Source organism: Campylobacter sp. CS_NA3, from assembly GCF_027797495.1.
GTDB lineage: Bacteria > Campylobacterota > Campylobacteria > Campylobacterales > Campylobacteraceae > Campylobacter_B.
The window spans coordinates 173,014-229,501 of the sequence record NZ_CP115609.1; the positions used below are offsets into that span (position 1 = coordinate 173,014).

Here is a 56,488-nt window from a genome sequence, read left to right on the forward strand (position 1 = left end):
TCAAAAAAGTAAGCCGTTTTATCCAAAACCACTGCATGGAAGCCGAGGGCTGGTTTCGCTCACCTGCGCTTCACTTTAAATTCGACGATAGGCTCGAATACCAAAACAAAATGGACGATTTGTTTGAAAAAATTAGTAAGGATTTAAATAAAAATGGTTGATTTAAACGCCCTTGCCAGCGAGTGTGGGCTGGAATTTTACGATTGCGAAACAGCTAGCGAAAACGGCAAAACGATTTATAGAGTTTTTGTGACTAAAACCGGTGGCGTGAGCTTAGAAGATTGCGAAAAACTAAGTCGCATTTTATCGCCGATTTTCGATGTCGAACCGCCTGTTAGCGGGGAGTATTTTTTAGAAGTATCGAGTCCTGGGTTGGAGAGAAAACTAAGCAAAATAGAGCATTTTAGCAAAAGCGTGGGCGAGTTAGTCAAAATAACCACGAGCGAAAAAGATAAAATTTGCGGAAAAATCCTTAAATTCGAAGATGAAAATTTATATTTAGATACTACTGACGGCGAAATTTGCATTAAATTTAGCGATATAAAAAAGGCGAAAACTTATATACAGTGGTAAATTTACTCAAATTTAAACAATCAATTTCAAGGGATTTAAATGAAAAAAATCATTTTATTTGTAATTGCATTTGTATTTATATTATTTTTGGGTAAAGAAAAACAAGCAATCATTTTTTGTTATTTAGGCAATGATGCTTCGTGCCATAATCTTGGTTATTATAACGAAATAGGTGATAAAAATAAAGAAATAAATTTAGAAAAAGCAAAAAAATATTATGAAAAAGCTTGCAATAAAGATTTTGTTGGAAGTTGTCACAATATGGGTTTGTTATTAAATCAAGAGAAAAATATTTTAACATCAAGACAATATTTTAAAAAGGGTTGTGATTTAGATTATTTGGGGAGCTGTGCTTCTTTGGCTGCAAGTTACTTAGAAAACGAACCAAAAGACAATGATAGAGCTATTAAAATATCACTAAAAATGTGTAATGAATTAAACGAAGTCAATGCGTGTTATGTTTTGGCTAATATTTATGCTGGTGTTGCTAACATTATAAAAAAAGATGAAATCGATGAAAAAAGAGCCATAAATTATCTTGAAAAAGCTTGCAATTTAGACCATAATGGAAGCTGTTATGGTTTGGGTAGAATTTATTCAGATTATGAAAAAAATTACGAAAAAGGCAATAAATACTATAAAAAAGCTTGTGATTTAAATAATAGCAACGCTTGTAATTCGGTAGGATTTCACTATGAAAACGGATTTGGTTTTGAAACAAATTTAAAAGAAGCGCATAAATTTTACACAAAAGCGTGTGAAAATTTCAAAAATAATTATGGTTGTGGTAGTTTGGGATATTTGTATTTGGTCGGAAATATGGCGAGTGATGTCCAAAATTCGCCCGAATTTTATGAAAAAAGTTGCAAATTTAACGACGGCGAAAATTGTGCAAATTTAGAAAATTTTCTTAAAAACTATGATTTTATTGATAGAGATTATAAAAAAGCAAAAGAGCTTTTAGAGTATTCTTGCGATGAAAAAGTCGCGCAAAGTTGCGGTGTTTTGGGAACTATGTATGAATTTGGAAAAGGCGCTTCGCAAGATATTTTTGTGGCAAAGGAAAATTATAAAAAAGCGTGCGATTTGGGTTATAAGCTTGGTTGTGATGAGCTAAAAAGACTGGAAAATGACTAACGAATTTTATATGCGCTTGGCTCTGAAAGAAGCGTGGAAGTATCAAATTTTAACCTTTCCAAATCCTGCTGTGGGGTGCGTAGTAGCCGATACGCACGGCAAAATTTTAAGCATAAATTCTCATAAAAAAGCTGGACTACTTCACGCCGAAGCAAACGCCGTTTTTGTCGCACTTTGCGAGATAAGCGATGAATTTTTAAATAAATTTTTGCAAATTTATGAAAACAAATTTGGCATAAATTTGAGCGAAATTTGCAAAAATCCGCAAAATCTCATCTACGGCGATTTTTTTGAAAATTTCGGCGTAGTATCCCCAAAATCACGCTTTGCAAATCAAATTTTAGAGTTCAAAAATCTAAATGCAAATTTCGTTTATGAATTTATCACGCAAAATCACGACAATTTACTTAAAAATACAACCGCTTTTGTTACTCTCGAACCCTGCGCCCATATCGGCAAAACGCCATCATGCGCGAATTTACTTAAAAATTTAGGCTTTAAAAAAGTCGTAATCGGCTCTGCGGATTTAAGCGAAAAAGCTAGTGGCGGCGGCGAAATCTTAGCGCAAAGTGGCGTAGAAGTGGAATTTGGCGTTTTAAAAGACGAGTGCGACGCACTTTTAAAGCCATTTTTGCAGTGGCAAAATGGCGGGAATTTTAGCTTTTTTAAACTCGCATTTTCTGCAAACGGCGTGATTACGGGCGAAATTTCAAACGCCAAATCTCGCACATTTTCGCACTATTTAAGAAGCGTTTGCGATAGCTTGATGATTGGCGGAAACACTGTGCGCACGGACCGCCCGAAGCTCGATACTAGGCTGATTGCGAATGGGAAAAATCCAGATATTTTCATCTATTCTAGGCAACGAGAGTTTGATAAAACTATCCCGCTTTTTAGCGTTGCGGACCGAAATGTGCAAATCACAAATGATTTGCAAACTGCCTTAAATTCAGGCTTAGTGATGATAGAAGGTGGGCAAAATTTGCTAAATGAAATCGCAAAAAGTGTAAATTTATTTCTGTTTTTTCGTTCAAACGAGCTCAAAAACGGGCAAAATTTCAGAAGCGTTCTAGAATTTAAACCACTTTTCACAGCTAAATTCGGTAGCGACGAATACGGCTGGTATGAGCTAATTCCCCATACCTGACGGATTAAATTAAAAAATTCCACGCCTTATAAGCTAACACACGAAAAGTGTGTTACGCTTAAAAGCGTAAAATTTTTTAAATTACTACGCCCACTCTGTCTTGAATATTTTTTAAAAATCACTTCGCCATTATTTTTGCGCTCAAAAGCGACCTTATCATCATTTCACCTTTGGCTGTGAGTTTATTTAGCATTTTTTCATACGGCGGCAGCTCCTGCCAAATCGGCAACGCAACACCGCTTAATTTTTCAAGTGCGATTTTTGCTTCTTTGTGGCTTGAAATTCCGTCAATCAAGCCCAAATGCAAAGCATCATCAGCCAAAAACACCCTTGCGTTCGCCCACTCGTCGCTTTTATTTGCGTCAAGTTTTCTAGCACTTGCCACTTCGCCAACGAAAAATTCATAGCTTTTATTAACCAAATTTTGCAAACTTTCGCGCTCTTTTTCGCTCCATTTTCGCATCATCGTTCCTGCTTCTTTAAACTCACCTGCCTTTACGACTTGTTCGCCGATACCGATTTTGTTAGCCAAATTTGAAATGTCAAATCCTTGCATAATCACGCCGATTGAGCCGATGAAACTTCCTTTGTTTGCATAAATTTTTTCTGACCAAATTCCACTTAGCAAACTACCACTTGCCATTGTCCCACTTGCGTAGGCTACGACTGGCTTTTGCGAATTTAGCGATTTTATCGCTTCTGAAATTTCTACGCTTGGACTTAGTGCGCCACCGGGACTATCGATATTTAGCAAAACGCCCTTTATAGCGTTATTTTCACTTGCTTCATCTATTTTTTCTAAAATTTCAGTAGCGTCGATAATTTCGCCTTTTAACTCAATCTCAACCAAATTTGCGTTTGAATTTTGAACGCTTTCGCCAGAAAAGAAAATGATATAGACAATCAATAAAAATAACAAAGCCTTAAAATGTTTGCCGATAAATGTGAGTGTCGCCGTAATCGGGGTGAAAATTTTCTTTAAAAATTGCATTTTTGTCCTTTAATAAATAGTTCTTTTGCGTTTTTGCTTTGTAAGATTAGTTGCAGTGGAAGTTGGCTTAAATTCGCCACTTCAAAGCCTTTAAAAACGGCAAAGTCTGCGATTTTACCTTTTTCGATACTACCTAAATTTAGTCCAAGAGCCTTTGCGCCACCGTTAGTGGCGCAGTAGAGCAAAATTCGCGCTAGTTTTTCAATGGCGATATTTTCGTGCATAAATAAATTTGCCCTTAACTCATCTAAAAAATTTAGGCTTAAATTTGAGCTAAGCCCGTCCGTGCCGATATTTAGGCTCAAATTTGAATTTAATATTTTACTTAAATTTACTCTTTTTTTACTAAGAAGTCTGTTTGAGCGAACGCAAGTCGTAACCGAGTGCAGGGCAGGGTCAAAATGCGAAAAATCATCAGCCCAAACGCAATGGGTAAAAAGCGTTCTAATGCCCTTAAAATGGGCGATAAATTCGCTAGGCGTATAAAATGGTTTTGGATTTTTGTTAAAATTTGAAAGCCATTTTTTAAATTCGCCCGTGCCGCTTTCAAGCCACTTTTTCTCGTGCGAACTCTCTAAAAAATGGGTTGAGATTACCAAATTTTCACGCCCAGCAAATTCGCAAACTTTTTTTGTCAGTTTTTCGTGTGTGGAGTAGGGCGAATGCACCGAAACAGCAGGAATAAACATATCGCTTTTAAATTTTTGCGAATTTTCAAATCTAGCCATAAAATTTGCAAAATTCGCTTCTACGACATTTTCATTTGCTCCCAAAACCTCATTAAAAAAGACAAATCTTGCCCCACTTTTAGCGCAAATTTCAGCCTCTATGCCAAAACTAGAAATCTCGCCGATAGTGCCCACACCGCTTTTTTGCATAATTTTTATTTGCTTTGCAATCAAATTTTGCGTTGCTTTTTTCGAAAGTTTTGAGCGACTTTTTATGATACTGCCGACCCATTTTATAAAATCGCCGTAAATCAAGGTCGTGGCGTTTGCGCTAAATTCTAAATGTGTGTGCGTGTTGATAAAAGCAGGAAGCACAATGTCATTTGAAAAATCGTAAATTTGCGAATTTGGATATTTTTTTAACGCTTCTTTAAATTCGCAAATTTCGACGATTTTTTCATCGAAAACGACTGATTTATCTTGTAAAATCGTAAATTTTTCATCGCATAAAAGTAAATATTTTGCTTTTAAAATTTTCATTTTTTACTCCAAATTGTGATTATAGCAAGAATTTAGTTAGCTTTGGCTATAATCGCAATAAATTTTTTCAAAAAAAGGACACAAAAATGAAAGTTATGGTAATTCAAGGACCAAATATCAATATGCTTGGGCTTAGAGAACCCGGAATCTACGGCAGAATGAAAATGGAGGATATTCACAAACAAATGAAAGCTGCCGCAGATCAAGCAGGGATTGAGATTGAATTTTTTCAAAGCAATTTCGAAGGCGAAATCGTGGATAAAATTCAAGAGTGCCTTGGCACGGCTGATGGTATTATCATAAATCCAGCTGCCTATACGCACACTTCAATCGCCATTAGAGATGCTATTTCTGCGGTTGCGCTTCCTACAATCGAAGTGCATATTTCAAATATCGCTAGAAGAGAAGAATTTAGAAAAGAAAGCCTTATCGCGCCTGTTACAGCAGGACAAATCATCGGCTTTGGGCCTGTTGGATACCACCTTGCGTTAATGGGAATGTTTCAAATTTTTGAACAAATAAAAGCACTTCAAGCTGCACAAAACGAAGAGAAATGAATTATATCTTAAAGGACGAAAACGCCGTATTTTACGAGTGCGGTTATAGTTGCGATAACGAAATTTTTTTGCGAGTGGGTGAAAAGGCGTTTTTTTTGACCGACGCAAGATACGGCATAGAAGCAAGAGAAAACATCGCTAATGCCGAAGTTATCGTAATAAATCGTCCTTTGATAAAAGAAGCTAGGTTTTTGCTTAGGCGTTTGGGTGTAAAAAGTTTAGTTTTTGATCCAAATGATTTTAGCTATGCTGATTTTAAACTTTTAAGCGAAAATTTGCATATAAAATTCACGCCAAAACCCTTTTTTAGCAAACAAAAACGCATTATCAAAAGTGCCGACGAAGTTGAAATTTTAAAAGAGGCGGCTAAATTTGGGGCAGAGTGTTTTGACGAATTTGCAAATTTTTTAAATTTACACGGCGAAAATTTAAGCGAAAAAGAGCTTTTTTACAATGCGAATTTGATTTTTACAAAAAAAGGCGAACTTGGGCTTTCTTTCGAGCCGATAATCGCTCTTAATAAAAACGCCGCAAAGGCTCACGCTTTGCCTTGCGGGGATACTTTGAAAAAAGGCGATTTGCTTTTGCTTGATGCGGGGGTTAAGTTTAAAAGATACTGCTCTGATCGAACTAGAACGGCTTTGTATGACGGAAATTTAGAATTCTCAAAAGAGCAGAAATTTACAAATTCAAAAATGCAAGAAGTTTATGAAATCGTCAAAGAAGCGCAAAACTTAGCCATAAAAGCGATAAGACCGGGAATTTTAGCTAACGAAGTGGATTTTGCCGCAAGAGAATTTATAAAAAAATGCGGATTTGAAAAAGAGTTTTTTCATAGCACGGGGCACGGCGTAGGTATCGATATACACGAATTTCCTGTGATAAATTCAAAAAGCAAGACTATTTTGCAAGAGGGCATGGTTTTTAGCGTAGAACCAGGGATTTATCTGCAAAATGAATTTGGCGTAAGAATCGAAGATGTCGTCGTGGTCACGAAAAATGGGTGCGAGATACTATGAATTTAACTATCAAAAATAACGATTTTTACGAATTTAGCGATGCGATTAAATTTATAAAAAGTTCGTTTTTCCCGTTTTTTAGGGCTAAAAAACGCTATTTTAAGGGCGAATTTGTGCTTGGAATCGGCGGAAATATCGGCAATGTAAAAAATAGATTTGAGAAATTTTTTATGAATTTAAAAAACGATAAGCGATTTTTTGTGACGCAAAACTCAGTGATTTTAAAAAACAGAGCTTTTGGCTACACTAAGCAAGATGATTTTTTAAACGCCGTTATGTTTGTGCAAACTTCGCTAAGCCCGAATACGACGCTAAAAATCATGCAACGATATGAGCTTAAATTTGGTCGCAAAAGAAGCTTTAAAAACGCTCCAAGAACGCTTGATTTAGATATTTTGTATTTTGATAAAAAGGTTAGAAAATCGCCAAGACTTATTTTACCGCATTATGGCGTAAATGAGCGAATAAGCGTAATTTTACCGCTAGGACTTATGAGATGACGAAAATAATAGCTTTAACAAGTGGCAAAGGCGGAGTCGGAAAAAGCCAAATAGCTGCAAATTTAGCTTACATTTTATCTGAAAATGGCTATAAAACGGCACTTTTGGAAGTTTCAGATTTGCCAAATTTAGACATAATAATAAACGCAAAAAGCGGGGCAAATTTGGCAAATTTTATAGGCGAAGAGTGCGGCATAGACGATTTGTTTAATGAAATCAATCAAAATTTGTATTTTATCGCAAGCGAAGGCAGTGAATTTGATAAATTTAGCGACGAATCTGTGCTTAAAGAAGTTTTTTCTGGTCTGAAAAATAGGGACTTTTTTGATTTTATCATTATTGATTGTGCTAACGGCAATTTTAATGCTTTGCAGAATATTATGAATAATGCAGATGAAAATATTATAGTTACAATACCCGAACCAGCTGCCATTAGCGGTGCTTACGCTATGATGAAATTATCTAGCAAGAGTGATTTTTTATTTATAGTAAATTTTGCAAAAGACGAAGAAGAAGCGGTTTTGATTTTCGAAAATATAAAAAAAGTAGCCAAAAACAATATAAAAACACCTTTAAATTTAAACCTTTTAGGCTTTATTAAAAAAAGTAGCATTGTGCCGATTTGCGCTCAAAAAAGGTCGTTAATGTGCGAAGAATTTGAGTATGCAAACCCAAGTTTTGAGTTAAAGCAAATCGCTTCTAGGTTGCTTATAAAAATGGGCCATAAAGGGCTTGATATAAGAAAATTAAAAGGCATAAAAGGTCTTTTGAATAAACTAAGCAATTTGGTATAGAAAGTTTAAAATGGAAGTAAAAAAAATTTTAAAAGATATAAAAAGCGTAAATGAAATTTTAGATTTTACGCACAAAAGTGTTACTATTTTCGGTTCTGCTAGGTTTGACGGACGAAATCGCTATTGCAAAGATGCTAGAAAGTTAGCAAGTGAATTTGCGAAGATGGATTATGCTGTTATGACCGGCGGCGGCGGCGGTATAATGGAAGCTGCCAATCGTGGCGCTCATGAAATTAACCCTGAGCTTAGTTATGGTTTAAATATATTTTTGCCGTTTGAACAAAGTAGCAATAAATATGCCACGAAAAATATCCAGTTTTCAGCTTTTGCGTTGCGAAAATATGCGCTTATGAATAAAAGCAAGATTTTCGTCATTTTTCCGGGCGGATTTGGGACGATGGATGAACTTTTTGAACTGCTAGTTTTGGTGCAGGTCGGCTTTAAAAGTAGGTGCAAAATTTATCTTTATGATAGCGATTTTTACGCACCTTTGGTCGAATTTTTCAAAAAGTCGTTTTTGAAACACAAAACCATAAGCGAAGAAAATTTAAAAATGTTTAAACTTTGCGATAGTGTTGATGAAATTATAGATGATGTGAAGTTGGCACGAAAAAAAGAAGAAATTTAATAAAATTTAAAGCTAAATAATTTTATTATTCTCAAATTTTTAATTTTAAAATATACTTAAAGTATCTATTTTAGACACTTTGCGTGATATAAAATATAAAATTTATATAGCAAATTTGATAAATTTTGTAAAACAAAAAGCAAAATATTTAATTGCAAATTCGCTATGCTTATGCCGACGATTTTGTGCAAATTTACAAAAAATTATAATAAAATCTAAGGCGAAGTATTTTTGAGCTATTTTTTTGAGCTGTGAGCGTAGTGCAAGTGAGACGGGCTGGTATGTCCCGTCGCAACGAAGCACAAGCGAAACTCTCAAAAAAAGAGCCAAAAAGACAAGCCGTAAAAATAAAGGAAAAAAAGTGAAAATTCTAGTTGCTCTTAGTGGCGGCGTCGATAGCTCTATCACTGCAAAAAAACTCCAAGACGCAGGTCATGAGATTGTGGGTGCCTATATGAAACTGCATAAAAATGAAGCTTACCACGAAAAAAATATCGCAAAAGTGCGAAAAGTGGGCGAATTTTTAGGGATAAAAACGCATATTTTGGATTTACAAGGGGAATTTGAAAAAAGCGTTTTTATGCCGTTTATCGAAGCGTATAAAAATGGCAAAACGCCAAATCCGTGTGCTTTGTGTAACCGCCACATAAAGCTTGGAAAACTTTTGGAATTTGCAAAATCCATTGGTTGCGAAAAACTAGCCACGGGGCATTATGCAAGGCTTGAAAACGGGCTTATTAAGGTTGCGTTTGATTTAACTAAGGATCAAAGCTATTTTTTGGCAAATGTTGATCCAAATGCCTTAAAATCGATGATTTTCCCGCTTGGAGAAAGCCTAAAAAGCGACATAAAAAACGAAGCCAGAAATTATCCCGAGCTTAGCGAAATCGCAGGAGCAAAGGAAAGTAGCGAAATTTGCTTTGTGGAAAATAGTTATATCTATATTTTAAAAGATTTTATGCAAACAGATTTGCCGGGCAGGGTTTTAAACTCAAATGGCGAAATCATCGGCACACATAGCGGCTATATGCACTATACTATCGGCAAAAGACGGGGTTTTCGCATTGACGGCGCACACGATCCGCATTTTGTTTTGGGGATTGACCCGCAAAAAAATGAAATCATCGTCGGCAAAAAAGAAGAGCTCGAAAGCCACGAATTTAGCACGATAAATTTCAATAACTTTTTAAGTATCGATGAAATTTTAAAAACCGATGAAATTTTCGTCAAAATTCGTTACCGAAGCCCTAAAATTCGTGCAAATTTGCAAATTTTGGGTAGCTGCGAAAACGGCGTAAAAGTTTATTTAAACGAACCTGCAAACGGCATCGCAAGTGGTCAGTTGGCGGTATTTTATGATAAATTTGACAGAGTCATCGCTAGTGGATTTATCGCGTAAAAAATTGAAAATTTTAAGAATTTATAAATGAAAAATTGTGTAAAATCCCAAAATATTTTTTCAAAAAAAAGGAAAAGCAATGGCTTGTCCCATGTTACAAGGCTGCAAAAGATTTTAATAAATTCGTTCGCTCAGGCGGAGTTTTTATAACCAAATTTGATTTTTTTATCTCACACATTTTCTTTGCACTTACGCTTGGCGGGGCATTTCACTGCAATTGTGTTTTCAAAAACCGCACTTTGGGCTGTTTAAGAAGACATAAAATTCCAAAAATTTCTGCATTTTCTTTTAATCATGCAAATTTAGAACCACCACTTTTATTCTACGAAATGCGTTTTTAAGCTTTTTACGGCTTGTCTTTTTTGCTCTTTTCAAGGAAACCTGCGACTGCGTCGCACCGCTTCGCTTGTTTTCCGAGAGTTCGCTAAAATCACGCTACGGCAGACTTTTATTGTCTAGCCTTGCGTGATTTTAGCTTCACAGCTCGAAAAATAGCTAAAAAATACTTCGCCTTAGATTTTTGTTTTTAAATTTGTGTAAATTTATGGTTTTTGCAAATGTTGTAAATTTGCAAATTTTATATACTAATGCCGACGATTTTGCGTGTTTTGCAGTAAATTTCGAGCGAGATAAGGCTGGTATGCCTATCGAGTGAGAAATTTACAAAATCACGCAAAAGCTAGGCTGATTTAATTTTTAAAGGAAATATTATGAAAAGTTATGTAACTGGCTTTCCTCGCATTGGCGAGCAACGAGAATTAAAAAAAGCATTAGAGAGTTTTTGGGCAGGAAAGTGCGAATTTGGCGCACTAGAAAAGGTAGCAGACGAACTAAAAGATCGCCACATAAAATACCAACTTGACGCATGGACGGGCTTAATTAGCGTAAATGATTTCTCGTTTTATGATTTAATGCTTGATAATAGCGTGCTTTTTGGTGCAGTGCCCCAAAGATTTGCATCTTTGAGTGGCGAAGAGCAGTATTTTGCGATGGCGCGTGGAAACAAAGACGCCGTGGCAATGGAAATGACAAAGTGGTTTAACACAAACTACCATTACATCGTGCCTGAAATCAGCAAAAACACAAAATTTAGCCTAAATGCAGACAAAATTCTAAACGAATACAAAGCCGCTAAAAACAACGATTTTAAGGATAGTTGCGCGTTAAAGATAAATTTAATCGGACCGATAACCTATCTAGCACTTTCAAAAAGCACGGATGGGGGCGAACCACTAGCCAAACTCGATGAGCTAGTAGAAAAATACGCCGAGCTTCTAGGCAAGATTTCAGCCCTTGATAGCGAAGTCGTCGTCCAAATCGACGAGCCGATTTTCGTAACCGATAGGGGCGTGGAGCTATGTGAAAAAATCGCACCTGTTTATAACAAGCTAAATTTGGTCGCAAATAACATTAAAATCGTATTTATGACATATTTTGAGCACGCCACAGAAGCTTTGAAAGAAGTTGTTAAAACGGACATTTGGGCTGTGGGATTAGACTTTGTCTATGCAAGTGCGCAAAATATCAAGTCTCAGCTTGAAATCTTAAAAGATGCGAAAACTACGCTATTTGCAGGGGTTATTGATGGACGAAATATTTGGAAAAGCGACATTGATAAAAAGCTAGAATTTTTGGAATTTGTCGCGCAATATGTCAGCAAAGATCGCCTTTATGTGGGAACTTCGTGTTCGCTTTTGCATGTGCCATTTACGCTAAAATATGAAGAAAAACTAAACCCTGAGATTAAATCGTGGCTAAGTTTTGCGTGTGAAAAACTCGAAGAAGTCTGCATTTTAACGCACCTTTTCTTTAAAATTCCAATCTGCGACAGCGGCATCAAAAAATATGAAGAAAATCGCAAATCTGCCAAAACACGCCTAAATTCGCCGTTGATCCATGATACGGCAGTGCAAAATCGCGTGAAAAATTTAACCAAATTTGAGCGAAGTGATAAATTTGAAGACCGCATTAAAATTCAGCGCGAAGCCCTTGCTTACGGTGATTTGCCGACCACGACGATAGGCTCTTTCCCGCAAACAACCGAACTTCGCCAAGTTCGCAACGCCTATAAAAAAGGACTAATTAGCAAGGAAGCCTACGAAAAAGATATAAAAGCCTATATCGATGAGTGTGTGGCGTTTCAAGAAGAGATTGGGCTTGATATTTTAGTCCATGGTGAGCCTGAGCGAAACGACATGGTTGAGTATTTTGGCGAACAACTCAAAGGCTACGCATTTAGCGCAAACGGCTGGGTGCAAAGCTACGGCAGTCGTTGCGTAAAACCGCCACTTTTATTTGGTGATGTAAGCCGTTCAAAGGCTATGACTGTGGAGTGGATAAAATACGCGCAAGGCAAAACAAGCAAGATTATGAAGGGTATGCTAACTGGTCCAGTAACCATTATGAATTGGTCGTTTGTGCGTGATGATAAGCCTAGAAGCGAGGTTGTCAAGCAACTAGCTTTGGCAATTAGTGATGAAATTTCTGATTTACAAGTTGCAGGGATTAAGATAATCCAAGTCGATGAAGCAGCCTTTAAAGAGGGCTATCCGCTTCGTAAGGAAAATATCAGCCAATACGAAAATTTCTCGGTGGGCGCGTTTAAACTCGCAGTTTCAAGTGCAAACGCTAAGACGCAAATTCACACTCACATGTGCTATTCTGAATTTAACGATATTATCAAAACGATTGAAGCAATGGACGCCGATGTTATCAGCATAGAAACGGCGCGTTCTGGCAACGAGCTACTTAAAATTTTTAAATCGGTCGGCTACAAACAAGAAGTAGGTCCTGGTGTGTATGATATACACAGCCCTCGCGTGCCAAGTGTAGAGGAAATGGTAGCGCAAATTAACGCACTTTTAGAAGTTTTGCCAAAATCTCAGCTTTGGATAAATCCTGATTGTGGGCTTAAAACTCGCAAATGGGAAGAGGTAAAACCAAGCCTAAAAAATATGGTAGAAGCCGTAAAAATCGTAAGAAACAGCTAATTGTTTGGGCTTAAAAGCCCAAACAAATTCCCCATACTTGACGGATTAAGGTGCAAATTTAGGCAATTCCTACGCTCATTACCGTCCATAGGTAACTTCGCTTGAAATTGCCTAAATTTGCACCTTACTACACCCACTCTGTCTTGAATATTTTTATAGAAAATCAAACAAATTTAAAAAATCGTAGTTTAAATTTGAAATTGAATTCAGTCTAGCTTTTGAAACAAATTTGCTCGAATAAACGAATTTAGTCTTATTTTTCGCAAATTTGCTTCAAAATCGTCGGCTTTTTTATTTAGACAAATTAAATTCGATTAAATTTTATCTCTCAAATGCAAATCCTGCCCAGCTTTGCGTTGTCGCCATAACTTCAAGCGAATTTATATTTACATGCGCGGGAAGCTTCGATAAATCCACGATAATTCGCGCTATATCATCTCCTGTAAGATATTTTGTGCCGTCATAAACCGCATCAGACTTTGCGCTATCGCCTTTAAAGCGAACGAGTGAAAATTCGGTTTTAGCAATGCCCGGCTCGATATTTGTAACGCGAATATTACTTCCTTTTATGTCGTTTCGTAAATTTAGGCTAAACTGCTTCACAAACGCCTTTGTTCCGCCATAGACATTTCCGCCCGGATACGGCCAGTTCCCCGCAACCGAGCCGATATTAAAAATATAGCCGCTTTTTTTCGCACTCATTATCGGTAAAACCGCCTTTGTAACATAAAGTAAGCCCTTGATATTTGTATCTATCATCGTTTCAAAATCGTCCAAATTTGCCTCTTCGACCCTTTCTTGTCCGAGCGCAAGTCCTGCGTTATTTACCAAAATTTCGATATTTTTAAACTCGTCTGGCAAATTTGCAACTTCGTCAAAAATGCGTTTTTTATCTCTGACATCGGCGGCAATTTTGTGAATTTTAACATTTTTGATAGTTTTTGCTAACTCGTCAAGTCGCTCTGCTCTGCGACCAAGAATAATTAAGTTATAACCTTTATTTGCAAAAGCTTTGGCAGTAGCCAAACCAAAACCGGAAGTCGCCCCTGTGATAAATGCTGTTTTACTCATATTTTTTCCTTTTTTGTGGAATTTTTTAAATTTATGAATTTTAGCAAATTTGATATAAACAACAAGTGAAATCTAAATTAAATTTTAATATTTAAGTTTAAATTCAGTAAATATTAAGGGGGGGGGGGGATATGATAAAGAAATTTTTTTAAGGATAAACAATGAAAAAAGTATTAATTTTTCTAGCCATTTGTTTTGCCATAAGTAGCGTATATGCAGATTCGCACAAAATTCCGTCTCTTACTTCTAGGGGGCAAAAGGTCATAGTAACAGAACATGCACCTAATGGTTGCAAGTCAATGGGTGAAGTCGAAGGTATTGATTATAGAAAAAATTATGAAAGTTTGGTTTCTTTTGATGTTTTAAAAAAAGGTGCAATAAACGACTTAAAAAACAAGGCTGCTAAAAAAACCACCGTAAGCAGACCAGTTATACAAATTATTGAAACAGGATATGTATGCGGTAAGAAAAAAAGCACAGAGCAAGGATACGAGTGTAGTTATGACAAAGCAAGAAGCGGAAAGCACTCACTATTTGCGGTAGGTTATAGGGCTATTGTTTATAGTTGTAATTAAATTTACTAGTTTAAATTTACAAAAAACAAAGCAGTGATTTAGTATTGGCGATTACTTCTTTTTTCTACGAAAAACTCGCAATGACAGATTTGCCGTCATTCTGAGCGAAGCAAGGCGAAGCGAAGAATCTCTTGTTTAAATTCAGAATTGAATTATTTTGTAAATTCGAATTTGAGATTCTTCGCTCCACTTCGTTCAGCTCAGAATGACGATAAAAAGCAAACTGTAAATTTAATCATTGGCGATTGCTTTGTTTTTCTACGAAAAACTCGCAATGACAAATTGAATTGAGATTCTTCGCTTCGCTCAGAATGACGAAAAAATAAATTCGAAAAAAGAATTTAACTTAAATTTGGTAACCAAATGCCGACGATTTGTGGGGCTTACGAGTGTTTGCGAGTGAGATAAGGCTGTTTGCCTATCGAACGAAGCAAACACGAAGCATCGCCACAAGGCTAGGCTCACTTCAATTTCCAAAAATCTAAAATCAAAGTCCGCCAAATAGGGCTTTTAGGTCTTTCAACCCCTCGCCAGATTTCTCAGCCTTATCGCTTTCGATTAGTTCGATTTCATATCCAGTTAGCGTGGTAGCTAGGCGAATATTTAAGCCGTTTTTGCCGATAGCTTTGCTTTTTTGGTCTGAATTTATATAAACAATCGCTTTGTTTCCGTCGATTTTAACCGAATTTGTAATCGCAGGGCTCATCGCGCGAGATACGAAAATTTCAGGCTTATTTGAGTATTCGATTGCGTCGATATTTTCATCACGCAACTCTTTGCTTATAGCATTTATGCGAACGCCTTTTGTGCCCACGGTCGCTCCGACAGGATCTACACTAGGGCTAAGGGCAGATAAAGCAATCTTTGCTCTTTGTCCCGGAATTCTAGCACACGCCTGAACTACAACACTTCCGTCGCGAATTTCAGGCACTTCCGAAATAAGCAAAGCTTCTAAAAATTTTGGGCTTGTGCGAGAAAGCTCCATTTTTATACCTTGATTTTTTTCGGTATAAACTCGCCTAATAACGGCTCTAACGGTGTCGCCGACTTTAAAGCTTTCGCCTTTTATACGATTTTTTCGTGGGATAAACGCCTTAAAATCTTCGATTTCTATAAAAGTTGTTTCTTCGTGGTCGATTTTTGTAACCGTGCCGTGGATCATCGTGCCGACTTTATCTGTGTAGTTTTGCAAAATTTTCTCTTCTAAAAGTCTTTGTATGTGGTAGTTTAGCTCCCTTGAAAGCACCATAGAAGCGGTTCTGCCGAGATTTTCGATATTTATGTCATAGCTGATTTCATCGCCGATTTCTATATTTTTATCGACTTCTTTTGCTTGTTTTAGGCTCATAAATTTGGCATTATCGCTTATTCGCTCATCGTCATCAGCGACAACTTGCACTTTTTGATAAAGTTTGATTTTTTTTGTTTGCGGATCGATAACCCCATCGTATAAATACTGCTCGCCAAAAAGCTGTTTTGCAGTTTGGATAAAAGCAAGTTTTACTCGCTCTTTTACTTCTTCGATTTCAAGTCCTTTTTCGTTTGCGATAGATTCGATAATATCGGTAACTTTTTCCATAAATTTTTTCCTTATTTTTAACAATACAAAATTTTGGGATTTTTAAAATTTTGAAAGTGGAAAATTATACTAAATTTACTCTTTTGTTTTGTTTAAACGAATTATTATGTAAATTTTGCTAAACTCACAAATTCTAAAATAAATTGAAAGGATTGGCATGGCAAAAAAATCATTATCGTTAAAACTTGCTAGAACAGAGCTTGGTAGCGAACCTGTGAGCATTGAGATTGATAAAATTGAAGAAGAAGTCAAAAAAAGCGGTCAAAAAATTTTTTATTTTGACAGAGATAATTCGCACAAAGATTTGATTGCTTTGGTTGAATTTTTTGAAAATAAAGGTCTAAGTGTCTATCATCGCCCCGTAAAATACGGACTTGGCGAAAACGAGTATATGTATGAGGTGCATATACTTTGAGCAAACTGCTTTTTATACAAACTCTTGGCTGTGCGATGAATGTGCGTGATAGCGAACATATCATCGCGGAGCTAAAAAAACAAGACTACGAAATCACACAAAATTTAGAAAATGCCGATCTAATTTTAATAAACACCTGTTCAGTGCGTGAAAAGCCTGTGCATAAGCTTTTTAGCGAAATCGGAGCGTTTGATAAGGTTCGCAAAAAAGGCTCTAAAATAGGAGTTTGCGGCTGCACGGCTTCGCATTTGGGAAGCGAAATTTTTAAAAAAGCGCCGTTTGTGGATTTTGTGCTGGGGGCTAGAAATGTCTCAAAAATCGGCATTGCGATAAATTCGCCAAAATTTATTAGCACCGACATAAACTACGATGAGAGCGAATACGCATTTGGCGAGTTTCGCACAAGTCCGTATAAGGCGTTTGTAAATATTATGATAGGTTGCGATAAAAAATGCTCTTACTGCATAGTTCCGCAAACTAGGGGCGATGAGATTTCGATCCCTGCCGATATTATTTTAAACGAAGCCAAAAAGGCGACACAAAATGGTGCAAAAGAGATATTTTTGCTCGGTCAAAATGTAAATAATTACGGAAAAAGATTTTCAAATTCATACGAAAAAATCGATTTTAGCGATTTATTAAACAAGCTTAGCGAAATTTCAGGTGTAGAGCGAATTCGCTTTACAAGCCCGCATCCGCTTCACATGGACGATAAATTTTTACGCACATTTGCCGAAAATCCAAAAATTTGCAAATCAATCCACATGCCTTTGCAAAGCGGTTCAACCAAAGTTTTACGCGATATGAAGCGAGGTTACACAAAAGAGTGGTATTTGGATCGTGCGTTAAGATTGCGTGAGCTTTGCCCGAATTTAAATATTTCTACTGATATAATCGTAGCGTATCCGACCGAGAGCGAAATTGATTTTAATGATACTATGGAAGTGGTTGAAAAGGTGCGATTTGAGCAAATTTTCTCTTTTAAATTTAGCCCACGACCTCTCACTCCTGCTGCAAATTTGCCGTTAATCGATGATAAAATTGCAAGTAGCAGACTAACGCACTTGCAATCTCGCCATAATGAAATTTTAGACGAGATAATGGCGGAGCAAAAGGGAAAAATTCACGAAGTTTATTTTGAAGAGTTGCGTGAAAACGGGCAGGTTGCAGGGCGAAGTTTTTCAAATTTTTTAGTAAGCGTTGATGGAAGCGAAGAATTACTTGGCAAAACGGCGAAAGTTTTGATAGAAAAAACGCAAAGAATGGTGCTTTATGGAAGAGTTATCGCTTAAAAAAAGAATTTTATTTCGCGTAGCAGAATACCTACTTTTGGGCATTTTGTGGTTTATTTTTTTAACCTGCAAAAAAAATTATAACGATAACAAACTCCCGCCTTATCCTTGTGAAGTGCTTTTTTGGCACAATCGCCTAGCCTTTATGTGCTTTGCGTATAAAAAATGGTGGAAGAGTGAGCGAAAAAGGGACGGCAAGGTTATCATATCAGATCACAAAGATGGCGAGATAATCACTCGCATAGTTAGCCACTTTGGTATCGGCGCGGTTCGCGGAAGTAGTTCAAAAGGCGCATTTAAGGCACTAAAAGGCGCATTTAACGAGATAAATAACGGAATTGATATTATTATCACACCGGATGGCCCACGCGGTCCGCTTCATAGCGTGGCTGACGGAGCAGTGGTAATAGCTCAAAAAAAAGATTTGGAAATTTATACGCTAACTTATGAAGCCGATCGATTTTGGGAATTTAATAGTTGGGATAAAATGCGACTACCAAAGCCGTTTTCAAGGGTAAATTTTGCAATAAGTAAGCCATTTAAAGTAACAGATATGGAACTTGAATTAGCAAAAGAAAAAATCAAAAACGAGCTTTTTAAGGCAGAAAATGATAACAAATTTTAATAAATTCAGTTTAAATTTGTTACAATTTTGAATTATTTTTTAGGAGAAAAAAATGGGGCTTTTCTCGCCTGTAAAATCATTTCTAAGCGTGGTTTTAAAAGATAATATATGTAAATTTTATTATAGAAAATTAAGTGGTAAAAAAGTCGTTGATGAAAAAGTCGAAAAAATCGATCTAAAAACGAGCGAAGAAGAGGCTAGTGCGATTTTGGCTAAATTTGCTAATCTTGGCGAAAAAAGGCTCACAACCAGCTTTTTAATCGACAGTAAAGAGCAAAAAGCGATTTTAGGCGAAGTGGAAATCAAAGAAAATTTTGTTTATCAAGAGGTCGATAAGGGCTTCACGGTCGAACTCCCGCAAGAAATCATAGAAAAAATGGACGAAAAATTCGGCATTAAATTTGATTCGCACACCAGCCTTTTTAAGGTTTTGTATTTTTTGATGAAAAATCAGCACTTTGGCGAAACTACGATGTTTGTGCTTAAATTTAGCGATAAAATCGCATTTATCGTCGGAAATCAAGAAAAGGTAGCTTACGCAAATATCGTTTCGATGAAAGATTATTTCGAAGTCGATCTTGGCGATGAAGATGAGATGTTTTATGAGATTTTAAAGGGCGAGATTGACAAATTTTACACAGAACATGAAAGCGACTTTATAAATAGCATTTTTATCTACAACGACGGAAGCCTTGGCAACGAGATCGGCTATGTGATTTTTAGCAGGATTTTTGTAAAAACGAGCTTGACATTTGTGGATTTTGTCGATTTTATCAATAAAATTTCCATTAAAGAAAGCGTTAGACGCAGGTAAATTCGCGCTCTTTTAAGATTTCTTGGTGGGCGTAAATATACGGACGCATGAGTGGTGGAATTTTTAAAATTCGGCATTTTTCTTTGAATTTTTTATCCATTTTTGCTTTCTCAAATGGTGCGACGAAGTAGAATTTTTCGTTTTTGCAAACGCAAATTTTGCCAGAAATGACGCAGTCTGTTTTTTGGATTTCTTTTCGTTGATTTTGGCTAAGAACGACGCCCAAAATTTTACACGCTTTATCTATTAAATTTAGGCTTTTTTGCGAATTTTCAAGCATAAAAAATTTATCTTTTTGATAGAGAAATTCGCCTAGCAAATTCGCTTTATCGAGCGATAAAAACTCAAAACTTTTGGCTAAATTTAAAGCGTATTTTTTTACGAATTTATCGCTAAATTCAGCTCTTACGGCGTTCCTTGCAAATTTGGTATTTTCGTTTGAAATGTCGTTAAAAAATTTGATTTTATTTTCGCTTAAAAAGTCCAAAATTTGCGTTTTGCCGACATTGTAAAAAGGTCGCACGAGTGTGAAATTTGTGCGATTTTCGATTTTTTCAAAGCCTAGCAGGTTTGCTAGACCCGCACCTCGCCCAAGTTGCATTAAAAACCACTCAAATTTATCGTTTAATTGGTGCGCTGTGATGAGATTTTCATAGCCAAATTTAGCGCAAATTTCATCAAAAAAATCGTAGCGAATTTTGCGCGCAGTATTTTCGAAATCGCCTGAATTTTCTAAATTTAGCGGAGCAGTTTTGACAAACAAATTCACGCCAAATTTATCGCAAAGCTCTTTTGCAGAAATTTCTTCTAAATCGCTATTTTCGCGGGTTTTGTAATTCACAAAGGCACAATCAAATTTAACGCCCAAATTTAAAAGCGTGTAAAAAAGCGCCGTGCTGTCGCTCCCATGCGAAAAGGCAAGTAAATTTTTCCTATCACGCAAAAAGTCCAAAATCTCGCTATCAATGTTTAAGGTTTTCAAATAATTATCCGTTTAATATTTCTATTAATTTATTCCATTTTTCTTTGTGTATAGCTTCTAATTCTTTGTCTTTTTCAACAATTCGTGAATATGTATAAATAAAACTACTTAAATTTTCTATTAGTCTTAAATAATATTTTAATGTAGGTAAAAGTCCATTTATAATAATTTGACAACCGTGTTTTACTTTTACTTCATCTACTATTTTTTGTATTTCAATACTATTGTTTTCGTTAATTCCTAAAACTGACAAGATATAATAGCGTTGTGGGTTCCATTTATATATTTTATCTTTTGCAATCATAACAATTTGAGTATCAATTTTTTTATCTAATTTTATTTCAATGGCTTCGAATAATTCATCATTTTTTTTAAAAATTTCAATATCGCCAGAAGCTTTATTTGTTTTATCACAAGCTGTTAAACTAGATAAATTTGCTAGTTTGCAGTCTTTATATCTAGATAATTCATTAATCAACGAAGTATATATTGCATAAAAAGCTAAAACTGGTAATTTTGCACCACCTTTCGTATGATAATTTGTTGTAAAATGCTCTTTGAGACATTTCATTATTAAATCTATTGTTAAATTATCACAATTTTTCAATGGTGTTATTGATACTACATTTAGATAAGTAGTTTTTTTAACTTCATTTAATAAAATACATAGACAATTGTATGACATATTGGGATTATTTTGTATGTATTCTAAAATGTATAGAAATGGCATTTTTAAATTTGTAGGTATAGCTCCTTTGTAATTCAAATCATAAGGATATGGTTGTTCTAAACTTCTTGTTAGCCAACCACTTTCTGCCATTGCTGGTAACCCTAGTTTCTTTAAAATAGGAGTTATATATTTTGTATCGTAACTTCTAGCAGAAAATCCATTTTCAAATTTTGTTTGAAATAATCGAATATCTTGTTTTGGTGTAATATATTTATAATAAAGTAAAGTTGTTAATACGGTATAAACCCCTTTTCTTTTAATACAATTTTTTCCTATAATTTTTACATAATCTTGTATTTCTTTCGGAATTTTCTCAGAAATTTCATTAGAATAGGGTTTGTTGTATATTTCTTCCAAAGTTTCCTTGTTTTCCATTGCTAAATCCTTGTTTTATTATTTCTTTTGAAATTTCTATAATCATTGGTATTACGACCGAATTTCCTATTTGTTTATATGCGTTTGCCAAGCTACTATCTATGATAAAGTTTTTTGGAAAACCCATTAATTTGTAGCATTCATTGATTGTTAATTTTCTTACCATATTTTTATCAGGGCTATATATCCAAAATCTACCAGAAGTTTCTTGTGAAGGAATAGTTGGATGCGTTCCATTGATGGAATATATGCGATTTGGTTGCCTATGACATCTTGATAGATGTTCTGTCCCTTCTCTGATACCTTTTTTCCACATACCTTTATTTCTATAACCGCAAAAAATTAATCCTGTTTTGGGTTGTTTATGTATCAATTCTTTATTTAATATAGTATAGTCTTGTGGTTTTAAAATTTCAAAATTACCTTCTTCATCTAATATATCTTTAAGATATTTATTTGGCAATTTTTTTATTTTTGAGAAATCAAAATATCCATTTTTTGTTGCTATTATAATAATTCTTTCTCTACTTTGCGGCACTCCAAAATCTTTTGAATTGAGTATTTTATAAGTAACATTGTAACCTAAATTTTCTAAATGATTATAAATTGTTTTAAATGTTTGTTTGTTATCGTGTGTAGTTAAATTTTTTACATTTTCTAAAAAAACAACAGCAGGTTTTTTGGCTTCTATTATTCTACATATATCAAAAAATAAACTACCCCTAATGTCATCAAAACCTTTTTTCTTACCACAAATACTAAATGGTTGGCACGGAAAACCAGCACACAATATATCAAAATCTGGTATTTGATTTTCTGAAATTTTTGTAATATCACCATTTGGTGTTTCGCCATAGTTATTTTTATAAACTTCTTTACAGTATTTATCTATTTCTGACGAAAAAACACATTCGCAACCACATTGCTCCAAGCTGTATCTAAAACCGCCTATCCCAGCAAATAAGTCTATAAATTTTATTTTTCTTTCCATTGATTTTCCCATATTAGTAATCTGATTAAATTATATCAAATTTTATTGATTTTCCGATTTTGCTTCAATGATAAATTTCACAAAATTACCAACCATATAGAATAAGAATTCCACTTCACTTTTTTGCATTTTATATTCTTTATTTACTTGTTTATGTTTTACAATTTGATTATTTAAATCTGTATATGTATTTACTAGTCCATGAAACATATTGGCAATTTCTTTACAAATATTATTATTTTTTAAATATCCACCCAAGATTTGTATTTGTTTTTCTAAACTTTTATCGTTGCAAAAATATTCTTTCAAAAATAATTCTAATGCCACTCTAATTTTATTTGCTATATCACTATAAGAAGTAGATTTTTTCACAAAATAAGATAATGCTTCTGCAAATTCCCTGTGTGCTTCTTTATAATCTTTTAAAAATTCCAAAACATCGTCAATAAGTTTTTTATCAAAAAGCTCAACTCCGCTTGGATAAAATTTATATCCGTCATCATACATTAATCTAACAGGTTTATTTGAAATAAACGCAATGTCATTAAATTTATTAATAAAATCTTTATTTTCAGAATTTAAACTTTCATTAAAAATTAGCTCCAATATTTCTATAAATTTTATAAAGTTGGTATCGTTAGATAATTCGCATAATAAGTCATATAATGAAGTATCGACAAATTTAATTTTTGACCCATTAAGCGATTTTTGGAAATTTTCCATTACGCCAATATTAATTGAAATTTCTTTTTTTGTATCAACTTTGCCAGCCAACTGATGAATTTTATGAGATAAATTTTTAAAACTTTGGCAATTTTCAATAATGTGTTCTACCAATTCTATACATCGTTCATAAAATTTATTATCTTGCAAATCTATATTCCAACGCTTCGAAAAATTTCTTTTGGTCTCAAAAAGCCAACTTCTATCAACTTTTATATCTACTAAATTTGAATTATTTTCTAAATTTCCCATTGATGATTACGCTTTTCCTATTATTTTCCCAATTAATTTTCCACCCACGAATTCGCTAATCTCGCACTCATATAGCTGTCCGATTTGCAAATTTTGTATCTCGCTTTCGTTGATTAAAATCTCGCCGTCGATGTCTTTATCCCATAGGGCAAGTTTTGCGCCGTAAAAAAACTCGCCTTCTGAGCTAATGCCTGTGATTTCCACGCTTTGTGTGGTGCCTACAAGCCCGGCAAAACTCTCACAAATCGCCTTATCCACGATTTTTTCGATTTTATTTAGCCGTTTTGTGATAACGCGAGTTGGAATTTGCTCCATTTCGTAACTCGCCGTATCTTCTTCTTTGGAGTAGGCAAAGGCTGAAATTCTATCAAATTTAAACTCGCTTAAAAACTCGCAAAGCTCGTTAAATTCGCTCTCGCTCTCACCCGGGTGTCCCACGATCACGCCGGTTCGCACAAACGAATTTGGCGCCAAACGCATTAAATTTAGCAAATTTAAAATTTCATTTTTAGCATTTCCGCGCTTCATGACTTTTAGCATTTTGTCATTTATGTGCTGGATTGGCATATCGAAATAATTCACAAAAACGGGTGAGCTTATGATAGTTTTAATCAAATTTTCGCTCGTCGTGGTCGGATAAAGATAAAGAATTCGCGCAAATTTCACGCCCTCAATCTTTTCAATGCGATTTATAAGCGCGATTAGCCCGTCTTTTTCGCCCCTATCTCGCCCATAGCTGCTCGTATCTTGCGCGATAAAGCTAAAATCATAAAATCCCTGTGCGACCAAATCCCTGACTTCGGCTTCGATGTCATCTAAACTGCGGCTTTTTAGTCGCCCTTTGAAGCTTGGAATAGCGCAAAAACTGCATTTTTGGTTGCACCCTTCGGCGATTTTAATGTAAGCGTGAAAATTCGAGCCAGTGATTACCCTTTTTTGCGTGGTTTGCAAGTAAGTATTGGGCGAAAATAGATTTTGTTTTTTAAGTATCATCTCATCTATCTTATCGTAGTCGCCAACACCGCTGAAAATATCGACTTCGGGAAGCTCACGCATAAGCTCGTCTTTGTAACGCTCCATAAGACAGCCAGTTACCACTAAAACGCCGTTTTTTTTCTTAAATTCGGCGAGTTCTAGGATCGTGCGGATACTCTCTTGCTTCGCCGAAGCGATAAATCCGCAGGTATTTACTATCATAACATCGGCGTTTTGGGGTTCGGAGACGATTTCGTAGTTTTGCAACCTACCTAGCATAATCTCGCTATCAACGAGATTTTTATTGCACCCAAGTGAGACTAAATAAAGTTTTGGCATTTTTACAACCAAATATTATCGATTAGGCGTGTTTTGCCGACATAAGCAGCGATTAGGATTATCGAATTTGAAAGCTCGATTTGCGAAATTTCGTTAAATTCGCGATCGACAAATGCGATATAATCGACTTTTAACGGCTCTAAAATGTTTAACATTTGTGGTTTTATCGATTTGACATCGAATTCGCTATCTTTTACTAGATTACTAGCTTTCAAAAGTGCGCGTGAAATTTTTAGTGCCATTAGTTTTTCTTCTTCGTCTAGATAAACATTTCGTGAGCTAAGAGCCAAGCCGTCGCTTTCTCTAACGATTTCGCAAGGCTCGATATGAATATCTAAAAACATTGATTTAACCATATTTTTAACGATTATTAGCTGTTGAGCGTCTTTTTTGCCCATATAGACATTTTTTGGGCGAACGATATTAAAAAATTTATTTAGCACGGTTAAAACGCCGTCAAAATGCCCAGGTCGTGTGGCACCTTCTAAAATGGTCGAAAGCTCTAACGGAGCTACGACTTTTGGCTCTATGCTAGTATAAATTTCATCTGCTTTTGGGATAAACATCGCATCAACGCCCAAGCTTTCGCAAATTTTAATGTCGGCTTCTTCGTTTTTTGGATATTTTTCAAAATCTTCGTTTGGCAAAAATTGCGTAGGATTTACAAAAGTTGAGACAAAAACGGCTTCGTTTTCTTCTCTACATTTTTTAATCAAACTCGCATGTCCTTCGTGCAACGCTCCCATAGTCGGCACAAAGCCAACGCGCGAATTTAAAGAGTTTCTATAAACTTTAAGATCTTTTATACTTCTAAAAATTTGCATGATTTTTCTCTCGCTTTGAAATTTTTTGAACTAAATTATAACTCAAAATTTCTGAATTTTAAATTTTCAAGTTTATTATAAAGGTTAAAATGCTATAATTTCGCCAAAAGGGGATAGATTTTGGATAATTACGAATACACCGAACTTTTAAAAGATTTAAAAAATAAGATTAACAATATAGCCTTGATTATCAAGCCTGATGAGATTATTTCGCGTTTAGATGAGATCGCAAAAATCGAAAGCGATCCTAGTTTTTGGGGCGATGTCAAAAAGGCTACTCAAATCGGCAAAGAAAAGACGAAAATTTCATCGATTTTAGACAAATTTAAAAAAGCAAAAGGCGAACTTGACGACGCTAGTGAAATTTACGATCTTGCAAATGAAGAAAATGACGAAGCTACGATAAACGATCTTTTTGATACTGCGCCGAATTTGCAAGAATATATCACAAACCTTGAACTTGCGATGATGTTAAACGGCGATGATGATAACAAAAACGCTATTATTACAATCCACCCAGGAGCCGGTGGCACTGAGAGCAATGACTGGGCGAGTATGCTTTATCGTATGTATTTGCGTTTTTGCGAACGAGAGGGTTTTAAGGTAGAAGTTTTGGATTTCCAAGAGGGCGAAGAAGCTGGTTTAAAAGATGTCAGTTTTATCGTCAAAGGCGAAAATGCTTATGGTTATTTAAAAGCCGAAAACGGCGTTCATCGCTTGGTGCGAACAAGCCCGTTTGATAGTGCAGGTAGAAGACATACAAGCTTTTCAAGCGTAGTTGTAAGCCCTGAGCTAAATGATGATATAGAGATAAGCGTAGAAGAAAAAGATCTTCGCATAGATGTTTATAGAGCTAGTGGCGCAGGTGGTCAGCATGTAAATAAAACAGAAAGTGCCGTTCGTATCACGCATATACCAACAGGCATTGTCGTGCAGTGTCAAAACGATAGAAATCAGCATAAAAACAAAGACACAGCGATGAAAGTGCTAAAATCAAGGCTTTATGAGTTAGAGCTTGAAAAACAGAGACAAGCCGATGAAAATGCACCAAAAAGCGAGATCGGCTGGGGTCATCAAATTCGCTCTTATGTGCTTTTCCCGTATCAGCAAGTAAAGGATTTGCGTAGTAATATCGCATATTCGCAAACGGATGCCATACTAGATGGCGATATTAAAAAAATAATTGAAGGTGTTTTGATTTCACAACAAAAATAAACTTTTATGAAAGGATAAGATATGAGTGAAGATGGAATTCTAATCGCACTTGGTTACAGCGTAAATGACGCCACTACGGCACAACTTAGAGGAATACTCTCAAAATGTGATTTTAACACAACGGAGTTAGATCATATAGTTACGCTAAATGACAAACTAAAAATTTACGGAGCTTACATAGCTATGTCAAATTCAAATCCGTTTTTTAAAATCAAAAATGAAGCTGCTACCGAAGAGAAAAGAGAAGCGGTTAGAGATATGATTTTTGGCTGGTCTGATAAATATAAACTTCGCCTTGAAAAGGTAAGCGGAAAAGAAACTTACTATATAAGTGGCAGATTTTAAGGGAATTTAAGATGAAAAAATTTATTTTGGCATTAAGCGTGTGTGCGTTTTTTGTGGGTTGTTCTGGCACTAGCGGGGGACCTGCTCCGACTGTTACGCAAACTTCAACTACAAGCATGGATAATAGAACATTTGATAGTATCCAAGCAGGAGTTAATGAACAAAGCAATATAGAAGGTAAAGCTGTCGTAAGCGATGCTTGTAAAAGCGGAAATGTTTCTATGTGTCGAAGCTTTGCGGATTCTATGTATTCAAAAGGCGATTTTGCTTCCGCGATTAATGCTTATAATATAAATTGCGCCCTAGCGCAAGATATTCCGTCATGTGTGCGTATGGCATATATGTTTGAAAAAGGCGAAGGCGTAGCAAAAAATATCAACAACGCAATCGATATTTTTATGAGAGCGTGTTATGGTGGTCATGCGCAAAGCTGCAAAGAAATGCGACGACTAGGCTACAAAGGTTAAATTTAAACGATAAATTTGCAAATTCTGCACCAAATTTTGCAGAATTTGCATTTTTTTTGTTTTATTATGAATTTATATAAATTTTTAAGCTTTCAAAGACTAAAATTTCATAAAATTTTTATAAGGACATAGAAATGAAAACTGGAATTTTAGGACTATCTATTGGTTGTGCGCTTTTGCTAGGTTTTGGCGGTTGTGCTTTAAATCAAACTAACGAGCCACCTAAAAAACAAGAAGTGATTATCGAAAAAGAACAACCTAAAAAAGTTGTAAAAACCAAACAGAAAAAACAAGCTAAACAAACTATAAAAGTAGGGCAAGATAAGGCTACGGTTCAAGCCGAGCCTATGCAAAATACCCAAAAAACAGATACAAATGAGTCGTATAAATATACGATAATCTTAGATTAATTAAATTAGTAAATTTGGCACCAAAAAGTGCCAAATTTACGCTTTTTGCCATAGAATTTATCTTTTTCTTAAAATTTATTTCAAATTTATTAAAAAACTCATCACAAAAATTTAACGCCGTGCGAATAAAATTCTCGTAACTTTTCATAAAGGATTGACAATGAAAACTAGAATTTTACAACTTTTTGCACTTTGTGTTGTCGGGCTTGGTTTTAGCGGTTGTGTTGTATCACACGGCACCCATGCGCATGTAAGTGGCGGAATTTATGCGACAAGCGGGGATTATTACGAAGATCGCTACTACCGCGTTCCAAGAGAACGAGTGGTTGTCGTCCCTAGGCAAAAAGTGGTCGTAGTGCCACAAAAAAGAGTTGTGCTCGCTCCACAAAAAAGGGTTGTCGTAGCGCGTCGTCCTGCTGTTCGCCCTGTTGCTAGGGTAGTGCCAAAACACGGCATAGAAGTTCCGCCACGCCGTGATATGAAACCACACCATAATTTTGTAAAAAAAGACGGCAAAATTCCGCCACGAGCAAGAGATAGAGTATTTTCATCACACCAAGTGAAAAATCAAAAAGTAGCACCGCCAAAACCGCATGGTGAGCGCGAAACCACAAAAAGATATGCAAGAAGTATGCGACCGCCACACGGATAATATAAATTCACTAAATTTAACCTAAATTTAGTGAATTTAAACATTAAATTTAGCAAATTTACCACTTCCAAATAACCCAAAGCGATTAAATATCGCTTTGGATATTTTCTTAACTTATAATTATTTATAAAAAAATCTTAAAATTTTCTCTGTGTGATATTTGCGAATTTTTTAGAGATTATGAGAAAATTTAGGCTAAATTTATCGCCTTATTCATAGATTTTAAAATCAAATTTTCATCAAATTCGTTGTCATAAAAGAGATTAAAAGCTAGTACTGCTTGATAAACTAGCATTTCTTTGCCGTCTTTGACTAAAAGTCCATTGTCTATTGCTAATTTTAAAAACGGCGTAATCTTGCCGTAAATGGCGTCAAACGCGAATTTTGCTTCCTTAAAAACAGTGTCTAGCATTTGGGTTGGAGCTGGCAAAAAGTCATCTTTAAGCCCTGCGCTTGTGGAATTTACGATTAGGTCGTATTTGGTGAATTTAAAATCATCGTAAGTATAGAAATTTTCGCATTTAAAATTCTTATCCGATTTATCGCTACGATTTAAAATATCGAATTTAACGCCGTTTTTATGCAAAATATAGCTCATGGCTCTTGTTGTGCCGCCGGCTCCTAAAATCAGAGCGTTTTTAATCTCGCCAAATTCGCAAATCGCCCTATAAAAGCCAAGCGCGTCGGTGTTATAGCCATAAAATTTGGAATTTTTATAAACAAGGGTATTAACCGAGCCGATTTCTTTGGCGCTTTGGCTCAAAATTTCGCTAGTTTCGTAAGCGTCAAGCTTAAAAGGCACGGTTATATTCGCCCCTTTTAAGCCTAAATTTAAAAATTTTTCTTTTAAATCATTTCCCTTTTCAAGCAAAACTCGCCCGTAAAATGCGTCTAATCCTAGCTCTTTTATCGCCAAGTTATGCAGTCTTGGCGAAACTGAGTGAGCTATCGGGTTGCCAAAAACGGCGAATTTATCCATTATTTTACCCGATAAACAAAAGCTTCATTGTTAAGCGTTTTGACATCGCTCATAGCTTTGCTTAACTCGTCGTTGTTTTTAAAAGGACCGATCAAAATGCGCGTTAGGTTGCCTGATTTATGCGCAATCGGTGTATAGCCCTTTTCGGATATTTTTTTGATACTAGGCGCATTTGGATTGTATTGTGAAAGGGCATGAACTTGGATATAAGTTCCACTGGCTAAATTTGCGACATCTTTTATATTGCCGCCTTTTGGTTGCGTTTTTGCAGGTTCGTTATTTTTAGGTTGTTCTTGTTTTTTAGGCTCTTCTTTTTTTGGTTCAGGTTTTTTGGTTTCTACCTTTGGTTGTTCCTTTTTAGGCTCAGGTTTTGGTTGAACTTTTGGCTCTGTTTTTTTAGGTTCTATTTTTTGAGCCGTTTTTACAGGTTCTGTTTTTGGTTGTTGAATTTCTACTTTTTTAGGTTCAGGCTGTTTTTGAACTTCTTGTGGTTTTGGTTGTTGAATTTCTACTTTTTTAGGTTCAGGCTGTTTTTGAACTTCTTGTGGTTTTGGTTCGTCTTTTATGACGATTTGCTCCACACTTTTTGGTTCTTCTTTTTTGATTTCTATTATTTGCTCTTTTACATCGACCTTTACTTCTTCTTTTTTGATTTCAAATTTAGCGTCGTTTTGCGGTTCGCTAGGCTCGATTTTTGGTTGCTCAGGCTTTTTTACTTCGACTTTTGGCTCTTCTTTTTTAGGCTCAGGTTTTGGAGTTATGACAATCGGTTCTAATTTTGGCGTTTGCTCTTTTTTTGCAAGTTCGGCTTCGCTTGGCATTTGCAAATTTGCGCTAGTATCAATATTACCTTTATTTATGAATTTCATTATAATCAAAACAATCAAAAATAAAATTATCAAAATCGCAATAGCAGTTAAGATTTTTTTTACACTTGCGCTTTTGTCATTTCCGTTTCGATTTAAAACTATATCATTAATGTCTTCCATACTGTATGGATTGTGATTCATAAAACTTCTCCTATAAATTCAAAATCTATTTTGCGAATTCTACCATAATAAAATTCGCAAAATAGATAAATTCGGGCAAATTTGCCCGAATTTTAATACATTGCTCTATCGTAAATGATAAATTTATGTGCTAAATCTGTAACTTCTTTTTTAACTTTTGCTTGAAGTTCGGTATTTGTTATATCATTTAGCACATCTGCGATTTTATTTGCGATAAACTCAAACTCAGCTTCCTTCATGCCACGAGCCGTTAAAGCAGGGCTTCCTACGCGAATACCGCTTGTGATAAACGGACTGCGAGTTTCGCCAGGAACTGTGTTTTTATTTACGGTAATTCCAGCGTTTCCTAGTGCTATATCAGCGTCTTTTCCGCTAAATTCTTTATTTAAAAAGCTTACTAAGATTAGGTGATTATCCGTGCCGCCGCTTACTAGATCAAAGCCCCTTTTTACCAAAGTTTCGCCTAAAATTTTTGCATTTGCTTTGACCTGTTTTGCATAAACTTTCCACTCATCGCTAAGGTTGTGTTTAAAGCCAACAGCCTTTCCTGCGATGACATGCATTAAAGGTCCGCCTTGAATGCCCGGGAAAATCGAACTATTGATTTTTTTAGCGAATTCTTCATCATTTGTCATAATTATGCCGCCTCTTGGGCCTCGAAGCGTTTTGTGAGTGGTAGAGCTTACTACATGGCAGTGTGGGAACGGATGAGCGTGCTCTCCTGCTACAACTAGCCCTGCGATATGAGCGACATCTGCGAACAAAAACGCACCCACGCTATCAGCGATTTCTCTAAATTTAGCAAAATCTATCTCTCTTGTATAGGCGCTCGCGCCACAAACTATCATTTTTGGTTTTACGATATTTGCTATGTCGGCTACGCGGTCGTAGTTTATGCGACCATCTAGCTCGACGCCGTATTCAAAGCTCTCATAATACTTTCCGCTACTTGAAACCTTTGCGCCGTGCGTTAGGTGTCCGCCGTGGCTTAAAGACATGCCCAAAATTTTATCGCCCGGTTTTAAAAACGCACCATAAACGCCTTGATTTGCTTGTGAGCCTGAATTTGGCTGAACATTTGCAAATTCGCAACCAAAAAGTTTTTTACAGCGATCAATTGCTATTTGTTCGATTTCATCGACAAATTCGCAACCGCCATAATATCTTTTGCCGGGATAACCTTCTGCGTATTTATTCGTTAAAATCGAACCCATAACAGCCATGACTTCTGGGTAAGTGAAGTTTTCACTTGCAATCATCTCCAAATGGTCGCATTGACGCGCCAACTCTTTGTTTGTTAAATCAAAAATTTCTTTATCAAAATTTTCTAACATTTTTATTCCTTTTCTGAATTTATCGGCTTCATAGCCGGAAATAAAATAACATCTCGAATCGATTTTTTATTTAGCAAAATCATCACAAGCCTATCCACGCCTAGCCCCCAGCCAACAGTCGGTGGCATAGCATAGCTTAGGGCTCTAACGAAATCTTCGTCCATTTCGTGAGCTTCATCATCACCTGCGTTTTTAGCGTCAATTTGCGCTTTAAAGCGTTCATATTGATCAAGCGGATCGTTTAGCTCGTTAAAAGCATTTGCTAGTTCGCGTCCTGCGATAAATAGCTCAAATCTCTCTGCGATCTCAGGGTTTTCGTCGCTTCTGCGTGAAAGTGGCGAAATCGAAATTGGAAAATCGATAACAAATGTCGGATTTATGAGCTTATGCTCGACATAGTTATCAAAAAGTTCGGCTTGCAAATGCCCTAAATCCAAATTCTCATTTGCTTCAAAATTATCGGCTTTGAGTTTTTCTATGATTTTTGCTTTATCGTTTATGATTTCGCTTGAAATTCCGCCGATTTGCGTGATAGCGTCAAGGTATTTTATGCGAGTAAATGGTTTTGAAAAATCCACGCTTACTTCGTCAAATTCGATAACTTTTGGCAAATTTAACTTTTGCAAAAGTGTCGCAAAAAGCTCTTCGGTTAAATCCATAGCGTCATTATAATTATGCCAAGTCCAGTAAAACTCAATGCTGGTAAATTCAGGATTGTGCGTTAAATCCATGCCTTCGTTTCGGAAATTTCTATTGATTTCAAAAACAGCTTCCATACCGCCTACGATTAGGCGTTTTAGATAAAGTTCAGGTGCGATTCGCAAAAATCTATCCACATCAAGAGCGTTGTGGTGAGTGATAAATGGTTTTGCGTTTGCGCCACCTGCGATTGGGTGCATCATTGGGGTTTCTACTTCCAAAAAGCCCTTTTTCTCAAAGAAATTTCTAATGGTGCTAATGATGATGGATCGTTTTATAAAGTCATCTCTAACTTCTGAATTCATTATCATATCAAGGTAGCGTTGGCGGTATCTCATTTCTATGTCGGTTAAGCCGTGAAATTTTTCAGGCAAAACTGAAATGGACTTTGAAGCAAGAGTTAGGCGGCTAACATGAATACTAAATTCGCCTGTTTGCGTAACAAATGCGTAGCCTTTGACTAGGATAATGTCGCCGACTTCAAGATTTTTCTTGAATTTAGCATAATCTTCTTCGCCGATACTATCGCGTGAATAATAAATTTGGATTTTTCCGCTTTCATCTTCGATATTTCCAAAAGTCGATTTTCCCGCAACTCGCTTAAATTTAAGGCGACCTGCTATACTAACTTCCTCTGTGGCTTTTTTCTCTTCCAAATCTTGTATAAAAGCAAATTTATCTCTAAATTCTTTTATACTCATATCCTTAACTAAAAAATGCGGATAAGGATTTACTCCTAAACTCCGCAATTCATTTGATTTTTCTATTTTTTGAATTTCAAGCTGGTTGTCAAACACTATTTATTTCCTTTTTTTAGCACAATCGTTGCAAATTCCGTAAAGTTGCATAAGATGTCCAGTGAGAGTAAAGCCGTTGGCTTTTGCTATATTTACCTGTTTTTTTTCTATGCTGTGATCTTCAAATTCAACGATTTTATTGCAGTTTTTGCATATAAGGTGATCGTGGTGATCTCTGTGAGCAAGTTCAAATTTTTTGCCTTGTGCGCCAAAAGAGATCGAAGTCGCCATACCTGAATCTTCAAGCAAATTTAGTGTTCTATAAACAGTTGCTATGCCGACATTTAGCTTTGGATATTTTGCTTTTACTTCGGCGTGTAGGGCTTCTGGTGTGAAGTGAAGATCGCTGTTGTAAAGAATTTCAAGCAAAACTTCTCGTTGCTTTGTGTATTTAAGCCCGTTTTCTCTAAGAGCTTTTTTAAATTCGTCCATTATCTGGTTGAAATTTAAATTTTGAATATTTGTTTTCATATTTCGTTTCCTTGCGTTTGATTTATATCGTTTAAATTTAATTCATTACTTAAATTTGAGTCTAAATTTAGACTGCTGTTTGTATCAGAAATTTTGTATTCAGGTTCGCTTATAGCTTCATTTATTGTCTCTTGCACGGCGTTTATATTTTCTTTTACGCTTGGGTCATCTTTCATTTGCATTATCCAGTCGCCGACATTTACTAAATGCGGATAAACTGCACTTGTGCTAAAAAATCCCTTTGTTTGTTCGTTTAATAAAGCAGAACCTTTTATCATCGTGGCAACTACGGCAAAGATTAAGAAAATTTTAGCCGAGCTAAAAATAAAACCGCCAAGTTTATCAACAAAACCTAAACCGCTCCATTTAAAGAATTTTGAAATTATCTCGCCTAAAATCAGACAAATAATCCAAGTTCCAAATAAAATAGCCAAAAATCCAGCTAAAAGTTCGGTAGAATCGCCACTTAAAACACTAGTTGCAGATTTTAGGTTGTAAATTTTTTCACTAATCCAAGCCCCTGCCATAGCCTTATATCGAACTGCCAAAATAAGACCGCCGATAAGCCCTAAAATTCCAAAAATTTCTTTTATAATGCCGTTTGCAAGACCGCGCAAACCAAAAAGCACAATCAAAGCGATAACAACAGCATCAAACCAATTTATACCTTCAAGCATCACTCACCTACTATACCGATTAGCTCTTGTAAATTTGTTGAATATCTAAGAGCATTTTCTTTTGATATGAAATTTGAGCGAATCGCTTTTACCATCGCTTGTGTTTGCGTAACCATACCAGTTTGTTGTTGGTTAAGTTGCATTTGTGAGTAAATTTGATGAACTTTGTTTTCGCGGATTAGGTTTGCAACGGCGTTGTTGTTTATCAAAATTTCATGTATCGCGATACGACCACCGCCAAGCTTTGGAAGCAAAGATTGCGAAATAACCGCAGTTAGCGAAACTGAAAGCATGTTTCTAACTTGAAGTTGTTCGCCGCCGTCAAAGCTATCGATGATACGGTTGATTGTTTGGATCGCTGAGTTTGTGTGAAGTGTTCCAAAAACCAAGTGTCCTGTTTCAGCCGCAGTAATGGCAATAGAAATGGTTTCACGATCCCGCATCTCACCGACTAGGATAATATCAGGGTCTTCACGAAGTGAGAATTTCAAAGCTTGTGCATAAGAGTGTGTATCTGTTCCTATGTTTCTGTGAGAAAATAGAGATTTTTTATTTTGATGCACGAACTCCACAGGGTCTTCAACCGTGATAATGTGTTTTCGCTCTTTTTCGTTGATTTCATTTAGCATAGCTGCTAGGGTTGTTGATTTACCGCTACCTGTCGGACCGGTAACAAGTATCATACCTTTTTCGCGTTTGACGACTTCTTTAAAAATATTTGGTGCTCTTAAATCATCAAGACTAGGAATATCGATAGGAATAATACGAAACGCAGCAGCCAAATCGCCGTTCATCGTATAGTAGTAGTTGCCCCGAAAGCGTCCGATATTTGGTAACTCGATTGCAAAGTCAAGCTCTTTGTTTTCTTCAAGTTCGCTTTTTTGCGCATCGGTGATTAACGCATAGCAGATATACTCAATATCTGTTCCTGTTAGCGGATCCATTGCCAAAGGACGCAAAGTTCCGTCAATGCGAATTTGCGGAGCACTTCTTGAAACTAGGTGTAAATCCGAAGCTTTGTTAAAAACAACGGTTTTTAACATCGTTTCGATGTCAATTAATTTTTTTTGATTCTCTTCCATAAAAACCTTCCTTATTCTATGATTTTAGGGACGACAAAATAGCTTCCGTCGCTGTCCGGTGCGTGTTTGATAATCGTATCAATCACATCGCTTTTGCTAGGCACATCTTCTCTAAACGGCGTCCCGCCCTTTAAAGTGGTGATAGCCACCTGAGTATCGTCCAAATTTAACTCATTTAAAATTTCGACGAAATCCACGATATTATTTAGTTGATTTTTAATCTCATCACGCTTGTTTTCAGGAATTTTTAAAGCGCTTAGTTTTTCAAGTTTGTTTAAAATGACATCGTCAATTATCATTGATTTCCTTTTTTTGATAAATAAAACGAGACATTATATCATAATTTATCTTGATATTAGTCGCTTTTAAATATTTTATGCTACAATTATGCGAAATTTAATTTTTAAAAAAGGATACAAAATTGGCTTTAAAGGACGATATTGCAGGTATCAAACAAGAAATAGGCACAGAAGAGCAGTTTTTGGAAAGTATCATCAAAAGCGAACTTTTCATTAAAAAATACAAAAAACCTTTGCTGGGACTTGTTGCAATTTTAGTTTTAGGGTTTGTGGGATATTATGGAAATTTGTTTTTTGAAAACAAACGCATTGACAGCGCAAATGCACTTTATAACGAACTTTTGAAAAATCCAAATGACAATGCAAAAAAAGATGAGTTAAAATCAAAAGATTTAAATTTATATGCAGTTTTTGAGCTAAAAAATTCGCTTAAAAACGGCGATAACGCAAAACTTGATGAGTTGGCAAATTCTAATATAGATCCGCTTTTAAAAGAGATTATAAATTTGCAAAACGGCAAACAAGGTGCTTTGCTAGAAGATTATAACAGTTTCATCAACGGATATGAGCTTTTAAAAAGCGGTAAATTTGATGCTGCCGAAGTTGAATTTAATAAAATTCCTGCCGATTCGCCGTTTAAACAAATGGTTGTAAATTTAAAACACTATAATGGATAAAAAAATGAAAAAATATGCACTTATTTTAACAATTTTGGTTTCAGTTTTTTTTGCAGGTTGTTCGACAAAAAGGCAATATTTCGAGCCGTTTGATGAAAATGTCGCAGGAAAAGTTAGTTTTGAAGGAAACCTGCCTTCAAAAATCATCGCTTCAAATTACAATGGTGCAACACTTGCTAACGGTAATGTTGTCTCTAAAATGGGCGTAAATTCAAATTTTAAACTAGCAAAAAATGAGAAATTTTTAGGCGAATTTGAAGGCAAATTTGTAAGTACAAACGAAAAAGGCGCGTTAAAAGTTAGCGATGAAAGCGGAAATTTATTACTTGATACATATATCGATACACAGGCTTTAAGTGCAGCTATAAACGGCGATGATTTGGCTGTTGTAGGCTCAAATAATACAATTTATCTAATCAAAATTTCATCAAATTCGGTTGTAATGAACCAAAAACTAAGACAAGCTTATGCAGTTGATTCTAGGGTTGCTTCGCCTGTTTTTGTCGAGCAACTTGTCGTCTATCCTAGCCTTGATGGGCTTTTGGTTATAGCAGATAGATACAACGGCCGTATTATACGAGATATGGTTATAAGCGATCAGCCGTTTTTTAACAACGCTATTGACTTAAAAGTTTTGGGCGATAATATGTATGCAACAACGGCTTCAAAAATCATGCTAATCTCTCCTATGGGAAATAAATCTTATAGTGGCGAAATTCGCTCCGTGCTTTTTGGAAATGACAGAATTTACGCATTTTTAAAAGACGGCGTGGTTGATATGCTAGATTTAAATTTAAACAAAATAAAATCTAAAAAATTCACATTTGCCCTGTTTGCAGGTGCCGGAATCGCAGGAAATTCGCTAAATATCGTTGAGAAAACCGGATATTTGATTAAAACGGATTTAAATTTAGAAAACGAGCAAATTTTTGAGTTAAATGACGAGATTGACGAGAAAACTTTTGTAAATTCTCACGCATTTTATCACGACGATAAATTTTTAAGTTTTAACTAAAATGCAAAAACAAATTTCGGAGCTTTTGCGTTCAAAAAAGCTCCTTTTAAAAAATTTCAAAACGCTAGATACCAAAGAATTTAGCAAAAAACGCTCGTATGAAATTTATTTTGGCATAGATTTGGACGGCTTTTTTACTTTGGTTTTCGTGCGAAATGCAAAAAGCAGATTTATAAGCAAAGACGCAAACGAGCTTTTAAGTTTAGATAAAATCGTGCAGGAAAAGCTAGGTAAAATCGTCAAAAAAAGAGTTTTATTTTACAACTCGCAAATGTGCAGTAAATCTAAAAAAATCTTAGAAGAAAGCGAATTTATATTTTATGACTTTGTGTGATATAGGCAATACTACGGCTAAATTTTATAAAGACGGCGTTGTTAGATATATGGAAAATTCGCAGTTTGAAAGCTACGAACCAAGCGAGCGAATTTATTTTATAAGCGTAAATGCCAAATTTAAAGAAAAACTTGAAAAAAACGAAAATTTTTTTGACTTAGAGCCGTTTTACGAGCTAGATACCGAATATAAAGGGCTCGGTATCGATAGGGTCGCAGCATGCACCGAGATCAAAGACGGCGTCATCGTCGATGCAGGAACGGCTATAACGCTTGATTTAATGGAAAATTCACGCCACAAAGGCGGCGTTATAATGCCCGGAATTTACACATTTTTAAATTCATACGCCGAGATTTCGCCACGCCTAAATGTCGTGCTAAATACGCAGATTGATTTAGAAAAACTGCCAAATCGCACGGTCGATGCGGTGAGTTATGGGCTTATTAAAAGTGTGATTTTGCTTATTAAAGATTTTTCAAAAGATAAAAAAATTTATTTTACGGGCGGAGACGGGCATTATTTGTCGCAGTTTTTTTCAAATTCGATTTACGATAGAAATTTGATTTTCCGTTCAATGCTAAATTTGCTAAAACAAAAGGATATAAAATGATAACCGTTGCACTTCCAAAAGGTCGCATTGCTGATGATACTTTGGCGATTTTTAGAAAAATTTTTGGACTTGATTTTAAATTTGAAGATAGAAAACTCATAATGAGCGAAGGAAATTTTAAATTCCTTTATGTGCGAAACCAAGATATACCGACTTATGTCGTCGGAGGGGCTGCTGACATCGGCGTGGTGGGGCTTGATGTGCTTGAAGAACACCGCCCGGATGTGCTAAGACTGCTTGATTTAAAAATCGGAAAATGCAAGGTTTGCGTTGGTATTAAAAACGAAACTGAGCTAAATTACGGGGTGCCCGGCATAAAAATCGCAACGAAAATGCCAAATATCGCAAGGGAGTATTTCGCTCAAAAGGCGATTGCGGTAAGCATTATCAAACTTTACGGCTCGATTGAACTTGCGCCTTTAATCGGTCTAGCGGACGCTATCGTCGATAATGTCGAAACCGGCACAACACTAAAACAAAACGGATTAAAAGTCGCCGAGACGATAATGGAAAGCTCAGCGCACTTAATCGCAAATCGAAATAGTTTTGTTATCAAACGAGATGAAATTCTTGACCTGCGAGAGAAGATTGCAAAAGAAATTGGTTTGTAAAATCAAACCAGCCTAGCTTTTTCGTCACGCGAACTCGGACAGACGAATTTGGTTAATCAAATGATTAAAAATGATAAATTTAATAAATGCAAAAAATTTGGTGGGCAAGGACGCCTACCATACGATACTTGGTGATTGATATTAAAAATTTGTTATGATAAATAAGTTACAATTCTAATAAAATAAAATGGGAATTGCGATGACGCTATGGAATATCTTAGAAATACTATTTATATTAATGATAGTAATACCAGTTACTTTGAATGACTACGACAAAGCGAAACGGCAGCGAGATAGAGAATTGGTTCGCAAAAAGCAGTTGGAGCGGTTAAATGACTTTGGGATACCCATAAAAGAATTATCTCGCGATGGGTATATTGAAACATTGAGAACATTAAGAATAATAGAAGCTTGGAAAAAAGAAAAAACTCCGAAACAACCTATTCGCAGTCCATATGCTGGATTGGCACCTTGGATAATATTAGATAGATTTATGGAAAAAAATTTAGATAAACCGGAAGTAATATTGCAAGAATTTAATCGTTTAAAGTTTATACAAGCAAAGCTAGACAAATCAAAACAAAATGATTATCAATGCTAGATAAAATTTAGTATCGTAGGGTGGGCATCCTTGCCCACCAAAAATAATATAAATATTACTCATTATATATAGATTAATTATTTCATTATCAATCAAACTTCTCTAATTAGCCACAAAAAGTATCATAAGATGGGCGTTCTTGCCCGTAAAATTTAACAAATATAAATATAATCTTAAAACCAAATTTGAAACCATAAAATAAACCATGTCAATAATTTACAGCTTTAAATTATCAAATAAAAAAGTTAAAATTCAAAGCAAGATTAAATTAAAGGATTTGTATTATGTCATTACTTAACAAATAAGAATTATATTTTTTAAATCTTGCTTTGATTTCATTAACTGCTCCGTATAGTGTCGCAGTAAATAGAATTAGCGATAGTAGTTTTTTATTGATTATCCTTTAATTTGCTACTGGTGTATTTATCGGTGCGACATTAAAATTTACTATCTTTTTACCACACGCTTTTAGGTAATTAACGATTGTTCCGTATTTCAAATTTAAACTACCGCTTTCAATCCTAGCAACTGCTGATTGTTTTACGCCCATTTTCTCTGCAAGTTGTGCTTGTGTGAGATTTGCTTCTTGTCTAGCATCTATAAGCGAGATTATAAGATTATACTCATCTTGCAACTCATCGTAAAGCTTTTTGACTTCTGCATTATTTTCCAAAATATCTTTTTTAACATCTTCAAATTTTAAAGATTTAGTTCCTATTCGCATCTTTCCACTCCTTTAACCTTTTTAACGCTAATTCGATTTTATCGTTTGGCGTTTTCTGTGTTTTCTTTACGAAGCTAGTTAAGATTATAATTTTCTTGCCTATTTCGTAAGCATAAAGACTTCTTGCTATATCGCTCTCTGCCCTTATGCGAATTTCAAATATTCCGTCCCTTAAAGGTTCGGTTATTTTACCCTTTGCGTTATTGCCTTTTTCTTTTAAGACATCTAAAAGCATAAGACCACGAGCTAATAAATGTGATGGTAGCTCATAGAATTCGCCTTTTGAATTATCATCGCTAAATATAATTTCCCACATAAAAAAACCTTAGAATTTCGTAAATTATAACATTGAAGTTATAAAAGCAAGTTTAAATTTGTTTGCTTACTATACTATAACAGCCGACAACTCTGCCTAAAATATCTATGTTTTCGGCTTCGTTGATTTCGATAGGTTCGTAGTCTTTATTGTCTGAAATAAGAGCAATTTTTGGTCGTTTGCGTAAGCGTTTAACGAATAACTCATCATCATAGCGACACACATAAATAGCTCCCTCGATTTGGCTAAAATCTTGTTGGAAAACGATTAAGTCGCCCTCTTTAATGGTCGGCTCCATTGAGTTACCGGCACAAGGGATTATACCTAGTTTTGATTTTGGATTTACATTAAACATAAGCTTTAAATCACTCTCTTTAAAAGGGATATAATCATAATCGCCTGTGTCGAAATTTAAAATGCCTTTTCTTGCACTCGCTAACCCGTCTTTGAAAAAGGGGACATAAATAGTATCAGGTTGCTTTTTATGTAATAAATAGTCTTGTTTAGTGGCTATATTATTGCTTTGAATTTCGCTTATTTCGGTTGTTGGCGAGTTCCCTTTTTTAGAAATAATGTGTTTTTTTGTTATAGGGACATCGTTAAAAAAATCATCAGTAGAACAATTAAAAATATTTGCAAGACACACGATTTTATCTATATTAGGCACTGCCCTTAGGTTATCATCATTTCTAAACCAAGATTTTATAGCGTTTATTGTTAGGTTACAGCCCTCTATTTTTAATAAAGCCAATAATCCTTCGTATGTTAAGTCGTTAGCAATTAGCAATCTTTTTAAAAACATATAATTAAATTTTTTATCCATAATACACCTCATTTCGGATGTATCTATATTGTTATCTACGCTTTTTTGTGTGATAAAAATATCTTGGCTAACTAACTTATCAAAAGGAATATCTAATATTTCTGAAATAGCCTTTGCTTTTTCTATCTCAGGCTTATTATTCTCATCTCTAAACCAATAATTAACCCCATTTAACGAAATATCTAATCCAGCGTCTGTTAATAATGTTGCTAATTGGTCCCTACTTATTTTTTTTTCTTTCATAACTCTTTTTAGTAGTTTTTTATTAAAATTGTAGTTCATTTTAAATTCTCCTATTAAAAATTGTAGAAATTATACGATAATTCATAAAATAAAAAAATATAGCAATGCCATAAAACAATATCTATCATTAATTAATTCCCAATAATCTTAGCCGTCTAGTCCTAGAATTTTCAATATCTTTTATAATCCTAACCACTTTTGCCATTTTTAGGTTGTCTAACATATCTCTATCGTTTGCTAAAATTGTCAGTGTCATAAAATTCGGGCTATGGTTTAATGGCTTAAATTGAGTATTATCTTGTTTATCTTTAATAAAAACCTTAATGGCGTTTTCTGCAAATAATTCATAATGCACTAAATCGCCATTTAAAATTTGAGCATTTGGATTACAAATAACAATGTCTCCATTTTCAATATCCGGTGACATACTATCTCCACTAGCCCTTATAGCATACATACCTTTTTCGTAAAAATCTTTTGGGACATAGGTAAATCCGCTCTCTTGGCAACCATTTGAAATTGGCAGCCCACAACTAGCTTCGCCTATTATCGGAATTTTAAAAATATCAACTTTTGAAAATCCGTCTAACGACTTTGGGCTGTCTATTAGTAAATTATCCAAAGGGATTTCAAAATAGTTGCTTAAAAAGACTATTTTTTGTAAGTCTGGGGTGTTTGGATTTGTTTTTCTAAACCAAAGCTTTATAGATGTTTCAACCAGTGGTATTCCGTGTTGATTAAAAATTTCGGCAAGTTTTGAATATGTGATTTTATTTTCTTTTAAAATACTCTTTAAAAGCTCTCTATTGATATTTAGCTTCATTTTTATACTCCTAGAAAATCCCTTGATTGTTAAAAACTAACCCTTTTGAAATATGAATTCTACCACAGACCTTGCCTAAAATTTCGAAATCATCATCGCTATTTAGAATAATATCGCCATAGCTTTTGTTTATAGAAATTAGCTTTACGCCACCTTTCGGCAAGAAATCAAGCTTTTTTATATAAATCGTTTCTTGCGTTCGCACGATATAAATACCTGCTATTTTAACGAAGTCATAGCGATGATTTACCATATCAATAATCGCCAAATCGCCCTCGTAAAATTCAGGCTCCATACTATCGCCTACGATTTCAACAACCTTTAAATTCGTAGGGTTTAGTTTGCCGATGATTTCACGGCTAACGCTTATGCTTTTATCGCTTTGAAGCAGTTCTATATCAAATACGCCCTCGCTACCGGCACCAGCTAAAATGTTTAATTTTGGTATTGTTACGATGTCCGTCGGAGTATTTGGAATATCAAACATATCTTGTTCTATTAGCTCGTCCGCTGGGATTTCTAATATTTCAGATAATGCCTTTATTTTTCTTAAATTTGGCGTTAAAGGGTTTGTTTTTACAAACCATTTTTTAATCGTAGGGACAGAAGTCGGTTCTCCATATTGTTCCAATAAATATGATAATGTTTGATAGCCTATCCCCTTGTTTGATAAATGTTTTTTTAAATTTATCGCATTAAATTGAATTCCTACCATAATCCGCCTCCTTATTTTAGGATATTGATTATATCCATTGTCTGCGGTAGTGATTGGATTATGTAAAGTATTTTCGCTGTCTAATAAAACAGACGGATTTATATTTAAAATTTTAGCAATAGCGATTATTTTATCTATTTTGGGGCGAACTGCTTGTTTTCCGCTCCCTTGTTTTGTCTCATATTGAACGATAAGTCCTTGCGTTACACCTAAACGATTAGCTAATTCTAGCTGCGTTAATCCTGCTTCTTTGCGATAAAATCGCAATTTTTCTGAGAATTCCATATTTTACTCCTTATTTTTATTGTAAATTTTACTATTTTAAAAAATAGTTTGCCTAATATTAGTATCGTAGGGTGGGCATCCTTGCCTACCAAAAATAACACAAATATTACTCATTATATAGATTAATTATTTCATTATCAATCAAACTTTCATAATTAGCCACAAAAAAGTATCATAAAATGGGCGTTCTTGCCCGTCAAATTTAACAAATATAAATATAATTTTAAAACCAAATTTGCCTAAATTTAGGCAAATTCATTTCTTTTTAGTTTTTCCAAAAACTCTTCGATATTGTATTTTGCGCGGTAGCGTTCGTCCATTAAGTGAATTATAATATCGCCCAAATCCACAACGCTCCACTCATCGCTACTTTCGATAGCCAAAAACTCTTCGCCCAAAGGTTTTAAAACGCTTTTTAACTCATCGATTAGTGCTAAGCCATGGCGACCTGTCAAAGTGGTAGCGATGACTACAAATTTAGCGATATAATCTTTCTCGCTCATATCGATGATTTCGACATTTTCGGCTTTTTTGTCATTTAAAATTTCTGCGATTTTTTCGGCTCGTTGTTTTGCTGAATTTTCACTCATTTTTTGATCTCCGTAAAATTTTATAACTTCATCTTTTATCAAATTTGGAATTTCGCCTTTCAAATTCGACCTAAAAAACGATGACGACATATTAACATTTAAATCCATTTTTTGCAAATTTACGCCGTGAATTTGGTTCGGAATTTTTACGCCATCACGAGCAAAAACCACAAATTTAACCAAATTTTTAAGCTCGTCAAATTTGTGCCATTTGTCTAAATTTGCCAAATTATCGGCTCCGATGATAAGATAAATTTCGCTTTTTGGATATTTTGAAAGCAAAAAATTTACACTTTTTATGCTTGGCACTTTTTCATTTTGCAAAATTTCAAAATCGCAAATTTGCACTTTTTCTAAATTTCCCCAAAGTTTTTCTACCCATTTTAGCCTTAAATTCGGCGGTGCAGAAAATTTTTCTTTAAACGGATTTAAAAATGTCGGCATTATAACAAGCAAATCGATATTTAAATTTGCTAAAATCGAGCGAACTATTTTCTCGTGTCCGGTGTGTGGCGGGTCGAAACTGCCGCCAAATAGTGCTATTTTCATATTTTTTACCCGTTTAACCTAATTTAAATTCCAAATTTAGTAAAATTGCGTGAATTATACCTAAAAGGATATTATATGGCACTAAAAGTTGCAATAAACGGCTTTGGACGAATCGGCAGGTGTGTGGCTAGAATCGCACTAAATAGAGATGATATAGAAGTTGTCGCTATCAACGATACCGCTAAACGGGAAGTTACAAGATACTTACTTCAATACGACACCGTGCATGGCGAATTTAATAAAAAAGTTGAGGTTATAGATGATGATTTTATCGCAGTTGATGGCAAAAAAATCAGAGTTTATAGCACAAGAGACGCAAATGAGCTTGATTACGCTGGACTAGGTGCCCAAGTTGTTTTAGAATGCACGGGAGCTTTTTTAACAACCGAAAAATGCCAACCATTTTTAAACAACGGCATTAAAAAAGTCGTTATGAGCGCACCTGCAAAAGACGACACTCCGACATTTGTAATGGGCGTAAATCACGAAACTTACGCAGGTCAGGCTATCATCTCAAATGCAAGTTGCACTACAAACTGCCTTGGGCCTATCGCAAAAGTTCTTGATGACGAACTTGGCATAGAAAAAGGCTTGATGACGACAATCCACGCTTACACAAACGGACAAAGCTTGGTTGATGTTAAATGCCGTGATTTCCGTAGAAGTAGAGCAGCAGCTTGTAATATAATCCCTACAACAACAGGTGCTGCAAAAGCCATAAATTTGGTGCTTCCGCAACTAAAAGGCAAAATGCACGGACAAAGCGTGAGAGTGCCTGTGCCAAATGTTTCTATGGTTGATTTAAATGTCGTTACCAAAAAAGAGACAACCGCTGCTGAGCTAAATGAAATTTTTAGAAAATACGCAAATGGCGCTATGAAAGGCATTTTGCTTGTTGATGATGATCAAAGAGTTTCGACTGATTTTTGCACTAGCGCATATTCGAGCATAGTTGCAAGTGATTTAACGCAAGTAATTTGTGGAAATTTGATAAAAGTTATGAGCTGGTATGATAATGAATGGGGTTATAGCCACCGACTAATCGACCTTGCAATGTATGCAGCTAAAAAATAAGGATTGCAAGATGAGCGAAATTCTATCAATCAAAGATTTAAAGCTAAAAGCAGGGGATAAGGTTTTTATTAGGTGCGATTTTAATGTGCCTATGGACGAGTTTTTAAATATCACGGACGATCGCCGAATTCGCTCGTCGATTCCTACGATAAAATACTGCTTGGACGAAGGTTGTAGCGTGATTTTGGCTAGTCATTTGGGTCGTCCAAAAAACGGCTTTGAAGAGAAATTTTCACTTCGTCCTGTGGCAAAAAGACTTTCAAGATTTTTGGATCGTGAAGTTAAATTTGTAAATGACATAGCAGGATATGACGCTAAAATGGCTGTGAATTCGCTAGAAAAGGGCGAAGTTTTGTTGCTTGATAACTTGCGATTTGAAAAAGGCGAAACCAAAAATGATGAAGAATTAGCCAAAAAACTTGCCGAATTTGCCGATTTTTACATAAATGACGCATTTGGCGTTTGCCACAGAGCGCACTCTTCTGTGGAAGCTATTACTAGATTTTTTGATAAAGAACACAAAGCAGCAGGATTTTTGCTGATGAAGGAAGTGCAGTTTGCAAGAGATCTTATCAAGCGACCTGCGCGTCCTTTCGTAGCTGTAACGGGCGGTAGCAAGGTAAGCGGAAAGCTTCAAGCTTTAAAAAATTTGCTACCAAAAGTCGATAAACTCATCATCGGCGGCGGTATGGCATTTACATTTTTAAAGGCTGTCGGATACGATATAGGAAATTCGCTTTTAGAAGAAGATTTGATTGAAGAAGCAAAAAATATTTTGCGAAAGGGCAAGGAATTGGGTGTTAAAATTTATATCCCTGTCGATGTCATCGCAGCTCAAAGTCCTTCGCAAGATGCAGTTATGCGTTTTGTAACCGTGCAAGAAATTCCAAGCGGTTGGATGGGGCTAGACATCGGTCCTGCAACCGTCGCACTTTTTAAAGAAGCGTTAGAAGACGCTCAAACTATTTGGTGGAACGGACCTATGGGTGTTTTTGAAATCGATAAATTTGCGCGCGGCAGTTTTAGGATAAGCCACGCAATCGCCGAAAGCCACGCTACGACGGTCGTTGGCGGTGGCGATACAGCCGATGTCGCCCAAAGAGCAGGGGACGCTGATGAGATGACATTTATCTCAACGGGCGGTGGAGCAAGTTTGGAGCTAATCGAAGGAAAAGAGCTTCCGGGCGTAAAAGTTTTAACAACGGAAGAATAAGATGATTTTCGCGGCAAATTTAAAGTGCAATCACACAAGGGCTAGTTTTGGCGAGTATTGCGAATTTTTAAATGCGAATTTGAGCAATGAAATTTTATCAAAGCACCAAATTGTGGTATTTCCGCCAAGTGTAGCTTTAAATTCGCAAAATCACAAATTCACGCAAGGCGCACAAAATTTCTATCCGTGCGAAAAAGGCAGTTTTACAGGCGAAATCGGCAAAGAAATGCTGGGTGAATTTGGCATAAATTGTGTTTTAATCGGACATAGCGAAAGACGCGAAATTTTGGGTGAAACAGACGAGCTAATCGCAAAAAAATTCGAATTTGCAAAATCGCAAGACTACATAATCATCTTTTGTATCGGCGAAAACGAGCAAATTTATAAAAACGGCATAACAAAGGAATTTTTAACTTCGCAACTGGCAAAAATCGATTTAGATTATGCAAATTTGGTTATCGCTTATGAGCCAATCTGGGCGATTGGCACGGGGAATACCGCAACTAGCGAAATCATAGATGAAATTCTAAGCTTTTTACGCACGAAAACGAAGGCGCCTTTGCTATATGGGGGAAGCGTAAATTTAAAAAACATAGCCGAAATTTCGCAAATTCCAAGTTGCGACGGCGTTTTAGTGGGAACTGCTAGTTGGAGCGCAGAAAATTTCATAAATCTAATCAAGGAAGCAAAATGATACTAAAAGGTAAAAAAGGGCTAATCGTCGGCGTTGCAAATAATAAATCTATCGCTTATGGCATTGCGAAAATTTGCCACGAGCAAGGAGCGGAGCTGGCTTTTACATTTTTAAATGACGCTCTTAAAAAGCGCGTCGAGCCGATTGCAAATGAGCTTGGAAGCGATAAAATTTACGAGTTAGATATTAACAACGACGAGCATTTGGCGAATTTGCGAACGAGTTTAGAAAAAGATTTTGGCAAATTTGATTTTGTGCTTCACGCTGTGGCATTTGCACCAAAAGAAGCACTTGATGGCAAATTTATCGATACTTCAAAAGAAGCTTTTAATATTGCCATGCAAACTTCGGTTTATTCGCTGATTGCTTTAACAAATGCGGTTGAACCTTTGCTAAATGACGGCGGAGCGATTTTGACTCTTAGCTACCTTGGCGGCGTGAAATTTGTGCCACATTACAATGTCATGGGCGTGGCAAAAGCAGCACTTGAAAGCTCTGTTAGATACCTAGCACACGATTTAGGCGTTCGTGGAATTCGCGTAAATGCGATTTCAGCAGGTCCAATCAAAACTCTCGCAGCTAGTGGAATCGGCGATTTTCGTATGATTTTGCGTTGGAACGAGCTAAATTCGCCGTTAAAGAAAAATGTGGATATTTTCGAAGTCGGCAAATCTGGCGCATATTTGCTTAGCGACTTTGCCAGCGCAGTTACGGGCGAGATTCACTATGTGGATTGCGGTTATAACATAATGGGCATGGGCGACATCGCCACAGATGAAAACGGGAATACCATTTTAGCGTGGGATAAAAAGTAGATTTATAAAATTGCTTGATAGGGCTGATTTATGAGCGAGTATATTTGCGTTTTTGATTGTGAAACTATCCCTGATGTAGAAACTCTTAGCAGAGTTTTAGATAAGAACGAATTTAGCGAGTGCTGGGAAGAAATTCCAAAAGAAAACACAGATAATCTTTTTGGCGATGAACTAGAAGCAAATGTGGTAAATGATGGTAAAAATTTGGAATTTGATAAAAACGCAGATTTAGGGCAAAATAGTGAAAAAAACATTAAATTTTGGGGCGAAAATAAAATTTATAGCGACGATAAAACAAAAATTTTAAATCCATTAAAGCTTAGCAAAAAGGCACAAGCGTTGCAAAAAGAAAAAACAGGGAGCGAATTTTTGCCCGTTTGTTTTCACAAAGTGGTCTGCATAAGTGCCGTTATGGCGGATAAATTTGGCAATTTTATGCGGGTTTCGACTCTGCAAGGCAAAAACGAAAAGGAAAAAATCGCTGAGTTTTTAAAATTTATAAATTCGCACAACCCTCGCCTTGTAAGCTTCAACGGACGAGGCTTTGACCTGCCGATGATTATGGTTAGGGCGATGAAGTATAATCTAGATGCTAATGCCTATTTTGAGACAAACGACCAAATCACAAACAAAAACAAATGGGAAAATTACCGAAGTCGCTATGACGGGCGTTTTCATTTGGATTTGCTTGATCACATTAGCGATTTTAGGGCTGTTAGTGGTTTGAAGCTAGATTATTTATGCGCGACTTTGGGGCTGCCCGGAAAATACGATGTTAGCGGCGATCAAGTGTTAGATTTGTATTATGCGAATAAGCAAGAAAAAATCGATGAGTATTGCGAAAGCGACACGCTAAATACCTACTGGCTTTTCCTAAAATACGAGCTTTTGCGTGGAAATTTGCAAATTGGCGATTATGCGAATTATTTGGCAAATATGCAAAAATTTCTAAACGAAAAGTGCGAAAATATGAGTTATACAGCAGTTTTTAGCAAATTTATTGACGATGAGATAAAAAGGCTTGATTTGTGATAAAACAGCTTGTTTTATTGATTTTACTTTTAAATTCTGCACTTTTTGGCAAAAACTTAAATCCCATGCTATTACAAATTTACAAAGGCGATGAAAATCTCACAGGCTGGGTTATCAGCGAAAAATTTGACGGGGTTAGAGCCATTTGGGACGGAGCAAATTTGTGTAGCCGAAACGGAAAAATCATAAACGCTCCAAAATTTTGGACGGAAAATTTTCCGCCGTTTGCGATTGACGGAGAACTTTGGACGAAGCGAGAAGATTTTGAAAATTTATACTCTATCGTCGCTGATAGTAAGCCAGGCGATGAGTGGAAAAGTGTTAAATTTTTGATTTTTGATGTGCCAAGTGTTAAAGGAAATTTGTTTTCTCGCCTTGCAAATTTGCGTGAATTTTTAAATAAAAATGAAGTAAAAAATATTGAAATCATCGAGCAAATTCCCATAAATTCGCATAAAGAAGTAAAAAAATTTTTAAATTCGGTTTTGGCTAAGGGTGGCGAAGGAGCGGTTATTAGAGATCCAAATTCGCCATATATAAACGGGCGAAGCGATAAAATTTTAAAAGTTAAAAAGTTTTTAGACAGCGAGTGTGAAGTTTTGCAAATTTATAACGGCAAAGGCAAATTTAAAGGCAAAATGGGCTCGCTTTTGTGCCGTGATATAAAAAGTGGCGTGGAATTTAGACTTGGGTCAGGTTTTGGCGATGAAATTCGAGCAAATCCGCCAAAAATCGGGCAAATTCTAACCTATAAATTCCAAAATCTCACAAAAAACGGCAAACCGAGATTTCCCGTTTTTATTCGATTTAAAAAAGAATTGTAGTATAATAATTAATTTTAAGGAGCAAAAAATGAAAATTTTAATCACAGGTGGGGCAGGTTATATCGGAAGCCATGTCGTAAAGGCACTTTTGGAAGAAGGCGGACACGACATAGTCGTAGTTGATAATCTTTGCAAAGGGACACAAAAAGCGATTGACGCTCTTAAAAGCGTGGGTGCGTTTGAGTTTATCCAAATGGATTTGGAAAATATAGCAAAAATGGACGAAATTTTTAAATTTAATAAATTTGACGCGATTATCCATTTTGCGGCGTTTATCGAAGTTTTTGAAAGCATGAGTAATCCTTTAAAATACTACCTAAACAACACGGCAAATGCGATAAATTTGATAGCACTTTGTCAAAAATACGGCGTGAAAAATTTCATTTTTAGTTCGACGGCGGCGACTTATGGGGAGCCTGAAACTGGCGTAGTTAGCGAAGAAAGCCCACAAAATCCGATAAATCCTTATGGTAGAAGCAAACTAATGACTGAGTGGGTTTTAAAAGACGCTGGGGCGGCAAATAGGGATTTTAAATACGGAATTTTGCGTTATTTTAATGTCGCAGGGGCTTCAAGCGACGGACTTATCGGACAAAACTATCCAAATGCAACGCATTTAGTCAAGGTTGCAACTCAAACGATAGTCGGAAAACGCGAAAAAATGAGCATTTTTGGAGATGATTATCCGACAAATGACGGAACTTGCGTAAGGGATTATATCCATGTGGAAGATTTGGCTCAGGCACATTTGTCGGTGCTTAGATATTTGCAAAATAACGATAGTAGCGTGTTTAATGTAGGTTATGGCACCGGTTTTAGCGTAAAAGAGGTTATAGAGTGTGCTAAAAAAGTAAGCGGGGTTGATTTTAAGGTTGAAAATGCACCGCGTAGGGACGGCGATCCAGCAAGGTTAATCTCAAATGCAGATAAATTAAAAGCTAAAACTGATTGGACGCCAAAACATAATAATTTAGAAGAAATTGTTCAAAGTGCGTTAAATTGGGAAAAGAAGAACTAAAAAATGGTATTAAATTCAAACAAATTTTTTAAATTTGTTTGAATTTTTTTAATTTAAAATTTTGGTAAATTTATGAATTTTTCTACTATTTTAAATTCTCCATCGCACTCACAGCGAAAATTTGGCGTAGTATTATCGTATATAAATATCTTTATTTCTACGATTTTAATGCTTGTTTATACGCCGTTTTTTTTGCGTATTATGGGACAGAGTGAGTATGGGTTGTATTCACTTGCCAGTAGCGTTATAGGCTATTTAGCGATTTTAGATTTGGGTTTTGGAAATGCGATTGTTGTCTATACTGCAAAATATATAGCTAGTGGCGAAATCGAAAAAGAAAAAAAACTTTATGGCACTGTTTTTAGTGTGTATTTATGTATGAGTGCAATCAGCCTTATAATCGGGCTTTTGCTTATATTTTTTACTCCGCAAATTTTTGGCGAAAAATTAAGCCTAGATGAAATTTCAAAACTTCAAATAATGTTATCCTTACTTACATTTAATTTTGTTCTAACCTTTCCATTTAGTATTTACTCATCAATCTTGACAGCTTATGAAGATTTTGTATTTTTAAAATTAATTGGGATTTTACGAACAATTTTATTACCAATTATTACTATTCCTATTTTATTTTTAGGGTATAGGGCGATTAGTATGGTAATTGTAGCAACTATCATAAATTTGGTAGCAATTTTTGTAATTTACTTTTTTTGCAAGAAAAAAATAAATCCAAAAATAAGCGTTAAAAGCTTTGATTTTAGCAGACTTAAAGAGATTTTTGCGTATTCGTTTTTTATATTTTTGGGTATGATTGTCGATCAGGTTAATTGGAGCGTGGATAATTTTATTTTAGGCGTAGTTGCAGGAACGACGGCGGTATCGCTGTATGCTGTTGCAAGCGGTGTAAATTCTATGTTTATAACTCTTTCTGTAACCATAAGCGGTGTAATGCTTCCAAAAATTTCAAAAATGGTTTCGGCAAATTCGACCAATGACGAACTTACAAATGAAATGATAAAAATCGGCAGGTTGCAATTTTATATCATTTTCTTTATATCTTCGGCTTTTATTCTATTTGGTAGAGATTTTATGATACTTTGGGCTGGGAAAAATTACGAAACAAGCTACTATGTAGCGATGATTTTAACAATTCCAATTAGCATACCTTTAATCCAAAATTTAGGCATTGCGATTTTACAAGCGAAAAATAAATTTAAATTTAAAGCCATTGCAACCTTTATAATGGCGTTTGTAAATATCGCCATTTCGATTCCACTTGCCAAAATTTACGGCAGTATCGGTGCTGCGTGTGGAACTGCGACGGCTTTGGTGGTTTTAAATATAATTGTTATGAATTTATATTATCACTATAAAATCGGCTTAAATATGTTAAAATTCTGGGCTAATATAGCTAAGATGTTTATTATTTCGCTTGGTTGCGTGATGATAATTTTACTGATAATTTATGCGTTAAATTTACACGGAGTTATCTATATTTTGGTTTGTGGTGGAATTTATGCGATAATTTTTGCTATTATTAGTTTTAAATTTATTATGAACGATTACGAAAGAGCGATTTTTAGCAATGCTTTTGCAAAGATAAGGAGCAAATTTTGAATATCATAGGTGAAGTTGTCGCAAAAGATAGATGTATCGGCTGTGGCGCGTGTGCCGGGCTGTGTCCATCAAAAGTGCTAAGTATGGATTTTAATAGCTTTGGTCATTACGAACCAAAAGAAATTCCAGGTTGCAACCCAAAATGCGATATTTGCTTAAAAGTTTGCCCTTTTTATGAAAAAGATTTAGCTGAAAATGAAATCTCAAATGAAATTTTTGATAGTAAAAATTCATATAAAGAAATAGGCAAATATGTTGGGAATTATGAATTTTTTATAAAAGATGAAAATGAACGCATAAATAGTGCCAGTGGCGGGGCTGGATACTACCTGCTAAGCGAACTTTTGAAACGAAAAATGGTCGGTAAAATCATCGCCGTTGCGCCGTGCGAAAATTCGGAAAAATTATTTAAATTTGATATTTTTGATAACGCAGAAAGCTTAAAAAACGCTAGAAAATCGGCATACTATCCAACTAATATGGAAGAAATTTTAAAATTTATATTAGCAAATGACGATACTTACGCAATAACTGCTTTGCCGTGCTTTGCAAAGGCTTTGCGACTTGCAATGAAAACCAACCCAAAACTTCGCAAACGCATAAAATATATGATCGGACTTGTTTGTGGTCAGGTCAAAAGCAAAAAATTTGCTCAATCGTTGGCAGATTTGAATTTCAGAGAACACAAAGAGCTTAAAAAGGTTGATTTTAGATACAAAATCAAAGATAGACCTAGTTCAAATTTCGCTTTTAAATTCTTGTCTGATGATGATTGCTCATCGATTAGAGATTGGTCGTCTGCTAACGAACACGCAACTTCACCAGTGACATTTTGGACAAGTAGAGCCTTTACGCCACTTGCTTGTAATAACTGCAACGATACTTTTGCGTTATGCGCAGACGCCGTGCTTATGGATGCGTGGCTTCCTAAATTTACACCCGATTGGCGCGGACATTCGCTTGTGATAACAAGAAATAACGAGCTTGATGAAATTTTTAAAAATGCAGATAAAAATGCCGTGCATTGCGAGAGTTTCGATATAGAGCAAATTTATACTTCACAGCGAGCCGTCGTGGCACAAAAAGCTGCGTATTTTTATAATAAATTAAATATTTTACAAAAGCAAAAACTAAAATTGCAAAGAAAAATTTATCGTGACGATATGAAGGCGATTAAATATATAAATGATTATGTAAAATTTGAAAAAGTGTTAGAAAAAATCAAATTCCCATTTTTGGTTTGTAAATATATCATTAGAAAAATAAAGGAAAAAATGTGAAAATAGCGATCCTGACTCTGCCTTTGATAAATAATTATGGCGGAATTTTACAAGCCTATGCCTTGCAAAAAACTTTGGAAAGTTATGGTTATGAAGCAAAAATTTTAAGAATAAAATACGATAATAACTATTTTTCTCTTGCTTATTGTAAATTTTTAGCTGCAAAAATTATTAAATTTAGAAAATATAAAGATGCAACATACGGATTAAAATATTTGAGAGATACTACAAAATTTATTAAAAAAAACATAAATATTACAAAAGATATTTTTGAGATAAAAGATTTTGAAAAAATTTTAAAAAATGAGAAATTTGACGGCATAGTTCTAGGTAGTGATCAGGTTTTGCGTCCTAAGTATTGGAGTTTTAAGGATTATGAAAAATGCATTTTAGGGCTTAGTGATGATTTGAAAAAAATCATCTACGCAGGAAGTTTTGGTTCAAAACAAGCTGAAAATTTAGAAAAATTAAAAAGCGTTTTTGATAAATTTAAGGTCGTATCTGTGCGTGAAAAAAGTGGCGTGGAGCTTTACAAAAAGCATTTTGGCGTAGAAGTAAAATGGGTGCTAGATCCTACACTTTTAGCCGATAAGCAAATTTATGAAAAATTTCTTTGCGAAACGAAAGCCGAAAATAAAATTTTTGCCTATATTTTAGATAGCAATGAAAAAACTAGCCAAATTTTACGAGAAGTTTCGGAGCGTGAAAATTTAGGCATTTGCGAAGTAAATGACACGGCTAATCGCATAAGTATAGAAAAGTGGATAAGCTCTATCGCAAAAGCGAAATTTGTCATCACAGATAGCTTTCATGGGTGCGTTTTTTCGATAATTTTTAATAAACCATTTTTTGCTTTTGTTAATGAAGCTAGGGGAAATGCTAGGCTTGAATCGCTTTTTGAAATGTTTGAGCTAAGCGGTAGAATTATAAATTCAAGTGGCGATATAAATTTGGATAAAAAAATAGATTACGAACGGGTAAATCAAATTTTGCTCAAACAAAAAGAATTTGCGAAAAATTTTATAATTTCGAACTTGGAAGAAAAATGAAAATTTTATTTGTAATCTCCACTTTGAGAAACGGCGGAGCCGAAAAGGTCATGGCGGTGTTATCGTCATATTTCGCGAATTTTCACGATGTAAGTTTAGCTAAATTCGAAAGCTTGGAGCCATTTTACGAGATAAGCGAAAAGGTAAAAATCATAAATTTAGATTACGGCGTCGATAATAAAGGTTTTTTTGCAAATTTAAAAAAACGATTTGGCAAAATTTTTGCCCTACGAAATTTGATAAAAAATGGCAAATTTGACTGCGTGATTTCCTTTATGGATAGCACAAATTTGCTTAGCATTATCGCTAAATTTGGTTTTAAAACGCCATTAATAATTTCTGAGCATTCAAACCACACCCTGCTTAGTAAAAAATGGCAAATTTTAAAAAGGCTTTTTTATCCCCTTGCAAACGGCTTAACCGTGCTAACAAATGATGATTTAAAGCATTATTTGTATGTCAAAAATAGAACTAAAATTTATAATCCCGTGTTTGCAGATGCGCAAAATTTTAGCCAAACACAAAAGGAAAATTTAATTATTTTCGTTGGTAGGCTTATCAAAATCAAAGGTTGTGATATATTTTTAAATGCTTTAAATTTGGTTGATTTAAACGGCTGGAAAATAGAAATTTTAGGCGATGGCGAAGAAATGCGAAATTTACAAAATTTAGCCAAAAATTTAAATTTAAACGCCGAATTTAAAGGGAGCGTGAAAAATGTCGATGAATATTATTCGCGTGCAAAAATCATCGTATCAAGCTCGCTAAATGAGTGTTTGCCAAATGTTTTGGTTGAAAGTATCAGATTTGACTGCGTTCGTGTCGCAACGCCTACGGTTGGGGCAAAAGAGCTTATAAAAGACGGCTTTGATGGTTTTATTAGCGATGATTTTAGAGCTGAAAATTTAGCAAAAAAAATAAAATTTGCTATGCAAAGCAACAACGAAATTTCGCAAAATGCAAATTTGCGAAAAGATGAGTTTAAAATAGAAAAAATTTATGGAAAATGGCTAG

63 protein-coding genes (2 of these 63 running past the window's edge) are annotated in these 56,488 nt (G+C 35.4%); 39 read left to right on the forward strand and 24 right to left on the reverse strand.

Translation table 11 applies throughout. The features are described 5' to 3' along the window. The 4 genes in view from rbfA to ribD are tightly spaced (at most 39 nt apart) and all read left to right on the forward strand, a layout consistent with a single transcriptional unit that may run on beyond the window. On the forward strand, window positions 1-161 hold the 3' portion of the coding sequence (rbfA, locus tag PF026_RS00905; protein WP_270859239.1) for a 30S ribosome-binding factor RbfA. 205 nt of this gene lie to the left of the window's left edge; 161 of the gene's 366 nt are visible here — the last part of the coding sequence; the start codon falls outside the window, past its left edge; it ends in the stop codon at window positions 159-161. Then, a complete protein-coding gene (rimP, locus tag PF026_RS00910) occupies window positions 154-573 on the forward strand; it encodes a ribosome maturation factor RimP (RefSeq protein ID WP_270863155.1) in 420 nt (139 codons plus the stop codon). The genes rbfA and rimP overlap by 8 nt, the downstream gene beginning before the upstream one ends. Before the next feature lie 39 nt (window positions 574-612). Beyond that, window positions 613-1,710: a tetratricopeptide repeat protein gene (locus tag PF026_RS00915; protein WP_270863156.1), complete on the forward strand. Its 1,098-nt coding sequence runs from the start codon at window positions 613-615 to the stop codon at window positions 1,708-1,710. After that, window positions 1,703-2,857, forward strand: coding sequence for a bifunctional diaminohydroxyphosphoribosylaminopyrimidine deaminase/5-amino-6-(5-phosphoribosylamino)uracil reductase RibD (ribD, locus tag PF026_RS00920; protein ID WP_270863157.1), 1,155 nt, complete (start codon window positions 1,703-1,705; stop codon window positions 2,855-2,857). The genes PF026_RS00915 and ribD overlap by 8 nt, the downstream gene beginning before the upstream one ends. Window positions 2,858-2,975: 118 nt before the next feature. On the opposite strand, the gene sppA is transcribed toward ribD, so the two are convergent. Further along, window positions 2,976-3,848 carry a signal peptide peptidase SppA gene (sppA, locus tag PF026_RS00925; RefSeq protein WP_270863158.1) on the reverse strand — a complete coding sequence of 291 codons (873 nt, stop codon included), beginning with the start codon at window positions 3,846-3,848 and terminating at the stop codon, window positions 2,976-2,978. After that, window positions 3,836-5,056 carry an aminofutalosine deaminase family hydrolase gene (mqnF, locus tag PF026_RS00930; protein ID WP_270863159.1) on the reverse strand — a complete coding sequence of 407 codons (1,221 nt, stop codon included), beginning with the start codon at window positions 5,054-5,056 and terminating at the stop codon, window positions 3,836-3,838. Before mqnF ends, sppA begins: the two co-directional genes overlap by 13 nt. An 86-nt stretch (window positions 5,057-5,142) precedes the next feature. Between mqnF and aroQ the strand changes: the two genes are divergently transcribed. From aroQ to metE, 8 genes are all read left to right on the forward strand, one after another. After that, window positions 5,143-5,613, forward strand: coding sequence for a type II 3-dehydroquinate dehydratase (gene aroQ, locus PF026_RS00935; RefSeq protein ID WP_270860159.1), 471 nt, complete (start codon window positions 5,143-5,145; stop codon window positions 5,611-5,613). Beyond that, entirely contained in the window at window positions 5,610-6,632 is a 1,023-nt protein-coding gene (locus PF026_RS00940; RefSeq protein WP_270863160.1) for a M24 family metallopeptidase, read from the forward strand. The genes aroQ and PF026_RS00940 overlap by 4 nt, the downstream gene beginning before the upstream one ends. Next, entirely contained in the window at window positions 6,629-7,132 is a 504-nt protein-coding gene (gene folK / locus PF026_RS00945; protein WP_270863161.1) for a 2-amino-4-hydroxy-6-hydroxymethyldihydropteridine diphosphokinase, read from the forward strand. The genes PF026_RS00940 and folK overlap by 4 nt, the downstream gene beginning before the upstream one ends. Beyond that, window positions 7,129-7,926, forward strand: a complete 798-nt coding sequence (locus PF026_RS00950) for an AAA family ATPase (RefSeq protein ID WP_270863162.1) — start codon at window positions 7,129-7,131, stop codon at window positions 7,924-7,926. Before folK ends, PF026_RS00950 begins: the two co-directional genes overlap by 4 nt. Window positions 7,927-7,936: 10 nt before the next feature. Then, window positions 7,937-8,554: a TIGR00730 family Rossman fold protein gene (locus PF026_RS00955; RefSeq protein WP_270863163.1), complete on the forward strand. Its 618-nt coding sequence runs from the start codon at window positions 7,937-7,939 to the stop codon at window positions 8,552-8,554. Window positions 8,555-8,915: 361 nt separating this feature from the next. Then, entirely contained in the window at window positions 8,916-9,953 is a 1,038-nt protein-coding gene (gene mnmA / locus PF026_RS00960; RefSeq protein WP_270863449.1) for a tRNA 2-thiouridine(34) synthase MnmA, read from the forward strand. 35 nt (window positions 9,954-9,988) lie between these two features. Continuing rightward, window positions 9,989-10,294 (forward strand): hypothetical protein, encoded by a 306-nt coding sequence (locus PF026_RS00965; RefSeq protein ID WP_270863164.1) that lies wholly within the window; start codon window positions 9,989-9,991, stop codon window positions 10,292-10,294. A gap of 366 nt (window positions 10,295-10,660) precedes the next feature. Further along, window positions 10,661-12,943 carry a 5-methyltetrahydropteroyltriglutamate--homocysteine S-methyltransferase gene (metE, locus tag PF026_RS00970; protein WP_270863450.1) on the forward strand — a complete coding sequence of 761 codons (2,283 nt, stop codon included), beginning with the start codon at window positions 10,661-10,663 and terminating at the stop codon, window positions 12,941-12,943. Window positions 12,944-13,264: 321 nt separating this feature from the next. On the opposite strand, the gene PF026_RS00975 is transcribed toward metE, so the two are convergent. Beyond that, a complete protein-coding gene (locus PF026_RS00975) occupies window positions 13,265-14,014 on the reverse strand; it encodes an SDR family NAD(P)-dependent oxidoreductase (protein ID WP_270863165.1) in 750 nt (249 codons plus the stop codon). Between the two features lie 161 nt (window positions 14,015-14,175). On the opposite strand from PF026_RS00975, the gene PF026_RS00980 reads away from it, so the two are divergent. Further along, window positions 14,176-14,589, forward strand: coding sequence for a DUF4156 domain-containing protein (locus tag PF026_RS00980; protein WP_270863166.1), 414 nt, complete (start codon window positions 14,176-14,178; stop codon window positions 14,587-14,589). A 487-nt stretch (window positions 14,590-15,076) separates the two neighbouring features. Here the strand turns inward: PF026_RS00980 and nusA are convergent, their stop codons facing one another. Next, on the reverse strand, window positions 15,077-16,168 hold the full coding sequence (nusA, locus tag PF026_RS00985) for a transcription termination factor NusA (RefSeq protein ID WP_270860151.1): 1,092 nt from the start codon (window positions 16,166-16,168) through the stop codon (window positions 15,077-15,079). A gap of 157 nt (window positions 16,169-16,325) precedes the next feature. On the opposite strand from nusA, the gene PF026_RS00990 reads away from it, so the two are divergent. Genes PF026_RS00990 through PF026_RS01005 form a run of 4 tightly spaced genes read left to right on the forward strand, consistent with a single transcriptional unit; the run spans window position 16,326 to window position 19,314 of the window. After that, window positions 16,326-16,583, forward strand: a complete 258-nt coding sequence (locus PF026_RS00990) for an HP0268 family nuclease (protein ID WP_270863167.1) — start codon at window positions 16,326-16,328, stop codon at window positions 16,581-16,583. Then, on the forward strand, window positions 16,580-17,875 hold the full coding sequence (miaB, locus tag PF026_RS00995; RefSeq protein ID WP_270870378.1) for a tRNA (N6-isopentenyl adenosine(37)-C2)-methylthiotransferase MiaB: 1,296 nt from the start codon (window positions 16,580-16,582) through the stop codon (window positions 17,873-17,875). The genes PF026_RS00990 and miaB overlap by 4 nt, the downstream gene beginning before the upstream one ends. After that, entirely contained in the window at window positions 17,856-18,500 is a 645-nt protein-coding gene (locus PF026_RS01000) for a lysophospholipid acyltransferase family protein (protein ID WP_270870377.1), read from the forward strand. The genes miaB and PF026_RS01000 overlap by 20 nt, the downstream gene beginning before the upstream one ends. 52 nt (window positions 18,501-18,552) lie before the next feature. Beyond that, window positions 18,553-19,314 carry a hypothetical protein gene (locus PF026_RS01005; protein WP_270870376.1) on the forward strand — a complete coding sequence of 254 codons (762 nt, stop codon included), beginning with the start codon at window positions 18,553-18,555 and terminating at the stop codon, window positions 19,312-19,314. Here PF026_RS01005 and tilS read toward each other — a convergent pair. The 6 genes from tilS to panC are packed head-to-tail and all read right to left on the reverse strand — an operon-like array spanning window position 19,301 to window position 25,505. Then, window positions 19,301-20,296, reverse strand: a complete 996-nt coding sequence (gene tilS / locus PF026_RS01010; protein ID WP_270863171.1) for a tRNA lysidine(34) synthetase TilS — start codon at window positions 20,294-20,296, stop codon at window positions 19,301-19,303. The genes PF026_RS01005 and tilS overlap by 14 nt on opposite strands. A 4-nt stretch (window positions 20,297-20,300) precedes the next feature. Further along, window positions 20,301-21,401, reverse strand: a complete 1,101-nt coding sequence (locus tag PF026_RS01015; protein ID WP_270863172.1) for a hypothetical protein — start codon at window positions 21,399-21,401, stop codon at window positions 20,301-20,303. Then, entirely contained in the window at window positions 21,352-22,392 is a 1,041-nt protein-coding gene (locus PF026_RS01020) for a DNA cytosine methyltransferase (RefSeq protein ID WP_270863173.1), read from the reverse strand. Before PF026_RS01020 ends, PF026_RS01015 begins: the two co-directional genes overlap by 50 nt. Window positions 22,393-22,434: 42 nt before the next feature. Continuing rightward, window positions 22,435-23,367, reverse strand: coding sequence for a hypothetical protein (locus tag PF026_RS01025; RefSeq protein WP_270863174.1), 933 nt, complete (start codon window positions 23,365-23,367; stop codon window positions 22,435-22,437). 6 nt (window positions 23,368-23,373) lie between these two features. Further along, window positions 23,374-24,681, reverse strand: a complete 1,308-nt coding sequence (gene rimO, locus PF026_RS01030; protein ID WP_270863175.1) for a 30S ribosomal protein S12 methylthiotransferase RimO — start codon at window positions 24,679-24,681, stop codon at window positions 23,374-23,376. Between the two features lie 2 nt (window positions 24,682-24,683). After that, window positions 24,684-25,505, reverse strand: a complete 822-nt coding sequence (gene panC / locus PF026_RS01035; RefSeq protein WP_270860144.1) for a pantoate--beta-alanine ligase — start codon at window positions 25,503-25,505, stop codon at window positions 24,684-24,686. A 120-nt stretch (window positions 25,506-25,625) separates the two neighbouring features. Here panC and prfB point away from each other — a divergent pair, with 120 nt between their 5' ends. From prfB to PF026_RS01060, 5 genes are all read left to right on the forward strand, one after another. Beyond that, window positions 25,626-26,720: a peptide chain release factor 2 gene (gene prfB / locus PF026_RS01040; protein WP_270870375.1), complete on the forward strand. Its 1,095-nt coding sequence runs from the start codon at window positions 25,626-25,628 to the stop codon at window positions 26,718-26,720. Between the two features lie 21 nt (window positions 26,721-26,741). Continuing rightward, entirely contained in the window at window positions 26,742-27,065 is a 324-nt protein-coding gene (locus PF026_RS01045; RefSeq protein ID WP_270870374.1) for a type II secretion system protein, read from the forward strand. An 11-nt stretch (window positions 27,066-27,076) separates the two neighbouring features. Next, window positions 27,077-27,532 (forward strand): hypothetical protein, encoded by a 456-nt coding sequence (locus PF026_RS01050; protein ID WP_270860141.1) that lies wholly within the window; start codon window positions 27,077-27,079, stop codon window positions 27,530-27,532. Between the two features lie 134 nt (window positions 27,533-27,666). Beyond that, window positions 27,667-27,942, forward strand: a complete 276-nt coding sequence (locus PF026_RS01055) for a hypothetical protein (protein WP_270863176.1) — start codon at window positions 27,667-27,669, stop codon at window positions 27,940-27,942. Between the two features lie 160 nt (window positions 27,943-28,102). Further along, the gene (locus tag PF026_RS01060; protein WP_270863177.1) at window positions 28,103-28,594 is read left to right on the forward strand and encodes a hypothetical protein; all 492 of its coding nucleotides are present in this window, start codon (window positions 28,103-28,105) and stop codon (window positions 28,592-28,594) included. A 190-nt stretch (window positions 28,595-28,784) separates the two neighbouring features. Here PF026_RS01060 and PF026_RS01065 read toward each other — a convergent pair whose 3' ends face one another. The 8 genes from PF026_RS01065 to gatC form a co-directional block, all read right to left on the reverse strand. After that, a complete protein-coding gene (locus PF026_RS01065) occupies window positions 28,785-29,573 on the reverse strand; it encodes a shikimate dehydrogenase (protein WP_270863178.1) in 789 nt (262 codons plus the stop codon). Beyond that, window positions 29,573-30,583, reverse strand: a complete 1,011-nt coding sequence (locus PF026_RS01070) for an SPOR domain-containing protein (RefSeq protein WP_270863179.1) — start codon at window positions 30,581-30,583, stop codon at window positions 29,573-29,575. The genes PF026_RS01065 and PF026_RS01070 overlap by 1 nt, the downstream gene beginning before the upstream one ends. Window positions 30,584-30,675: 92 nt before the next feature. After that, on the reverse strand, window positions 30,676-31,917 hold the full coding sequence (locus PF026_RS01075) for a serine hydroxymethyltransferase (protein ID WP_270863180.1): 1,242 nt from the start codon (window positions 31,915-31,917) through the stop codon (window positions 30,676-30,678). Window positions 31,918-31,919: 2 nt separating this feature from the next. Further along, complete coding sequence (lysS, locus tag PF026_RS01080; protein ID WP_270860134.1) at window positions 31,920-33,413, reverse strand: lysine--tRNA ligase; 1,494 nt, start codon at window positions 33,411-33,413, stop codon at window positions 31,920-31,922. 3 nt (window positions 33,414-33,416) lie between these two features. Beyond that, a complete protein-coding gene (locus tag PF026_RS01085) occupies window positions 33,417-33,884 on the reverse strand; it encodes a Fur family transcriptional regulator (protein WP_270863181.1) in 468 nt (155 codons plus the stop codon). Further along, window positions 33,881-34,561, reverse strand: a complete 681-nt coding sequence (locus PF026_RS01090) for a CvpA family protein (protein ID WP_270863182.1) — start codon at window positions 34,559-34,561, stop codon at window positions 33,881-33,883. The genes PF026_RS01085 and PF026_RS01090 overlap by 4 nt, the downstream gene beginning before the upstream one ends. After that, on the reverse strand, window positions 34,561-35,643 hold the full coding sequence (locus PF026_RS01095) for a type IV pilus twitching motility protein PilT (RefSeq protein ID WP_270860131.1): 1,083 nt from the start codon (window positions 35,641-35,643) through the stop codon (window positions 34,561-34,563). Before PF026_RS01095 ends, PF026_RS01090 begins: the two co-directional genes overlap by 1 nt. Window positions 35,644-35,654: 11 nt before the next feature. After that, window positions 35,655-35,942, reverse strand: coding sequence for an Asp-tRNA(Asn)/Glu-tRNA(Gln) amidotransferase subunit GatC (gatC, locus tag PF026_RS01100; RefSeq protein ID WP_270860130.1), 288 nt, complete (start codon window positions 35,940-35,942; stop codon window positions 35,655-35,657). Between the two features lie 122 nt (window positions 35,943-36,064). Here gatC and PF026_RS01105 point away from each other — a divergent pair, with 122 nt between their 5' ends. The 6 genes from PF026_RS01105 (at window position 36,065) to PF026_RS01130 (ending at window position 39,790) form a co-directional block, all read left to right on the forward strand. Further along, window positions 36,065-36,619 (forward strand): hypothetical protein, encoded by a 555-nt coding sequence (locus PF026_RS01105; protein ID WP_270863183.1) that lies wholly within the window; start codon window positions 36,065-36,067, stop codon window positions 36,617-36,619. Window positions 36,620-36,623: 4 nt separating this feature from the next. Next, on the forward strand, window positions 36,624-37,634 hold the full coding sequence (locus PF026_RS01110) for an L-seryl-tRNA selenium transferase (protein ID WP_270863184.1): 1,011 nt from the start codon (window positions 36,624-36,626) through the stop codon (window positions 37,632-37,634). A 1-nt stretch (window position 37,635) separates the two neighbouring features. Next, complete coding sequence (locus PF026_RS01115) at window positions 37,636-37,968, forward strand: hypothetical protein (protein WP_270863185.1); 333 nt, start codon at window positions 37,636-37,638, stop codon at window positions 37,966-37,968. Then, a complete protein-coding gene (locus tag PF026_RS01120; RefSeq protein WP_270863186.1) occupies window positions 37,955-38,578 on the forward strand; it encodes a type III pantothenate kinase in 624 nt (207 codons plus the stop codon). Before PF026_RS01115 ends, PF026_RS01120 begins: the two co-directional genes overlap by 14 nt. Next, window positions 38,575-39,189 (forward strand): ATP phosphoribosyltransferase, encoded by a 615-nt coding sequence (gene hisG / locus PF026_RS01125; RefSeq protein ID WP_270863187.1) that lies wholly within the window; start codon window positions 38,575-38,577, stop codon window positions 39,187-39,189. Before PF026_RS01120 ends, hisG begins: the two co-directional genes overlap by 4 nt. Before the next feature lie 199 nt (window positions 39,190-39,388). Next, on the forward strand, window positions 39,389-39,790 hold the full coding sequence (locus PF026_RS01130) for a hypothetical protein (RefSeq protein ID WP_270863188.1): 402 nt from the start codon (window positions 39,389-39,391) through the stop codon (window positions 39,788-39,790). Window positions 39,791-40,193: 403 nt separating this feature from the next. Here the strand turns inward: PF026_RS01130 and PF026_RS01135 are convergent, their stop codons facing one another. From PF026_RS01135 to nadD, 6 genes are all read right to left on the reverse strand, one after another. Further along, window positions 40,194-40,514, reverse strand: a complete 321-nt coding sequence (locus PF026_RS01135; protein ID WP_270863189.1) for a helix-turn-helix domain-containing protein — start codon at window positions 40,512-40,514, stop codon at window positions 40,194-40,196. Continuing rightward, the gene (locus PF026_RS01140) at window positions 40,498-40,830 is read right to left on the reverse strand and encodes a type II toxin-antitoxin system RelE/ParE family toxin (RefSeq protein ID WP_270863190.1); all 333 of its coding nucleotides are present in this window, start codon (window positions 40,828-40,830) and stop codon (window positions 40,498-40,500) included. Before PF026_RS01140 ends, PF026_RS01135 begins: the two co-directional genes overlap by 17 nt. Window positions 40,831-40,882: 52 nt before the next feature. Further along, window positions 40,883-41,935: a LexA family transcriptional regulator gene (locus tag PF026_RS01145; RefSeq protein WP_270863191.1), complete on the reverse strand. Its 1,053-nt coding sequence runs from the start codon at window positions 41,933-41,935 to the stop codon at window positions 40,883-40,885. A gap of 88 nt (window positions 41,936-42,023) precedes the next feature. Further along, entirely contained in the window at window positions 42,024-42,719 is a 696-nt protein-coding gene (locus PF026_RS01150; RefSeq protein ID WP_270863192.1) for a S24 family peptidase, read from the reverse strand. A 10-nt stretch (window positions 42,720-42,729) separates the two neighbouring features. Beyond that, entirely contained in the window at window positions 42,730-43,719 is a 990-nt protein-coding gene (locus tag PF026_RS01155) for an XRE family transcriptional regulator (protein WP_270863193.1), read from the reverse strand. 245 nt (window positions 43,720-43,964) lie between these two features. Further along, window positions 43,965-44,858 (reverse strand): nicotinate (nicotinamide) nucleotide adenylyltransferase, encoded by an 894-nt coding sequence (gene nadD / locus PF026_RS01160; protein ID WP_270863194.1) that lies wholly within the window; start codon window positions 44,856-44,858, stop codon window positions 43,965-43,967. 75 nt (window positions 44,859-44,933) lie between these two features. Here nadD and gap point away from each other — a divergent pair, with 75 nt between their 5' ends. The 11 genes from gap to PF026_RS01215 all read left to right on the forward strand — a co-directional run. After that, complete coding sequence (gene gap, locus PF026_RS01165; protein WP_270863195.1) at window positions 44,934-45,932, forward strand: type I glyceraldehyde-3-phosphate dehydrogenase; 999 nt, start codon at window positions 44,934-44,936, stop codon at window positions 45,930-45,932. A gap of 10 nt (window positions 45,933-45,942) precedes the next feature. Continuing rightward, a complete protein-coding gene (locus PF026_RS01170; RefSeq protein ID WP_270860121.1) occupies window positions 45,943-47,145 on the forward strand; it encodes a phosphoglycerate kinase in 1,203 nt (400 codons plus the stop codon). A 1-nt stretch (window position 47,146) separates the two neighbouring features. After that, window positions 47,147-47,839 carry a triose-phosphate isomerase gene (locus PF026_RS01175; RefSeq protein ID WP_270863196.1) on the forward strand — a complete coding sequence of 231 codons (693 nt, stop codon included), beginning with the start codon at window positions 47,147-47,149 and terminating at the stop codon, window positions 47,837-47,839. After that, a complete protein-coding gene (gene fabI, locus PF026_RS01180) occupies window positions 47,836-48,654 on the forward strand; it encodes an enoyl-ACP reductase FabI (protein ID WP_270863197.1) in 819 nt (272 codons plus the stop codon). The genes PF026_RS01175 and fabI overlap by 4 nt, the downstream gene beginning before the upstream one ends. A gap of 30 nt (window positions 48,655-48,684) precedes the next feature. Next, window positions 48,685-49,686 (forward strand): 3'-5' exonuclease, encoded by a 1,002-nt coding sequence (locus PF026_RS01185; protein WP_270863198.1) that lies wholly within the window; start codon window positions 48,685-48,687, stop codon window positions 49,684-49,686. Then, on the forward strand, window positions 49,683-50,510 hold the full coding sequence (locus PF026_RS01190; RefSeq protein WP_270870373.1) for a DNA ligase: 828 nt from the start codon (window positions 49,683-49,685) through the stop codon (window positions 50,508-50,510). Before PF026_RS01185 ends, PF026_RS01190 begins: the two co-directional genes overlap by 4 nt. Window positions 50,511-50,538: 28 nt before the next feature. After that, complete coding sequence (gene galE, locus PF026_RS01195) at window positions 50,539-51,528, forward strand: UDP-glucose 4-epimerase GalE (protein WP_270870372.1); 990 nt, start codon at window positions 50,539-50,541, stop codon at window positions 51,526-51,528. Window positions 51,529-51,600: 72 nt separating this feature from the next. Continuing rightward, window positions 51,601-53,145 (forward strand): oligosaccharide flippase family protein, encoded by a 1,545-nt coding sequence (locus PF026_RS01200; RefSeq protein WP_270863201.1) that lies wholly within the window; start codon window positions 51,601-51,603, stop codon window positions 53,143-53,145. Continuing rightward, the gene (locus PF026_RS01205) at window positions 53,142-54,425 is read left to right on the forward strand and encodes a Coenzyme F420 hydrogenase/dehydrogenase, beta subunit C-terminal domain (RefSeq protein ID WP_270863202.1); all 1,284 of its coding nucleotides are present in this window, start codon (window positions 53,142-53,144) and stop codon (window positions 54,423-54,425) included. The genes PF026_RS01200 and PF026_RS01205 overlap by 4 nt, the downstream gene beginning before the upstream one ends. Then, window positions 54,422-55,474 carry a polysaccharide pyruvyl transferase family protein gene (locus tag PF026_RS01210; protein ID WP_270863203.1) on the forward strand — a complete coding sequence of 351 codons (1,053 nt, stop codon included), beginning with the start codon at window positions 54,422-54,424 and terminating at the stop codon, window positions 55,472-55,474. The genes PF026_RS01205 and PF026_RS01210 overlap by 4 nt, the downstream gene beginning before the upstream one ends. Further along, window positions 55,471-56,488, forward strand: the 5' portion of a protein-coding gene (locus PF026_RS01215) for a glycosyltransferase (RefSeq protein WP_270863204.1). The gene runs 38 nt beyond the window's last position; the window shows 1,018 of its 1,056 coding nt (coding positions 1-1,018); the start codon lies at window positions 55,471-55,473; the stop codon falls past the right edge of the window. Before PF026_RS01210 ends, PF026_RS01215 begins: the two co-directional genes overlap by 4 nt.

What these genes read in the sequence shown, in the direction of transcription:
- mqnF (WP_270863159.1), bottom strand. Translation starts at nt 5,056, where the DNA reads ATGAAAATTTTAAAAGCAAAATATTTACTTTTATGCGATGAAAAATTT.
- rimP (WP_270863155.1), top strand. Translation starts at nt 154, where the DNA reads ATGGTTGATTTAAACGCCCTTGCCAGCGAGTGTGGGCTGGAATTTTAC.
- PF026_RS01085 (WP_270863181.1), bottom strand. Translation starts at nt 33,884, where the DNA reads ATGAAAACAAATATTCAAAATTTAAATTTCAACCAGATAATGGACGAA.
- PF026_RS01045 (WP_270870374.1), top strand. Translation starts at nt 26,742, where the DNA reads ATGAGTGAAGATGGAATTCTAATCGCACTTGGTTACAGCGTAAATGAC.
- PF026_RS01115 (WP_270863185.1), top strand. Translation starts at nt 37,636, where the DNA reads ATGCAAAAACAAATTTCGGAGCTTTTGCGTTCAAAAAAGCTCCTTTTA.
- PF026_RS01130 (WP_270863188.1), top strand. Translation starts at nt 39,389, where the DNA reads ATGACGCTATGGAATATCTTAGAAATACTATTTATATTAATGATAGTA.
- PF026_RS01055 (WP_270863176.1), top strand. Translation starts at nt 27,667, where the DNA reads ATGAAAACTGGAATTTTAGGACTATCTATTGGTTGTGCGCTTTTGCTA.
- PF026_RS01020 (WP_270863173.1), bottom strand. Translation starts at nt 22,392, where the DNA reads ATGGAAAGAAAAATAAAATTTATAGACTTATTTGCTGGGATAGGCGGT.
- PF026_RS01110 (WP_270863184.1), top strand. Translation starts at nt 36,624, where the DNA reads ATGAAAAAATATGCACTTATTTTAACAATTTTGGTTTCAGTTTTTTTT.
- folK (WP_270863161.1), top strand. Translation starts at nt 6,629, where the DNA reads ATGAATTTAACTATCAAAAATAACGATTTTTACGAATTTAGCGATGCG.
- nadD (WP_270863194.1), bottom strand. Translation starts at nt 44,858, where the DNA reads ATGAAAATAGCACTATTTGGCGGCAGTTTCGACCCGCCACACACCGGA.
- galE (WP_270870372.1), top strand. Translation starts at nt 50,539, where the DNA reads ATGAAAATTTTAATCACAGGTGGGGCAGGTTATATCGGAAGCCATGTC.
- PF026_RS00915 (WP_270863156.1), top strand. Translation starts at nt 613, where the DNA reads ATGAAAAAAATCATTTTATTTGTAATTGCATTTGTATTTATATTATTT.
- PF026_RS01145 (WP_270863191.1), bottom strand. Translation starts at nt 41,935, where the DNA reads ATGAACTACAATTTTAATAAAAAACTACTAAAAAGAGTTATGAAAGAA.
- PF026_RS01000 (WP_270870377.1), top strand. Translation starts at nt 17,856, where the DNA reads ATGGAAGAGTTATCGCTTAAAAAAAGAATTTTATTTCGCGTAGCAGAA.
- PF026_RS01185 (WP_270863198.1), top strand. Translation starts at nt 48,685, where the DNA reads ATGAGCGAGTATATTTGCGTTTTTGATTGTGAAACTATCCCTGATGTA.
- PF026_RS01065 (WP_270863178.1), bottom strand. Translation starts at nt 29,573, where the DNA reads ATGGATAAATTCGCCGTTTTTGGCAACCCGATAGCTCACTCAGTTTCG.
- PF026_RS01140 (WP_270863190.1), bottom strand. Translation starts at nt 40,830, where the DNA reads ATGTGGGAAATTATATTTAGCGATGATAATTCAAAAGGCGAATTCTAT.
- hisG (WP_270863187.1), top strand. Translation starts at nt 38,575, where the DNA reads ATGATAACCGTTGCACTTCCAAAAGGTCGCATTGCTGATGATACTTTG.
- rimO (WP_270863175.1), bottom strand. Translation starts at nt 24,681, where the DNA reads ATGCCAAAACTTTATTTAGTCTCACTTGGGTGCAATAAAAATCTCGTT.
- PF026_RS01005 (WP_270870376.1), top strand. Translation starts at nt 18,553, where the DNA reads ATGGGGCTTTTCTCGCCTGTAAAATCATTTCTAAGCGTGGTTTTAAAA.
- PF026_RS01070 (WP_270863179.1), bottom strand. Translation starts at nt 30,583, where the DNA reads ATGAATCACAATCCATACAGTATGGAAGACATTAATGATATAGTTTTA.
- gatC (WP_270860130.1), bottom strand. Translation starts at nt 35,942, where the DNA reads ATGATAATTGACGATGTCATTTTAAACAAACTTGAAAAACTAAGCGCT.
- PF026_RS01095 (WP_270860131.1), bottom strand. Translation starts at nt 35,643, where the DNA reads ATGGAAGAGAATCAAAAAAAATTAATTGACATCGAAACGATGTTAAAA.
- PF026_RS01170 (WP_270860121.1), top strand. Translation starts at nt 45,943, where the DNA reads ATGAGCGAAATTCTATCAATCAAAGATTTAAAGCTAAAAGCAGGGGAT.
- PF026_RS01175 (WP_270863196.1), top strand. Translation starts at nt 47,147, where the DNA reads ATGATTTTCGCGGCAAATTTAAAGTGCAATCACACAAGGGCTAGTTTT.
- PF026_RS01155 (WP_270863193.1), bottom strand. Translation starts at nt 43,719, where the DNA reads ATGGAATTCTCAGAAAAATTGCGATTTTATCGCAAAGAAGCAGGATTA.
- PF026_RS00955 (WP_270863163.1), top strand. Translation starts at nt 7,937, where the DNA reads ATGGAAGTAAAAAAAATTTTAAAAGATATAAAAAGCGTAAATGAAATT.
- PF026_RS01060 (WP_270863177.1), top strand. Translation starts at nt 28,103, where the DNA reads ATGAAAACTAGAATTTTACAACTTTTTGCACTTTGTGTTGTCGGGCTT.
- nusA (WP_270860151.1), bottom strand. Translation starts at nt 16,168, where the DNA reads ATGGAAAAAGTTACCGATATTATCGAATCTATCGCAAACGAAAAAGGA.
- PF026_RS01120 (WP_270863186.1), top strand. Translation starts at nt 37,955, where the DNA reads ATGACTTTGTGTGATATAGGCAATACTACGGCTAAATTTTATAAAGAC.
- PF026_RS01015 (WP_270863172.1), bottom strand. Translation starts at nt 21,401, where the DNA reads ATGGAAAACAAGGAAACTTTGGAAGAAATATACAACAAACCCTATTCT.
- PF026_RS00990 (WP_270863167.1), top strand. Translation starts at nt 16,326, where the DNA reads ATGGCAAAAAAATCATTATCGTTAAAACTTGCTAGAACAGAGCTTGGT.
- PF026_RS01135 (WP_270863189.1), bottom strand. Translation starts at nt 40,514, where the DNA reads ATGCGAATAGGAACTAAATCTTTAAAATTTGAAGATGTTAAAAAAGAT.
- PF026_RS00975 (WP_270863165.1), bottom strand. Translation starts at nt 14,014, where the DNA reads ATGAGTAAAACAGCATTTATCACAGGGGCGACTTCCGGTTTTGGTTTG.
- PF026_RS00940 (WP_270863160.1), top strand. Translation starts at nt 5,610, where the DNA reads ATGAATTATATCTTAAAGGACGAAAACGCCGTATTTTACGAGTGCGGT.
- PF026_RS01050 (WP_270860141.1), top strand. Translation starts at nt 27,077, where the DNA reads ATGAAAAAATTTATTTTGGCATTAAGCGTGTGTGCGTTTTTTGTGGGT.
- sppA (WP_270863158.1), bottom strand. Translation starts at nt 3,848, where the DNA reads ATGCAATTTTTAAAGAAAATTTTCACCCCGATTACGGCGACACTCACA.
- PF026_RS00980 (WP_270863166.1), top strand. Translation starts at nt 14,176, where the DNA reads ATGAAAAAAGTATTAATTTTTCTAGCCATTTGTTTTGCCATAAGTAGC.
- ribD (WP_270863157.1), top strand. Translation starts at nt 1,703, where the DNA reads ATGACTAACGAATTTTATATGCGCTTGGCTCTGAAAGAAGCGTGGAAG.
- PF026_RS00950 (WP_270863162.1), top strand. Translation starts at nt 7,129, where the DNA reads ATGACGAAAATAATAGCTTTAACAAGTGGCAAAGGCGGAGTCGGAAAA.
- PF026_RS01090 (WP_270863182.1), bottom strand. Translation starts at nt 34,561, where the DNA reads ATGCTTGAAGGTATAAATTGGTTTGATGCTGTTGTTATCGCTTTGATT.
- PF026_RS01075 (WP_270863180.1), bottom strand. Translation starts at nt 31,917, where the DNA reads ATGTTAGAAAATTTTGATAAAGAAATTTTTGATTTAACAAACAAAGAG.
- fabI (WP_270863197.1), top strand. Translation starts at nt 47,836, where the DNA reads ATGATACTAAAAGGTAAAAAAGGGCTAATCGTCGGCGTTGCAAATAAT.
- gap (WP_270863195.1), top strand. Translation starts at nt 44,934, where the DNA reads ATGGCACTAAAAGTTGCAATAAACGGCTTTGGACGAATCGGCAGGTGT.
- PF026_RS01150 (WP_270863192.1), bottom strand. Translation starts at nt 42,719, where the DNA reads ATGAAGCTAAATATCAATAGAGAGCTTTTAAAGAGTATTTTAAAAGAA.
- panC (WP_270860144.1), bottom strand. Translation starts at nt 25,505, where the DNA reads ATGCAAATTTTTAGAAGTATAAAAGATCTTAAAGTTTATAGAAACTCT.
- PF026_RS01200 (WP_270863201.1), top strand. Translation starts at nt 51,601, where the DNA reads ATGAATTTTTCTACTATTTTAAATTCTCCATCGCACTCACAGCGAAAA.
- PF026_RS01025 (WP_270863174.1), bottom strand. Translation starts at nt 23,367, where the DNA reads ATGGGAAATTTAGAAAATAATTCAAATTTAGTAGATATAAAAGTTGAT.
- aroQ (WP_270860159.1), top strand. Translation starts at nt 5,143, where the DNA reads ATGAAAGTTATGGTAATTCAAGGACCAAATATCAATATGCTTGGGCTT.